The sequence below is a fragment of the Deltaproteobacteria bacterium genome (assembly GCA_016235345.1).
GTDB lineage: Bacteria > Desulfobacterota > Desulfobacteria > Desulfobacterales > Desulfatibacillaceae > JACRLG01.
Map to the genome: position 1 here is coordinate 57,672 of JACRLG010000022.1, position 44,811 is coordinate 102,482.

The following is a 44,811-nucleotide window of genomic DNA, read 5'->3' on the forward strand; positions in this document are numbered from 1 at the left end:
TTCCTGTAGACATAAACCTGGCCCGGCACGGGGTTGTCCACGATTCTTCTGAAAAAGCCCGCGACGGCGTTGTATTGCTCGGAATCCACGGGAACCCCGCCTTCCATCAATCCGCCCTGGGCGTTGAAGTCCGCCACGGCTATGGGCGTATCCCTGTCGAAGATATCGATGTTGAGGCGGCTTATGCCGGTGTCGTTCACCGCGACCTCGACCGTCACCCAGCGCTGGTAGGGAGCCGCCTGGGCAGGCCCGTCAAAGGTGCGGGTCACGGCAAAGGGCATGGCGGTGGCCACGGCGTTGGAACTTACGGCCAGCACGCCCATTTCGTCACCGTCTGCGGCAAGGCTCGGCAGGTCCGTCCACTTGTAGCGGCTGGTGGGGGAGTTGGGCATTTCGACGTAACCGGGCGGCAGGGCGTCGTTCTGGGGCCCGCCGTACATGGGCATGTAAAGGTGCTGGGCGAAAACGTTCTCCACCGGACGCCCGGCCATCCAGTCAACGTCCGGAAGCTGAATCTGGTCCTGGCCGCCCGTTGGCCTTCCCAACCACACCTCGCCGCGCGGCTGTACGGGCAGGTTCGGGTTATCGGCCCCGTCAAAATGGTCGCGGGTTGTTTCGACGTGGAAATTCTTTCTTACCGTGAGGTTCATCACGTCGTAATAGGGAAGGTCCAGGGAAGGAATTTCCGTGATCCCCCCTGACACGGCCAGGAAGGCTTTTTGAGCCTGCCCGCCGCCCGGACGCCTTGCCGTCACCGTATAGGAAACGCCTTGCGCCGAGGCGGCAAGGCCGTGGAGGGTGTAATTGCCGGACGTGTCCGTGACGGCGTAACCGGCCAGCGCGCCGCTCGAATCCGTGACAAAGACGGTGGCTCCCAATATGGGGTTGCCATTGTCGTCATAAACGGTTCCCGTGGCCTGGGTCACATCCGCGCCTGGCAGGTCAAGCGCCACCGGTGTCTCGCTTCCGCCTTCCACCACGATCCCCAGGGCCTTGTCGAGGACCGTGATCTGATCCGGCCTGTCGGGAGTCTGGACGTTCCAGACAAGGTAGATGTCGTAGGTTGCCGGGCACAGGGGGGCCAGCATGGCCGCGCCCGGCTGGCTGTTTATCTCCCCTTCCCTGGCGGTTTTCAGCCGGGCAATGTCCTCGGCTTCCACCGGGGTCGTGAGAAGGCCCTGGGCAATGGCCAGAACGTAGAGCCCGCCCTCTGGGGGCGTGACCCAGGCCGGGTTGGCAGGCACGGTCACGGCTACGCTTCCCGAAACCTCCCCGAAATGGACCGTGAGGTCGGGGGCGTTTACCAACAGGTTTTCTGCCAGATCCATGGCGGTTACAGTAACCGCTATTGTGCAGGAGCCGAAGCCGCTCCAGTTGTCGTCAGCCTCTGCCGAGATGAAGTGAGTGCCAAGGGGCAGCACCAGCCGGTACATGCCGTCGCAGGCCCTGGACCAGGCGGAAAAATCGAGTCCGTCCGCGCCCACTTCCAGGCACGAAAGGTTTCCTCCGAATTCATCCTTCACAAGCCCGGCGACGACGGCCCCCCTAAGAAGGGTGATCGACCCCATGTTGAGGTTCTGGCCCGGCCCGAGGCTCACAAGGCGTTCGGCAGAGGCGCACAAAAGGGTGTCCTCGCCGGGTATCACCGTTATGTCGCCAAGTCCGGGCGGCAGGCAGGGCAGGAAGAAGCTGCCATCCGTTCCGGTTTCCACAGCCCGGTCAATGTCCAGCCCCTTGGTATGATACGAAACCGCAGCGCCCGCCACCGGCTGGCCGTCCGGCGAAAGCACCACTCCCGATACCGTGGCTCCGGGGGCAAGGGCGAAATCGAAGCCCGCGACATCTCCCACAAGGTCCACGGGCCTTGAATCCATCCCAAAGGGCCCGGCAAAAAGATAGACCTTTACGGTTCCCTTCCCCGGCGGCAGGTTGGTGAGGGTGTAATCGCCGTTGGCATCGCTTATGGCGGTCATCCTCTGGCCCGCGTCATTGTCGTAAACAACGGTGATGGCCGGGATGCCCAGGCCTTCGGCGGAGATCCTTCCCCTTACGGCGTGTCCGTTGTCGGCGTAAATGAAATCAACCAGGGACCCGCCCGAAGCCTCGGAAACGGCGTAAAGGCAGACGGGCGCGGGGGTTACGAGGTCTTCGTTCACCACAACACCGGCGGTAACGCTGTAGCAGCCGGGAGCCACGTACAAGGTGTAGTCGCCCGCGATATCGCTTGCGGCCCACATCCAGAAGCCGGTTTCCTGGCGCGGGCTGGCGGTGACCCACCCGAAGGAAACAGGGCTCTGGTCGGCCCTGGTGAGCTTTCCGCGAATGACCGACGTAAGGCCCGCCGCTTCCCTGATTTCCTCACGGGACAGGGCCGACGAATAAATCCTCACCTCATCGATGGAGCCCAGAAAATGCCCGGAGCCGACGCCTATGGTGATGGGGGCCGAGCCGAGAAAGGGCTGGCGGATATAGGGGGTGGGGTTGAACAGGATTTCGCCGTTTATGTAGATGGACAGATAGATGCCGTTCCACACCGCAGTGATCTGGGTCCACTTGCCGGGGGAAAGCGCGTAATCGTGCACCGCCTCGCCGTCGAACTGGCTTCCGTCCCAGGTTCCGTCCGGGGAAAGCCGGAACCTCACCGATGAGCCGTCCTGGATGAGGGCCCAGGAAAACTGGCCCGCGCCCTGGCTGCGGGAGGCTATCACCCGCATCTCGCCGGGGGTGACGTCATCAGGATTGACCCAGGCGCACACCGAAAACGGCCCTTCCGTGTTCATTCCTGCCTGAAAGGGCACAGTCACGGAGGAATTGGAATCGAAATAGAGGGCCTGATCGGGCCTGCCGAGGAAATCCCTTGTCCAGGCCGCGCCAGATATGGTCCCGTTAAAGCCGTTGGGCGAAGAATCATAGGCCGTGGCTCCGCTGCCCTCGCTGAAGGCCCAATGGCCCGATAGGGCGTCGAGGCCCTGGGAGGCAAGGCTCTCGGACGGAAAAAACACCGGGAAAACAGCCATCGCCACCAGGATGATCGTGACTGCGGTGACCGGAATGGATCGATTCATGGGGGACCTCCCTTGTGAAGCGCGGTGCGGTCTTTTTTTTCGATTTATATGAGCGCCCGAAGCATTCCGCGCCTGTCTGGCGCAAGAAATAATCCGGGCCACTATAATGAAAGGGTTCCGGGCGCCGAAACGGCGCTTGCGGAACCCTCCGGCTGATTCAGTTATGTCGCTCGATCCTTACCCCGGCAACCCCGGCAGCCCCGGCGGCCCCGGCAAAGGCGGGAACGTCGTGGTGCTGGTTGTCGTGGTGCTGGTGCTGGTGGTTGTCGTTGTGGTTGTCGTCGTCGTCGTTGTGGTGGTGGTCGTGGTGGTGGTGGTAGTCGTCGTCGTCGTGGTCGGCTCCGTCGTTGATGTCGGGGCCGTGGTGCTTGTGGGCGCCGTTGTGGACGTCGGCTCCGTGGTGGTGGTCGGCTCCGTTGTGGACGTCGGCTCCGTGGTGGTGGTCGGCTCCGTGGTCGTTGTGGTGGTGGTCGTTGTGGTTGTGGTGCTTGTCGGCTCCGTGGTCGTCGTCGGCTCGGTTGTGGTGGTCGGCTCCGTGGTCGTCGTCGGCTCGGTTGTGGTGGTCGTGGTGGTTGTCGTCGTCGTTGTGGTGGTGGTTGTCGTGGAACTCGTTGTGGACGACGTCGTGGTGGTTGTCGTGCTGGTGGAGGACGTGGTGGTGGTTGCCTCGGTGGTGGTGGCCTCGGTGGTGGAAGCCTCGGTTGTTGAAGCCTCGGTGGTTGACCCCTCCGTTGTGGTGGCTTCCACCGTGAAGCCCTGGGCGCGGAACTCCTCCAGTTCCTCCTCGGTCATGAGCACCGGGACGGTGGGAGCCTCGCCGGCCAGTATCTGGGTTTTCAGGCCTGGATTCAAGACCACGTACTGATCGGGGTTATAAACGTTCGACACCTGGACCTGGGAATCGAAACAGGACACCACGGTTACGGTGTTGTTGACGACCCAGACCATGAACACGGTTCCGCGCACGCCGCAGATGGCCGTGGGGGTCTTGATGTCGAAACTTCTTTCCCGATAGCCCACAAGGCGGTTGGCGAAGATCCGCACCTTGCCGGAAAGCATCGAGAAATAGGCCGTGCGCTCCTTCTTGTCGGGGTCGAAGGAGTATTTGGAAAGGTCCAGGTGGCTCCGCTCCTCCACCGTGACCACGCTGTTGTCGGCAAGGGTGATCCTTAGGCGCGCCCTTCTGCCGGTCTTCACCACGTCCTTGGGGAAAAGCTCCATCCCCTGGGAGGCCGGGAGTTTCCGCCCGTCCCGCTCGATGATGGCGCTTCCTTCGATCCTGCTTATTTTCCCAAGGGTTTTCTCTGCCGCTGCGGCATTTTCCGCCAAAAACGCGAAAACCAGCGCGAACAGCAACACGACCCCGATTCTTGCGGTCTTCATGGCCCTCTCCTCTGGGGCGTCCCAAAAAAGCCGTTTTCCGCCAGGCCCCTTACGTGCGCTGGTCCAGACAAAATTTCCGATAATGCATCCTAACACGCATTAGGGGCTGTTTCCAAAAAAACTTTTGCATTCGGTAGCGCCTTCATCCCCGCCGACTGTGTTGCGCTCCTTGCGGAATACGTTAAGTATGCCGCAAGGAGACGCGCCTTGTCGGCGGGGCGAATTCGCAACCTCGGTGCCACAAATTTTTTTCGGAAACAACCCCTGAGCCTTTCATGTGGGAAAGGCCACAGCGCGTGTGCGAGATGTGTCACACTTAAAAAGCAGCCGACAGGGTGAGGCTCAGCATGTTCTTGCGGTACTCGTAATCGTCGCCGCCGGTTGCAAGGTTGATCACGTTGCTGCCGTTCTGGTTATATGTGTATGAAAGGCTGGCGTCGACAAAATCGAAAAACCTGCGATTGACGGCCAGGGTCAGTCGATGCGAGCCGTCCTTCCGGGAGCCTGTCCAGATCATGGGGTTGTCGTCGTAAGCCGTGCGCGTAAAGGCGTAGGATGCGTCCAGGCCGAAACCCATGGCAAGCCCGGTGAAGGCCCCCAGGCCGATCTGATGATAATTATAGGAATTTTCCTTCTGTTCGGAATCCTCCATATAGTAGGAGTAAGACGCCCGGAAGGTGAGGGACTTGTTCTGATCGGGCCGCCAGGTCTGGGTGAGGAAGAACTGGGCCGCGTCGGCGTCGGCGGTTACGCCGAAATAGTCCTTGGCCATCCAGGCCAGGGCAACATCGGTCATGAGGCCGTGGGGCTCCTCGATGGCCAGCGCCGGCATTATCCTGTGGGTGGACAGGCGGTCGTCGGAGCTGTCGAAGGTTAAGAGCCATCCGTAGTCGTGGATGGACTGGCTTTCGCCGCCCGTTAAATAATAGTTGAAATCGTAGCGAAGGCGAAGGTGGGTCTTCGCCTTGTGCGACTCGAAAAACAGGAACGGGTTGTAGGCGAGAATGTTGTTCTGGGGCATGTCGTGGTAGCCCAAAACGTTCATCGAAAGGCCAAACCCGCTCCGAACGCCCTTTTTGTTGTACGCGGTGAATCCGGCCGTTGCGGTGAGGGTCTCGAACCAGTCGTCCTTGTCTTCGGGATAAATACCCGCCTGGGGGTCCAGGGGCTTGTTGATCACGTTATCGTCGTAGCCTATGGTGAAGCTGGTATTGGCGAACCAGGGCCTCTTGGACTTCCTGGCCAGGGCCACGGCCTTCAGCGAGGCCCTGGCGCTCTCGCCAAGGGGCGACTGGGCGTTCTGGGCCGCTATCTGGGTGAGCAGGGCCTCTGCGGCCTCGTAGTCCTCCTGCTCGAAATAAATGGAGGCGATGAGGCTTTCGGAAGAGCCCTTGGCAGCCGGATCGATCTCCCCGGCCTTTTTGGCGTACATCAGGGCCTGGTCGGTGTCGCCCATGTTCTTGGCCACAACGGCGGCCTCCAGGTAGGGCCGGGCATCGTCGGGCTTCGCCGCCATTGCCTCTTTAAGCACGTCCAGGGCCTTTTGGTGCCGGTTCTGGGCCGAATGGATGGCGGCAATGTCGAAATATGCCTTGCGGTATTCTTCGGGATGTTTCGAAAGAAGATCGGACAGGGTCTCCACGGCCTTGTCCGAACGGCCTGTTTTGGAGTAAACAAGGGCGAGGTAATAAAGGATTTCGGAATTGTCCGGTTCCTCGGCCAGGGCCTTCTGGAAAAAGGCCTCGGCCTCGCCGTACTTTTGCTCCTCGAAGGCCTCCACGCCGTCCACCAGGGTCTCCATTGACGCGAAGGCCAAATTCGCATTAAAGACCAGAAGAGACGCGACAAGGAAGAGCGCCGCGAAAAGGGCACGTTTTGAACTTCCGGTGACCATGCTTTTCATGCCACCCCCGAAATGAGGCAAGAGTTTGACGCCATGCCGAAAAAATCGAAAAGCCGCGCCCCCGGCCCTTTGGCGGGGCGAGGCCGCTAATTTGCGACGCGGCGGGAAGTAACCCGAAAAATAATCCCCAAGAGCCCCGGTAAACATGGCGGACCTAAGCCAAAAACACAAATTCACATTGAATTTGAGGCATTAGCATGATTTTAAATCGTACGGCCACAAGTGTCAAGTCTTTTAAGGAAGGCCCGGAACACGGCTCAGGCCCGGCTTACGGACCGGCGGCGGACCTCGCCGTCCTTATCGCCGTCACCGCGTACCTGTTGTCTTACTTCACGCCGGAGCTTCTCCTCCTCCCGGTGGTGGCCACCGGCGGGGACATGGCCTCCCACTACCAGACTGCGGCATATTTAAAGGACGTTCTTCTTCCCCAGGGGAGGATTTCCGGCTGGTTTCCGGGAAATTTCGCGGGCTTTCCCCTTTTGCAGTATTATTTTCCCCTGCCATTTCTGGCCATGATGGTTTTCTGCGCGGCCCTTCCCCTGGAGGCCGCCTTCAAGGCCGGAACCGCCCTGGGAACCTTTCTCCTGCCCTTCTGCGCCTACGCGCTCTTAAGGCTCATAAGGAGGCCCTTTCCCGAACCCGCTGCTGGCGCGGCCCTAAGCCTGGTGTTTCTGTTCATGGGCGGCAACTCCATGTGGGGCGGCAACGTGGCCTCCACCATGGCCGGGGAATTCTGCTACAGCCTGGGCTTTTCCCTGGCCGTCCTGTGGCTTGGGCTTGTGTGGCGCACGGTGGAAACGGGCCGGGGCGTGGTCCTTTGCGCCCTTGTCCTGGCTTTAACCGGCCTCGCCCACGCCTACGCCCTTTTGTACGCGGCCTCCGCCACCGCCGTTTTCCTGCTCAGCCCGAAAAGATTTTCGCGGAACGTGGCCATACTCATCAAAATCCACGCCCTTGCCTTCTGTTTCATGGGATTCTGGATACTGCCCCTTCTGGCCAACCTTGCCGACACCACCCGCTTCAACATCCTGTGGCTCTTCTTTTCCTGGAAGCAGGTTTTTGACGAGGTCTTCCCGCCCTCTATACGTCCCTTCGTCATTTCCGGGCTGGCCTTTTTCGTCCTTGCGGGGGGGCTTGCCCTTGGAAGGCGGCGTAAGGCGCGAAAGGTCGGTGAAACCGGGGACGCGCCCGCCGGAAACGCGCCTCCTGCGGCCCCCTTCCTTGCCTTCCTGGCCTTCTGGGGGCTTTTGCTCTATTTCCTTGGCTACCGGGCACGGGTGGTGGACGTGCGATTCCTGCCCTTTTTCCAGTTCTTCCTGATTCTCGCCCCGGTGCTTTTTTTCCGTTTTCTCAAAGGCCCCAGGCTCGCGGCCCTGTTCGCCCTTGGGGCCGTGGTGGCTGGAATTTTTCTCTGGACCGACAGCCACGAAAAATTCGTCCGCTCGTGGATAAAGGGCAACTACCAGGGCTTCCAGGCCGCGCCCCTGTGGCCAGCCTATTCCGGGGTCAACCGGTATCTGAAAGGCGACGCGAAAAGCCCAAGGGCCGCCTACGAGCACAGCATGATCCATCACAGGGCCGGGACCGTGCGGGCCTTCGAGTCCATGCCCTATTTTTCCGGCAGGAGCACCCTGGAGGGGGTCTACATCCAGGCAAGCCTCACGGTCCCCTTCATTTTCTATCTCCAGAGCGAAATATCCGAAAAGCCCTCCACCCCCATACCCGACTACAACTACAGCCGCTTCAACCTCGACCGGGGGGCGGAGCATTTAAGGCTTTTCAACGCCTCGTACCTGGTCTCGGCGGAAGACAGGACAGCCGACGCCCTGGAGCGCCACCCGGACTTCACCCGCGTTGACCAGGAGGGCCCGTACGGGATTTACAAGGTTGCGGGGGCCACGGGCCGCTACGTGGAGCCCCTTGTCCACCGGCCCGTGCTTCTGTCGCCGGAAAATTTCAGGGTGAGGGCCTACAGGTGGTTCCGCATGGGCGACCTTTCCGTGATCCCGGTCTTTGCGGAGGACGTGGGGGAGGCCGTTAAAGGCTCCTTCGTGACGGGGTTTTCGGGCGACCCGGCGAGGCTTCCGGCGCTTCTTTCGGCCCCTGGGGATTTTTCCGCCCTCACTGAAAGCGTTCAGAACGAACGGGTCATCATACGTAACGCGGTTCCGGGAAGGCCGCTTCTGGTCAAAATCTCCCATCACAGGGGCTGGTTGGCAAAGGGGGCGCTTGGCCCCTGGCTTGCCGGGCCGGGCTTCATGCTGGTGATCCCGGAATCGAAAACAGTGGAGCTGGTCTACGGCCCCACCGCCGCTGACCGCTGGGGGCTGGTCCTCTCCATCCTGGCGGCTCTGGTTTCGCTTCTGGCATGGAGGGGGTTTCTGGACGGCTTGGGGGCCGCCTTCGACCGCCACGCCTGGAAAGCCGCGCTTCCGCTCATAGTTGTGATCCTTGCGGCATCTGTTTTCTTCCTCTTCCCCCTGGCCCCGGAGTACCCGGCCAAGCCCTTCAACAGGGCCATAACCCTTTTCACCGGGGGGGACCTGGAAGGCGCGAAAAAGGAATTCGCCGGGGTCCTTTCGCGCCATCCCCAGACCCTTATCTCTGACGAGGCGGCCTACCACTACGCCATGTGCTGGTACAGGCAGGAGAAGTGGGCGGAAACCATAAAGGCCCTGGACAAGGCCATGGCCGAATACCCGGAAAGCAGAAGGGATGCGGAGATGCTCTACCACCGGGGCCTGTGCCTCATGAAACTGGGGCGGGCAACGGAGGCGAGGACGGAATTCATACGCGCCATGAAGGATTTTCCGGAATCGGTGTGGGCGGGCTTTTCGCGGGACAGGCTCATGGAGACGCCCTTAAACTCCCTTGGGAGAGCCGGAGAAAAGCCGGAATCCATACCGGAAGGTGAAAAGAACGTGCGGGCCGATATGGATGGAAAGGAGGGAGGGTCGTGAGAAAGGCTGAAAAGGAGGTCGGGCTTTTATCCGACATGGAGGACATCTTAAGAAGGAGCCCGGTCCTAAGGCTCGCCATGATCGACGGAGACCGGCCCTACCTTGTGCCGCTCTGCTTCGGATACCGCGACATGGCCCTTTTCTTCCATTGCGCGCGGGAGGGCAGGAAGATCGACATCCTGCGGAAAAACCCGGCGGTCTGGTTCGAGGCCACGGCCAAGGCGGAGATTCTTCCGGGAAATCCCGCCTGCCGGTTTTCTGTAAGCTTTGAAAGCGTGATGGGGGAAGGAGTCGCGGAAATCCTTTATAACGAGGCGGAAAGGCGCCTGGGTCTCGACTGCATCATGGCCCATTACGGAGCTTCCCCTCCTTTCGAGTACGACGAAAAAAGCCTGGCCCTGACCTGCGTGGTAAAGGTGCGGATAGAAAGCATGACCGGAAAAAGGAGCAAGTCCTGAAATCCGAAACGCCCGGTTTTCAGGCTTTCTTCAATGTGTCCCTTGACATCCTCATTAATGAAATGTATAATTCAAATGGACGAAACAGACTATAGCCATAGCAGATCGTCGAAAAAGCAAAAAATGAAGCCTGGATAAAAACGATGAAATGCAAGGAACGCGAAAAGTCAATGAGGGAGCGTACGCTTTTGTACGTGACCGAAATTGGCTTTGAAGCGTGACACAGCAGTTCGCGTTTTTAGACGGGCTGATAGGAGGTAGCCATGATAGTCACCATGACCGATCTTCGGCACAGGATGGGCGAGATTTTGAGCGCCATTGAAAGAAACGAGACCGTCACCCTGACTTACAGGGGAAGGCCCAAGGCCGTCATTTCCCCGGTCAACGGAAAGGCCTCCGAAAAAAAAGCGGGGGAAAGCGAGCTTGAGTCCATTATGAAGCATCCCGCCTTCGGAATGTGGAAGGACCGGAAAGACATGGAGGACGTGGAGGCTTATGTTCGGAACCTTCGGAAAGAGCGCTACCATGATCTTTGATTCCGATGTCCTCATCTGGTTTTTCAGGGGAAACCCCAAGGCTGCGGCCCTTGTGGAGAACGAGGGCTTGCGGTCCCTGTCAGTGGTGAGCTACATGGAAGTGCTTCGAGGAGTCCGCGACAAGCGCGAGCTGAAAACCATCCTGGACCTTCTGAAGCGGTTCGATTTCGATATCGTTCCGCTTTCGGAGTCCATCGGCACAAGGGCCGCGTCCTTCATCGAGCAGTTCACCTTAAAAAGCGGGCTAACGGTTGCCGACGCCCTCATAGCCGCCACCGCCGTTCACCACGGCCAGACCCTTTGCACCGCCAACCAGAGGCATTTCAAAATCATCCCCACACTGGACGTGGCGGTTTTCAGGCAGTGACCCTCCGGGCGAAAGAAACAATTCCGATGGAAAAAAAACAGGCGCTGTCGCGGGCGGGCCTTTACGCGGCCTTCATCCTGCTGGCCGGGCTCACGGCGGCGGTTTACTCCAACACGCTTTCCGCCCCCTTCATTTTCGACGACATCGGCAACATCGTACAAAACCCCGGCATCCGGGGGCCGCTTTTGTCCAAAAACTCCGTCATCCCCCATCCCCTGTCCGGCATAACAAGGCGTCCGGTGGCCCATTTCACCCTGGCCCTTAACTACGCCGCAGGGGGTCTCGACCCTTCGGGCTACCACCTTTTCAACATCGGGGTTCATATAATCGCGGCCCTGTTCCTGTTCGGAATCATAAGAAGAAGCCTTCTCTCGCCAAGGCTTTCCGGGCGCTTCGGCGGGCGGGCCGACCTTCTCGCCTTTTTCTGCGCCCTTTTGTGGGCAATGCATCCTTTGAACACCCAGGCCGTGACCTACGTGATCCAGCGGTGCGAATCGCTCATGGGCATGTTCTTTTTGGGCGCGGTCTATATGGCCGTGCGCGGCTTTTTTTCCGAGCGCCCCAAAAAATGGCACGCCGGGGCCGTCACGCTGTTCTTTCTGGGGGCCGGGGTGAAGGAGGTCATGATCGCAACGCCCCTGTTCATTTTTCTTTACGATGTGGTTATGACGGAAAAAAGGCCGGGGGAGGCCCTGAAGAAATCGCCCGGGCTCTATTCCGGGCTCGCCCTGGGCGTGGTCTTCCTGGTTTTTCTGGCGGGCTTCGGAGCGGGCAGGTCGGCCACGGGCCACGAGCGCACCTTTTCAGCCCTGGAATACCTCGTCTCCCAGCCTTCGGCCATAGCGCGATACGCGGAGCTTTCGGTCTGGCCGCAGGGCCTTTGCCTGGATTACGGCTGGGCCGCCCTGCCCCTTTCAAAAACATGGCCTTACGGGCTGGCCCTCCTGGCCCTCCTGGCCGCAACCGCTTACGCCCTTTTCAGGCGGAGTCCGGTGGGCCTTCCTGGAGCCTGGTTCTTTCTGGCCCTTGGGCCTTCCTCAAGTTTCTTCCCGGTGCCGGACCTCATCTTCGAGCACCGCATGTACCTGTCCCTGGCGGCCTTCACGTCCCTTTTCGTCCTGGGCTCCTTTCGCCTGGCAGGCCAAAGAGGGTTCCGCATGGCTCTCCTCGCCTGCCTGTGGGCCGCAACGGCCCTGGCCCTGGGCCTTTCGGCCCATCACAGGAACCGTGACTACGCCACTGAAGTCGGAATCTGGGCCGACACCGTTCAGAAGGCCCCGGAAAACCCGCGCGCCCACGCCAATTACGGCATGGCCCTCTTAAACGCGGACAACCCCCTTGAGGCGGCCAAGGCCCTGTCCCGCTCGGTGATGCTGAAGGACGACTCCCCCGGAGTGTGGTATGATCTCGGAAACGCCTGGGCGGCGCTAAAGGAATTTGAAAAGGCCAAGGGCTCCTATGCCATCTCCCTGAAAATTAACCCCCACCACCCCAAGGCCTGGCTCAACCTCGGAAACGTGCTTCTTAAAACCGGCGACCTTGAAAAGGCCGCTCAATGCTATAAAAACGTGCTGGCCCTCGTGCCCGGAAACGAGGCCGCCAAAAAAAACCTTGCCGTGGCCCTTTCAATGATGAAAAATGGCCCGAAACAAGAAGGCGCAAAAGGCGGGGACCGGAAGGCGGACAGTTGAGGCCGCCGGGACTCGCCTCCGCCCACAGCATTTCGGAAAAAACCCCATGCGCGTTTTTTTGATCTATCCCCCCATAACCGACCGCGAGCGCTACTCCTCCGACATCGGGGCGGCGGGCGGGCGTCAGATTCCCCTGGGCGTCTTCTGCCTGGCTGCGGCGGCGCGGGCCGCCGGGCACACGGTGGGGGTCCTGGACGCGGCGGCAAGGGAGCTTACATCCTCCGAAACCGCAAAGGCGGCAGCCGTTTTCAGGGCCGACGTGGTGGGCTTCTCCGCCGCCACGGTGGCCTATCTGCGGGCCTTTGAGGTGGCGGAGCGGGTGAGGGAGCTTCTTCCGGGGGCGGTTCGGGTGCTGGGCGGGCCGCACGTTTCAGCCGCGCCGATCGAGGCCGTGGCGGGTTCCCCCTTCGATTTCGGAGTCGTTGGCGAGGGCGAGGCGAGCTTCTGCGAGCTTCTGGATGTTCTGTCAAAGGGCGGCGACGTTTCGGGCGTTCACGGGCTCTCGATCCCAAAGGAGGGCGGGGCCGCGCTCACCAAAAAGCGCCTGCCCGTGCAGAACCTGGACGATCTTCCCCTTCCGGCCTACGACCTTCTGGGGGATTTCGCCCTCTACAACCCGCCTCCCTGCAACTACAAGAAAAAGCCCGTGGCCAACGTGATAACGAGCCGGGGCTGCCCGGGGCGTTGCACCTTCTGCGACCGCTCGGTGTTCGGGCGCGCGGTGCGTTTCCGCAGCGCGGAATCAATGGCGGCGGAGATCACCCTCCTGGTGCGCCGCTACGGGGTTCGCGAGATAGCCTTTGTGGACGATACCTTCACCCTCGAAAGGGGCCGCATTTACAGGCTCTTTGAAATCCTGGACGCGCGCGGGATCAGTTTTCCCTGGACCTGCATGAGCCGGGTGAACACCGTTGACCGGGACTTTCTGCGCTTCATGAAGGAAAAGGGGCTCTGGCACGTTTCCTTCGGCATAGAATCCGGGGACGAGGCCATACTCAAAAAGATCGGCAAGAAAATAAGCCTTGAAAAGGCCCGGCAGGTGGTTTCCTGGTGCACGGAGCTTAAAATAGAGACCAAGGGCTTTTTCATGCTGGGGCATCCGGGCGAGACTGCGGAGAGCATGGAGCGCACCGTCCGGGAGGCCCTTTCCATGGACCTCTCGGACATCGTTGCCACCATCAACACGCCCCTTCCCGGAAGCGAGCAGTACGCGAACGCGGAAGACTACGGAACCCTGGACAGGAGCGACCTTGCCCGCTACAACATGTGGGCCCCGGTCTTCGTGCCCCACGGCCTTACGGCTGAAACGCTGGTGGAAAAGCACAGGGAGTTCTACCGGCGATTTTACCTGCGGCCCCGCATAGTGGCCAGATACCTGAGAAGTTTCGTTTCGCCCGCAGGCCTTTCAAGGGCCGCTGCGCTTTTGAAGGCCATGCCCTTTCTCATTAAGCGCGGTTAGTACCGTAGGTTGGGTGGTTCCGGGAGCGCGGGCGTCCCGCCCGCTTTTGCCGTTCAATGCGGGCGGGACGCCCGCGCTCCCAGGAAAAACAGCCTCCCTGAAAACTTGTCCAGAACCGCGCCACCCTTTAACCCCAACGAATCCCGGTTGACGCCATGGCCATCGAAAACAGGACCCTTGCGGTTGTGATCCCGGCGTTCCGGGCGGAAGCCGCCATAAACATCGTGATAGACTCGGTCCCGTCCTGCGTCGACCATATAATAGTGGTGGACGACGCGTCTCCGGACGGGCTTTCCGAGAAGGTGGCCGGTCTCGCCGATCCCCGGATAATCCTTTTGCGCCACGGGGAAAACCTTGGCGTGGGCGGGGCCATGATCACCGGTTTCAGAAAGGCCCTGGAACTTGGGGCTGACCTCGTTGCCAAGGTGGACGCCGACGGCCAGATGGACCCGGCCCTTCTTCCCGCCTTCGCAAAAATCGCCGTAAGGCACAACTGCGACTACGTGAAAGCCAACCGCTTCGGCCACATGGACGCCCTGCCCTCCATGCCCAAAAAGCGCCTTTGGGGCAGCATCGCCCTCACCTTTCTCACAAAGTTCGCCTCCGGCTGCTGGAACGTATTCGACCCGCAGAACGGCTACGTTCTCATCACCCGCAGGATGCTTTCCCGCCTCAACCTGGACGCCCTGGACCGGGGCTACTTTTTCGAAAACTCCATGCTTATTAACCTCAACGTCATGAGGGCGCGCATAGCGGAAATCTACATCCCGGCCCGGTACGGAAACGAAATAAGCTCCATGAAGCTTTCCAGCATCTTGAGGACCTTTCCGGGAAAGCTGGTGCGGGGGTTTTTTTACAGGGTCTACCAGAAATACGTGTTCAGGAGCGTGTCGCCCTTCGCCCTTCTGTTTTTCCTTGGGCTCCTCTTGATGGCCTGGGGGGGAATATGGGGCGGGCTGGCGTGGTACGAGAGCGCGGCCACCGGGCAGGCGGCAGCCACGGGCACTGTGGTTCTGGGCCTTCTGCCGCTCCTCCTGGGTTTCGCCTCGGTCCTCCAGGCCCTGGTGCTGGACGTGGCGGACGCGGGCGAGTGCCTGCTTTTCGACTGTGACGACGAGTCCCTGGCCACGGGGCCTGATGAGGATCCCTGCGAAATAAGCCCGTGAGGAATCCCCCCGCCGGGGGCCTCAATCCGCTCGGAAGGCCTCTTTCATTGCCCCGCTGACACTCCTGGCCATAAGGCCCGCGCCGGAGAGAGACGCCAGAAGGCTTATTGCGATAACGGCTGGTTCCGGCCTGTCGAAAAAGGCCACCGCAAGGTAATGAAGCGAGCCGATGGCCAGGGCGGAATGGCCGAGCCAGTACGCCCAGAGGGCCGGAACGCGAAGCCTCGCCATAATTGCCGAAATCCTGCGGCGTCTCTCATCTTCGGCCCTCTGGGCCGCCAAAAGCGACCAGATGGCGAAAATCCCGGCTGCGATAAATCCCGAAGCCGCGTATCTGATCCACTTTATGTTCCTGTACGTTCCGCAGATGCCCCTTAGCTGGGGGATTTTCTTCGCGCACAGATTCCGCACGCTCACCCTTTGAATCTCGGCGGAGGTTGCCTCCGGGTGCATCCTTGTTATGGGCGCCCTTAGCCGCGCGTTTAAGAGGGCCTCCAGGGAAAAGGAAACCGCAAGAGCCAGAACCGGAACAAGAAAGAGACACACGAAAAGCCTTGCGCGCATTGATGTTCTTTCTTTCAAAAACCTTGGGGGCGGAACGCGAAAACCGATAAAAAGGCTTTTACCAGCCGGGCCGGTCATAAGGCAAGCCCCTGATTCCGAACGCCTCCCAGGGGAGGCGCATTTTGACGCACTTTTCCGCCCGCCTGCACACAAAAACCCGAAATCGGGCAAATTTGACCCAAATTGGGTCATTCAATTTATAGTCCCCATTTTGACCCAAATTGGGTAATAGATAAATTTTTCTTCATAATCAGTATGTTATAATATCGGCAGCAAGATCGGTTCCCAAAGTGGTTCATTTGTGCGCAATTTTCCGGTTCCGGTTCTTTCCGGCTCAAGGCTGAACCGGCATCATCCCCGTCTTTTTCTGAGTGAATTTTTCCTTCATTTCCAGGCCATTGACCACAGACCACCGGTTACCTCATCTTTTATGACGCACTATGGCAAGATTTATGCAGGTAACTAATGGTGAGTAACCGTCGGTGAGTAACCGTCGGAGACCACGGGAACACACATCCAAATCAAGCTCAAAACCATTTTCTTAAGCCGGAACGCATCGCTTCTCAAAATAAAGCCCTTCCCGGAAACGGGTAAGGTTTTTAAAGCGCCAAAAATTTTGACGATTGTAAAAAACACAGTTCCAGCGGCTCAAAAAGCCTTCAACGACATAAACCCACCTTAAAAGGAGACGGCCATGAAACTTTGGTCACGCGGTCTCGGCACAACCGAAATCACCATGGACTTCCGCGAATACAAAATCGCCAAGGAGCCCGGAACAGATAACGTAATCGTTTTCGGAACCATGAAAGACCCGGTGAACTGGGAGTTCAAGATCACCATGACCCCGGAGGACATCCCCGGCTTCATAAAAATGCTCATGAACGTGTCGGTTCTTCGCCTTGGGATCAACAACGCCCACAAGTTCTTCGGCTACCTGTGGAACAGGAAGCGCTTCGCGGACCCTGAAGGCGAGAAGCTGGAGGACAAGGTTAATCATGCGTATGATTCGATGATGCACAGGCAACGCCGTCGGGCCGCGTAGAAGCCCGTCTAAAAACGCGAACAGCTGTGTCGTGCGGCGAAGCCAATTCCGCCACGTACCTTTGGTACGCTTGCTCATTGGCTTCTCGCGCGACGTGTTCATCGTTTTTATCCAGGCTTCAAGCGGTGCATCAGTGTAAGATTTTGAACGCGGCTCAGCGGGCCGTTGATCGTCTGATATTCTTTCCGTACCCCTTTCATCAAAAGAGGTTTTCGGGCTTTTTGACTCTCCCTGCCTGGGCAGCCTCCTTCCAGAAACCACCGGAAGGGGGTTGGCGGGGGCGCGGCGGGAGGGAGACGGTGAGCTGTTGCCTTGGGTTTCCGGTCTCTCTCCCGCCGTGACAAATCGTTTGGATTATCAATCAAAGGAGGCAGTTCATTATGGCGGATTACGATGTCATCGTGGTGGGCGGGGGAATAAACGGCCTCACCACAGCCGCGTACCTTGGCCGGGCGGGTTTGAAGGTCCTGGTGCTGGAAGCGCGCGGTGAATGCGGCGCGCACTGCGACACCACGGAACCCGGAGTTCCGGGCTTCATCCACAACCTGCACGCCACCTGGATCATCACGGCCATGTCCCCGGCCATGAGCGACCTCGACCTTCCCAAGTTCGGGCTGGAGTTCACGTCCACGGACATTGTTTACGGCAAGACCTTCAAGGACGGCAAAAACGCCCTTTTGAGCCAGGACCCAATGAGGACCATGGAAAGCTGGGGAAGGCACTCCGCCGCCGACCTGGCCCTGATGGAAAGGGCCGCCGGGTTCCTGCTTCCCCGCATAGAGGACATCGTGGATACCCTCCACAGCTACCTTTTCCAGGCCCCATCCTGGGAAAACGAGGTGGCCATGTCCAAGTTCTCCGAGGCCTTCTACAAGGAGGCCGGGATCGACATGAGCTACTACGATCTCATCAACATGAACGGGTTCGAGGCCATGGACAGGTTCTTCGAGTCCGATCACGTGAAAACCCTCATCGAGTCTCTGGCCTGGATCAGCGGGATGCCCCCCATACACCGCACTGTGGGCAGCATGGGAACGGCCTTCCTAAGCCTTCTTACGGGCCCCTTCATACCGGTTCACTTCACGCGCGGCGGCTCCCACGCGGTGACCCACGCCTTGGTGAAGGCCTGCACCAGCTACGGGGTGAAAATTCTTCCGGTCTGCCCCATAAAAAAAATCATCGTGGAAAACGGCGAGGCCAAGGGAGTGGTGCTTTCCGAGCACGCGGTCTATCCGAATGAAACCATCACGGCCCGGAAGGTGATTTCAAACCTCACCGTGGCCCCCACCTTCCTTAAAATGATAGGCCCGGACGTCATAGGCCCGGAAATGGCCCACAGGATAGCCAAGTTCAGCTACTCCGAACAGAACCTTTTCGGCGTCTATTACGCCCTAAACGGCCAGCCCAGGTTCGCCTCCGAGGCCTACGATCCGGGAATTGGCAAGTGCGCCATGGGCTACTTCGGCGGCGAAAACGGCGCGGAACTCCAGCATTTCAACTCGTCTTTGGTCTCCGGCCACATACACGACGAGATAATGGCCAACTATTTCATCCCCACCCTTGCCGACCCCTCACAGGCCCCCCCCGGCTGCCACACCAGCTTCGTGTGGACCGACGTTCCGCCCTGCCCGATCTCGTGGAAGCACGGCAGGCTGGACGGCCTGAAATCCTGGGACAAGATAAAGGAGAAGATGGCCGACGAGGTGACCGACACCTACGAGCGCTACGCTCCCGGCTTCAAGGACCTCATCGTCGAACGCATTTTGTACACTCCGCTTGACATGCAGCGCAACAACCCCTCGGCCATAGAGGGCAACTGGGTTGGCGGGAGCGTCATCCCGGAGCAGTTCTACGAAAAAAGGCCGGTTCCGGGCGTATGCGTGGGCGGCGGAAGCCGCACCTTCATCAAGAACCTCTACCTGTCCAACTCCATTCATCCATTCGGGACAACCTGGCTCTCCTCCGGCTACATAGCCGCCTGCGAGGCGGGCGAGGACCTGGGCGTCAGGGACCAGGACTGGTGGACATCCAAGGCCTGCGTTTGGTACCTGGAAAACATGGAGAACATTCCGACCAACCTGGGGGTGAAATAAACCATGCAAAAACGGGAATTCGACGTAACCATAATCGGAGCAGGCCCCAACGGCCTCATCTGCGCCGCGTACCTCTCACGCGCAGGTCTTTCCGTGTGCCTTCTGGAAGCCCGCCACGAAACCGGCGGCGGCCTGGACACCCTGGAATTTGCCGGGTTCAAGTACAACCCCCACGCCATTTACCACATGATGGCGGAAATCATGCCGGTTGTTGACGACTTCAAGCTGAAGACCAGGGGACTTCGCTTCATCTACCCGGAGGTCCAGACCGCCGTCATCACCAAGGACAAAAAGCCGCTTCTTTTCTACAAGGACACGGACCGCACGGTGGCTCATCTCACCGAGCGGGTGGGGAAGCAGCAGGCGGAGAAGTTCCGCAAGATGTACGCCGATTTCAAGGAGTTCTCCGACAAGATTCTCATTCCCTACACCTTTGTCCCGGCCCTTCCGCCCTTGGAGATGGTGCAGCTATTAAACCGGGCCAAGGATGACGTGGGCAGGCGCTTCAACGACATTGCGGAAATGCCGCCCATCGAGATGCTGGAATACTACGGCATAGAAGACCCCTTAAAGGCCGCCGTCCTGAACCTCTACTCCATGTGGGGCCTTTCGCCCTTCCAGGCCCTTGGCTACATCTTCCCGCTCTACGTTTACCGCATGACCAACGCGGCCCTGGTCTGCGGCGGCTCCCACCGCCTAAGTTCGGCCATGCACAAGGCCGTGACCGCCGAAGGCTGCGTCATAATGGACTCCGCCCCTGTGGCGAAAGTCCTCATGCAGGGCGGAAAGGCCAGCGGCGTGATTCTGGAGGACGGCACCGAAATCAAGAGCCGGGTGGTGGCCTCCACCGTTGACCCGAAGCAGAACTTCATAAACTTCTTCGGTGAAAAGGAGGTCCCGCCGGACCTTTCCGAGAGCGCAAAACGCTGGGAGTGGGAGAAGATCAGCCTCTTCGGCGCACATCTGGCCCTTGCGGAGCCGCCCAGGTATCTGGGAAGCGAGGACTGCCCGGACGCCAACCAGGCAATGGTGACCTTCCTCGGCGCGGACTCCACCCAGGAGATAGGTGACCACATAGACGCCCTGGAAGACAACAAGTTTGACATGGACCACCTGATGGGCCACACAACGACTGTCTCCAACCACGACCCCATAATGGCCCCGGAAGGCAACGCCTCAGGCCGTTTCGAGTGCCTCGCGCCTTACAGCCAGGACTGGGACAAGATCAAATGGGACTGCGCCAAAAAGGCCATCTCCCAGTGGAAGGAGTACGCGCCGAATCTCGACGTTCTGAACACCCTGGTCTATCCGCCCACCTACATCGAAAAGAAGATCAAAAACATGGTGAAGGGCTCCATCAAGCAGGGCGCTTATTCCCCGCTCCAGATGGGCTACTCGCGGCCCAACCCGTCCTGCTCCCAGTGCTGGACCCCCATCGAGAATTTTTACGTATGCGGGGCCTCGGTCTATCCGGGCGGAATGATAATCGGCGGCCCCGGCTACATAGGGGCCAACGTCATCCTTTCGGAGCTTGGGATGGAGCGCAAGTGGGAGGCTCCCGAAGTGGTGAAGTATGCGCGCAGTATCGGCGTAATGGAGTAGGTGGAGGGCTTCGCGGGAATCGCCGGATGCTGCGTCAGATGAGCGCGGGCGGGTCGAAATGTACCGTTTGTACTATTCCTCCCCGCCCGCGCCCATCTTCCTTGCCTGCGGCGACCCCGCGAAGCCCTCAGCATGGTGCAAACCCGAAAGAGAAAAATAAAAAACATGGTTCTGAACTATTCTCAGCAAGGCGGTTTTTCCTGGGAGCGCGGGCGTCTCGCCCGCTTTTGCAGCGTAATGCGGGCGAGACGCCCGCGCTCCCAGGGTAAAAGTTCCCTGTTCATTCTACCGCAAAGCTGCGAATAGTATAGAGCCCCGTAAAAAATCTCTCTTGAATGTGCTTCGGAGATGACTCATGGAAGCGAAAAAGAGCGGGAAAAAGGCCGCCGACGGCAAAAAGACCGTGTTCGTGACGGGCATGGCGGGCTACGTGGGAAGCCTCCTGTGCCGCGAGCTTGACCGGGCCGACTGGTGCGGAAAATTTTACGGCATGGACGTCAAGACCCCTCTGGCCAAGTACGCCAAGGGGACATTCCGCAAGATGGACATAAACGACCCGTCGCTTGTGGACTGGGTTAAAGAGGTCAAGCCGGACATCCTCATTCATCTGGCCTTTGTCCTGAACCCCATCCAGGACGAGACCCTGATGAGCCACATAAACATAGACGGAAGCCGCAACACCTTGAAGGCGATAGAGGAGGCCGGGGTCAAAAAGGCCCTCATCGTAAGCAGTGCAACCGCCTACGGCGCCTTTGTCGACAACCCGGTGCCGCTTAAGGAAACCGACCCCATAAGGCCGCATCCGCATTTTTCCTACGCCCGCGACAAGGCGGTGGTGGAGGGCATGTGCGGCGAGTTCATGGACATGCACCCGGAAATTACCATTAGCCTCGTGCGCCCGGTGGTGATCTACGGCCCCCACGTGGACAACTACCTCTCATGGCTCTTCCTGCTCCCCCTGGGGCTTTTGCCCAGCGAGCACGAGACCGCCATCCAGTTCGTTCACGAGGACGACGTTGTGGGATCCATCCTCCACATAATAGATCACGACGGGCGCGGGGCCTATAACCTTGCTCCCGCAGACCACATGAGCATGAGGGAAATCCACCAGCTTGCGGGCCGTTCGGTGATGGGGCTTCCTGACTGGGTCCTTCAGAGGCTTTTCTCCTGGACCTGGAAACTGAAACTTCCCATTGCCAAGGTGCCCGGCACGTTCTATGATTACGTGCGCTATCCGTGGCTCGTGGACAACTCGCGCATAGTGAATGATCTTGGCTACAGGTTCCGGTACTCCACAAGGGAGACGGTGGAGATCATGTTCAGGTCCAAAAATGTAAAGTTCAAGTCCCAGGCCGCGTGAAAAGGGCCGGTCGGACAGCGTTTTAGCAGGATGCAGCCATAAGATAAATGTTGGGTGAATCCGGCCCTTCGGGCCGGATTCACCCAACCTACAACGACTGGATTTTCGTATGAAAAAGACCCGTGCGGAAAAAGTTTTGGACGCGGCGCGAGAGATATTCCTTACAAAGGGGTATCACGGAACGGCAATGGACGCCATAGCGGCCCGCGCGGGTTACAGCAAGCGCACCATCTATCTTGATTACGACAACAAGGACGCGCTTTTCATAAGCGTTGGGGTGGAGGGCCTGGAAATCCTGGTGGAGCGGCTCCGCAAGGCGCATCAGGCGGAGGCCGGAATCGAGGAGGTGATAAACGGCCTTCTTGAGGTGGTTTTCGAGTTTTCCCACCAGAACAGCGATTACCTTAGGGTCTTTTTCGCCGAAACATCCCCGGACATCGTGGCCAACTGCCCGGAGAGCATCAGAAGCCGCCTTGCGGGCCTTGAACGCAGCATTCTCGGCATGGTTGCGGGCCAGGTGGAAAGGGCGATAGAAATGAACGTGATAGCCCCAACCGACCCCTGGGAGGCGGCGGGGATATTCATAGGCGCGGTGCTGGGAATCATCCTTCTTTCCATGGCCGGAAGCCAGACCGTCTATTCCAGCCAGACGCTGGATTCAATGGCCCGGAAGGCCGCCTGGCTCATCTGGCGCGGCATGTACGCGGACCAGCCCCAGGGAACCATGAACGGCCTTTCCTCACAGCTTCAGACCGGAAGCCTCAATTAGGGGCTGTCGACCCGTCCGAAAAATCAGTCCTTCTCGTAGGCTCCCCAAAGCTCCCACCTAAGCGTGATGTGCTCGTTCCAGCTAACCGGGTGAATACGCACGTATCTCGCCGTTATGGGTTCGGGCAGGCTGTGGCGCACCTCGGTGTTCTGGTCGCTGTTGCCCACAAAAACCATCGGGGTCCCGCCTGCGCCGACAAAGGCCCAGGTTGACCCGTCCAGGCTGTACGAAATCCTGTATTCCTTCACCCACTGGTAGTACGAGACGGCCCGCCCCTTGGTGGCCACGGAGTATATGACCGCCGGTTTCGACAGGTCCGCCTGAAGCCACTGGTTGGAGTCGTTTGCGCCCGCGCTCCAGTTGGAAAAGGTGGTCTTCTCGTTTAACCTGGAGTTTTGCGGCCCGTAGTTGGGGAAATCGTTGGCGTACACGCTGGAGGCCGTAAGGGCCGAATTGGGAAGGGGCTGGATCAGGGGCACGGCCTCGTTGGGCTTGGGCGCGGTATGGATCGAGGAGGCTATTTCCACGGGAAAAACGGTGGCCTCGAACTCCACGCAATAGGTCTCGGTTTCAGGCAGAAACCCCGACCTGATTATCTTCACCTGATGCGCGAGCCTGGAAAGCCTCCTGGGATTCAAGCCCTCCAGCCCCGGCTCGTACCGCAACAGGGCGTCTTTCACCGCCAGGGCCATCGCCGATTCCTTCAGCTTGGCGGCGGTCATGTCCGGGTCGGCCACGCATTTTTTGCCGCTTAGGGTGAGGGGCTGCATCTTCCTGTAATCCTCGTCCTCGGCGTAGGCCCGTATGGTGACGCAGACCTCCCCGAAGTTCAACCCGTTCTGATACAGCGGGTCGCCTGCCAGCCTTATGTAGCCCTGTCCGAGGGCCGTGACCTCGTCTTGGGACAGGGTGAAATCCGTCACACGTGAGAGGGAGCTCACCATCTCCCCGAAAAGCTCCGCCACGGCAAGGCGCTTGGCGCCAAGCAGAAGCTCCGTCTTGACCTGGCCCATGTCGCGGGCTCCGAAACCGGCCAGAGACATGCAGTAGGTTTTTACGACCTCGGTGCGGGCGTGCGCCGACGCGGCGGAAAAGACAAGGGCGATGGCCAGAGCGATGAAAACAAAGCGCCTCATGATGGATTATCCTTTCATTTTCCGCACGGCGTTTCATACGCCCCGCCGCCAAGCCAGCGCTCGCGGAAGAGCTCGGTCACGTCGAGATCAAGGCCGGTTTCAGCGGCAAGGGGAACAAGCTGCTCACGCACCTTTGCGGCGTCTTCTTTCCGCCCGGTGAGGCTATAGATGAGAAGCGCCCGCTTCCAGGTTTTTGCGGCATCCGCCTTTTTTCCCGCGCCAAGAAGGGCCGCGCCAAGCCTGTTAAGGTCGTCGGCCATGCCGACGGCGAAGCCCCCGGCCCGGTCAAGGTCAAGGGCCGCCTCGAAATGCGCAGCGGCATCGGCGGGCCTTCCGGTTTCCAGCAAAAGCACCCCCATTCCGTGCCGCACTCCCGCCGATTTTGCGCCGGCTTCCGTCGCAAGGGCCGCGTTGAAAAGCCTTTCGGCTTCGGCGTAATCCTTCTTCTTCAGCGAAAGCACGGCCCGGTTGACGGCAAGGGGGATGAAGACCGAGCCGCCTTCCACCTTTACCGCTTCCGCCGCTTCCAGGCTTTTTCCGGCCTCATCGAAGCGCGAAAGGGCGATAAGGGCCGCAGCCCGGTTGCACAGGGCCTGCCGCTCTCCTTCCGGGTCCTTGGCATCCCTAAAGATTCCCGCCGCCTCCGAAAAAAAGCCAGCGGCGCTTTCTGCCTCGCCCAGCATTCGGTAGGCGTTTCCGATGTTATTGAGGGCGGTTGCGGTTTCATGGGCCTGATCGCCCGCCACTGCAAGTTCGTGGGCGTGGAAAAAGTTTTCAAGCGCCCTTTTCCAGCATCCCCTCTGGTACTGTTCCAGGCCCGCCACGTTCTGCCGGGCCGAGTCCGAAAGATGCCTCGCCTTCTGAACAGGGGCCGCCCCTCCCATGCATGAGCACAGGAGAAGGCAAGCAAGAACCGAAACCATAAGCCTTGATTTCATCGCTGTCCCCTGTCTCATTTATGAATCCATTCCCGCAGGAAGCAGTGTCGCCGATATCTGGTTTTCACAAATTAGTCGGATCATTGTTTAGTTCCATTTACATGATGGTAATTGCCCAATTTCGTCATTCCGGCGAAGGCCGGAATCCAGCTTTTTTGCCTTGTTGGCCGTTTTTCTGGACCCCGGCCTTCGCCGGGGTGACGGGGCTACCTCTTCATAAAATAGAACTAAACATTGCGCGCTGTAATAACTTAAAGTTTTTTGAAGGGGGTGCGGGAGGGAACAATTATAGATGGTCCAAAAAAGTCCCCCCCCCCCCCCCCCCCCCCCCCCCCCCCCATCCCTCAATTTACGCGTCATCAAGGCGAATATGGCCTCCTTGGGCGGCCGATCCTCGTACAGGATGGCGTAAACCTGGTCCACTATGGGCATTTCGACGCCCACGGACTTCGAGAGGTTATAGACGCTCCGGGCGTTTCTGACGCCCTCGGCCACCATACGGGTTTTGGCTAGGATTTCGGACAGCTTCTCGCCCTTCCCAAGGCTTACGCCCACCGAGTAGTTGCGGGAAAGGCTCGTGGTGCAGGTGAGCACCATGTCGCCCACTCCGGCGAGTCCCGCGAAGGTGCGCTCCTTGGCCCCAAGGGCCGCCCCAAGCCTTGAAAGCTCGGCAAGGCCGCGCGTTATGACCGCCGCCCTGGTGTTGGCCCCAAGCCCTAAGCCCTCGCAGATGCCGGAGGCTATGGCCATGACGTTTTTCACGGCCCCGGCCAGCTCCACGCCCGTCATGTCGTCGTTGGTGTAGACCCGGAAAAGGGGGGACGCGAAGATTTTCTGAACCTGGCCCGCCACCAGTTTATCGCTTGCCGCCACCGTGACCACCGTGGGAAAACCTGCGGCCACCTCCTTGGCGAAGCTGGGGCCGGAGAGCGCGCACACGTTTTTGGGGTCTACGGTGGTGAGTTCCTCCCGCAGGATGTCGCTCATGGTCATGCGGGTGCCCACCTCGATGCCCTTGGTGCAGGAGACCACAACCGCGCCCTTTGAAACATGGGGAGCCGCGGCCCTGGCGGTTTCACGCATCCATTCGGAGGGCACCACCATAACTATGAGGGCCTTGTCGGCCACTGCGGACTTTAGGTCCGTGGTGGCCACAAGGTTTTTTGGAAGGGGAAAGCCCGGAAGGAAGACGGTGTTCTCATGAAGGGTGTTGATGGCCCCGGCCACTTCCTCCTCACGCGCCCAGATGGTGACGGAAGAGCCGTTGACCGCCAGGTGCCGGGCGAGGGCCGTGCCCCAGCTTCCGCCTCCCAGAACCGCAACGGGCAACTCCAGGTTGTTCACGTCACTCCTCCTTTTCGGCCAGTCGCTGCGCTCCTATGACCCTCTCACCCGCTTCCATGCCCATGAGCCTTACCCCAAGGGTGTTGCGGCCTATGACGGAAAGGTCTGTGACGGGCATCCTGATGATCTTGCCCCTGTCGGTCATGAGCATGATGTCGTCGTCGTTGTCCACCACCAGTATGGCCATTACCGGGCCGTTGCGGTCGCCGGTTTTAATGGTGATGACGCCCTGGCCGCCGCGCTTCTGCAGGGGGTACTCGTCAAGCTCGGTGCGCTTGCCGTAGCCGTTCTGAGTTGCGGTGAAAAGGGTCTTGCCGTGGACCAGGACTTCCATGCCCACCAGGGTGTCCTCGTCGGCCATTCTTATTCCGATGACCCCCTGGGAGACGCGGCCAGTGGCCCGCACGTCCGCCTCGTGGAAGCGGATGGATTTTCCGGACGCCGTGGACAAGAGGATGTTCTGGGTGCCGTCCGAAATGGCGGCGGCGATGAGCTCGTCGTTCTCCGCGAGATTCAAGGCGATAATGCCGGTGGCCCGGATTTTACTGTAGTCCATGATGTCGGTCTTCTTCACCAGGCCCTTGCGGGTGGTGGTCACCACGAACTGGCCCGGCTCGAAGGAGGGCACCGGAAGCACGGTGGCCAGCTTCTCGTCTTCCTCAAGGGCCAGGAAGTTCACTATGGCCTTTCCCTTGGAGGTGCGGCCCGCGCTGGGGATTTCGTAGACCTTGCGGCAGTAGGCCTTGCCCTTGTTGGTGATGAAAAGGAAATTATGGTGGGTGGAGGCCACGAAAAGGCTTGTGACGAAATCCTCGTCGCCGGTGCCCATGCCGAGCTTGCCCTTGCCGCCCCGGCGCTGGCTCTGGTAGAGGGAGAGCGGATTCCTTTTGATGTAGCCCCGGTGGCTCACCGTAACCACCATGTCCTCTTCCACGATGGTGTCTTCCAGGGTGATGGGGTTGGTTTCGTCGATGATCTCTGTGCGCCTTGGGTCGGCGTACTGGGTTTTAATGGCGAGAAGTTCCTCCTTCACGATGGAAAGGACGATGATCTCGCTTCCAAGTATCTCGTTAAAGCGGGCTATGGCCTTTATGACCTCGCGGTATTCCTCCAAAATCTTTTCGCGCTCAAGGCCGGTGAGGCGCTGGAGCCGCATGTCCAGTATCGCCTGGGCCTGGATCTTGGAAAGCCCGAAGGTCTCCATGAGCCCTTCCAGGGCCTCCTTGGGGCTTGCGGACCTTCGGATCAGGGCCACCACGGCGTCCAGGTTATCGAGGGCGATTTTCAAGCCCTCCAAGATGTGGGCGCGCTCCTCGGCCTTCTTAAGCTCGTAACGCGTGCGGTTTATCACCACAACCTTGCGGTGGGTGATGAAAAGCCTGAGGCACTCCTTTAGGGTGAGCACCTCCGGCCTGCCGTCCACGATGGCCAGCATGATGACGCCGAAGCCCTGTTCGAGCTGGGTGTGCTTGTAAAGCTGGTTCACCACAACAGCCGAGGGCACGTCCTTTTTAAGGGGCATGGCGATGCGCATTCCGTCGCGGTCGCTCTCGTCCCGCACAAAGGAGATGCCTTCCAGCACCTTGTCGCGTATAAGCTCGGCGACCTTTTCTATCACCCTGGATTTATTCACCTGAAAGGGAAGCTCGGTTACGATCAGGGTTTCCTTGTCGCTCTTCTTGTCCTTTTCCACGATCATGCGCGCCCGGACCTTCAGGCCGCCGCGCCCGGTGAGATAGGCGTTTCTTATTCCGGCGCGACCGTGGATGATGCCGCCGGTGGGAAAATCCGGGCCGGGCACCAGCTTCAAAAGGTCAAGGTCGCTCGTTTCGGGCTCATCGATCAGGGCGCAGCAGGCGTCCACTATTTCGCTCAGGTTATGGGGCGGGATGTTGGTGGCCATGCCCACGGCGATGCCGGAGGAGCCGTTAACCAGAAGGTTGGGAACCCGCGCCGGAAGCACCGAGGGCTCGGTCATGGAGCCGTCGTAGTTGGGCGTGAACTCAACGGTTTCCTTGTCGAGATCGGCCATCATCTCATGGGCCAGCTTCTGCATCCGTATTTCGGTGTAACGCATGGCCGCAGGGGGGTCGCCGTCCACCGAGCCGAAGTTGCCCTGGCCGTCCACAAGGGGGGCGCGCATGGAAAAATCCTGGGCCATGCGGACCAGGGTGTCGTAAACAGCGGTGTCGCCGTGGGGATGGTACTTGCCTATGACATCGCCCACCACGCGGGCGGATTTCTTGTAGGGCTTGTTCCAGTCGTTGCCAAGTTCCTGCATGGCGAAAAGCACCCGGCGGTGCACGGGCTTCAAGCCGTCGCGCACGTCGGGAATGGCGCGGCCTATTATGACGCTCATCGCATACTCAAGATACGAGCGCTTCATCTCGGTTTCGATGGCGATGTCAACAAGTCTGGATGGGTCGTTCATGAATTGATCCGTAGAAAAGGATTGATGAAATCAGGAAGCCGCAAGCGAAAAGCCCACGTATTTGACGACGGGTTTTTGTGGTCGCCGAAAATATTTTTTAACCTTTATTCTTTAATAAAGCCGGGAGATTTCGTCAAGAGGAACAAGAGAGGGCGGCTTGGCTGAACACGTGCGGGCGCGTTTGAAAAAAAAGGCCGGGCCACCCCAGGGGAAGCCCGGCCTTCACTCGCTTTTTCAACTCATGCGGGCCTTGGCCCCGATCTTGGCCAGGGCTTCCATGAGCTTTTCGGCTGAGGCCCTGTCCAGGCCCTTTTTGACGGCCCGTGGCTCGCCGGTGAAAAAGACCTCGATCCTGGCCGTGTCGGTCTTGAAAAGGGCCGCCAGCTTCTGGCGAACTGCGGCGGGATCGTGGCCTTCCAGTATTTCGCCCGAATAGACCACGTCGAAGGAGGACTGTTCGGCAGGGGTGGGGGCCTTCATTTCGGCGGTCCCCATCGAGGGCTTTTCCGGGATCATTATCCAGTTGCGGTCCAGGGTCACCTTTACAGGGGTGTCGTCGCAGCCGGGACAGCGGCCGGTGGCCAGAACCCCGGCGTTTCCCCGGTCCAGACTAAGCTTTTCCAGGGGCGTGTCCGAAGCGTACCCGGCTGACACGGCCTCCAGGAAGCGCTTCTGATGGGCCTTCTGCAGGGGCCCGCAGTGGAGGCACTCCATGGATATGCCGTCCCCGGCCATTCTTGCGGCGTCCTCGTGGCTTACCTGGGAGTTGTCCTCCTCTATCTTTTTGGCCGTGGCGTAAAGGAGCTTGGGGGTGTCCAGGATGGCGGTTGTCACCGAGTGACGCCGCTCCAGCCCCTTTTCCACGAATTCCGCCACCGCAGAGTCGGTCAGGGCCGCAACGTCGGTGGCGCTATGGGTGGACGAGGAGGATGCCTTGGGCGCGAAGCTCTCGGCCTTTTTGCCGGTGAGCCTGGCCACCACGCTTTCGGCCAGGGAGATGGTCTTGTCGATGTTTTCGAGATCAGGCGAAAGGAGAAAAACGTTCAGCCGTGACAACAGCGCCGCATTGAACCGGAACTTTCTTCGTGAGTAGGGCTCAAGGCCCTGGGCCTGGGCGTCTTCGATGGCCTTGGCCTTCTCGCTTGAAAGCTGGCGCACCATGGAAAGCGCGCCCGCAAGGTAGCTCTCAGGCTCGGACAGAATGGGATGCCCCTTCTGTTCCGGGCACAGGGCCATCAGTTCGGGATGCTTTTCCTTGTCGAAATAGGAGGCTATGAAATCATTCTCCCGCTCCCTTATGTAGTTCAAAAGCCCCTTGGCCACCGCAGCCTTGTGTTCGCCCGGAATTTCGACGCTGGCCAGGGCCTCCACAACCGCATCGCGCACGGCCTTGTCGGGAAGGGCCATCAGAAGGGGCTCGGCGGCCTCCGGCTTCTTGGAAAGACCCAGGGCCTTTGCCGCCTCGATGCGCATCTTGGGGGTCACCCATACCTTGAACTTGGGGGGATTCAATTCGTTCGCGTACTCGTACAAGGTCTTGGTCTTGGCCATGACTCGCGGGCCTTTCGTTTTGAAAAATGACATTCGGGCAAAAATCCGGCCTTCGCCTGCTCCGCCCGCCCTGACAGCCCGTTGAAAAAGGCTGGAACGAAGCCTGCCTAAAAACGATGAAGCGCGAAGGTTGGCGAGCGGGCGGCGGCGGAGCGTGCTTTTTGCACGTGAGCACGCCGCCCGTGAAGCCTGACACCGCGATTCGCGTTTTTGGACAGGCTGCTATATATGTTTTTCCATCCAGTCCGCAATGTCCCCCACCGGCTTTTGCCAGTCAAGGTCGTTGTGGGGCTCGTGGTAGTAGGACGGATACTCGATCCGGGTCTTGTCCGCGCTTCCAAGGGCTTCCAGAAGCTCGCGGGAGGTGTGGGGCTCCACCAGCCGGTCCGCGCCGCCGTGGACGATGAGAAGAGGCTGTTTGATCCGCCCGGCCTCGCTTTTCACCCTTTCCATGGCTATTCCCATCTCGGTTCCCATGCGGGCCGAGGCCAGGGAGTGCACCAGGGGATCGGACTCGTAGGCGGCCACCACTTCCGGGTCGCGGGAGATGGCCTTGGAGTCGAGCTTGGTGTTCAAGGTAAAGGACGGGACGATTTTCGAGACTATGCGCCCAAGCATGAGTAGCACCGGGGAGACCGCGCCCTGGGAAAGGGCCGGGCCGGAGAGGATCACGCCTTTGAGGTCGCCTGGGGAGGAGTCCAGAAGATTGGACAGGACGATCAGCCCGCCCATGGAATGCCCCATGAGAAAGAGGGGTTCCGGCCCCTTGATCTCCCGGATGCGGCCCAGAAAGGCCGCCGTATCGTCCGAATACTCCCGCCAGCTCATCACGTGGCCGCGCTTGCCGGAGCTTTTTCCGAAGCCCCGGTTGTCTGCGGCGTAGACCGCGATGCCCCGGTCCGTGAGTGTTTTCACGAGGTTGACGTAGCGCCCGGAATGCTCCCCCAGGCCGTGAACAAGGGCAAGGCTCGCCTTGGGGGCGGATTCCGGCAGCCACCACTGCATGTAAAGGGCCACGGGCCCCGGACGGGACAGGACTGATTCCCCGTGTTTCATTTTTTTCGCTCCTGATTAAGGGATGATTGAATCTTTCAATTATGCAGCTTTTTCCTCGTTCTGTCCAATTTTTTCACACATCGCACGATTTTTCAACAGGCAGATTCGGACAGTGTGCCAAGCTGTTACGGGGAGCAAGAATTAGTTCTTTTTATGGAGAGGTAGCCTTCGTCACCGAGGCGTTGCGCCGGGGTCCAGAAAAATGCTGCAAAAGGCAAAAACTGGATTCCGGCCTACGCCGGAATGACGTAATTGGGCAACTGCCCTCACAAAAAAATGTTAAATTCCGCCTTTCCTTCCGTTTGCCCCGATAGGCCCCCTCAATTTCCCTTGACACAGGACAAAAATGCGGATAAATGTTTTCTCAGATGTAATTACATGTGTGCGCAATCTTGTTTTTCGTTTTGGACAGCCAACAGGTTTTACAACACCGGGGAGGCTTCATCATGGCGTTGAAAGGGATAAGCGACGGCATTCGCATGGCGTTTTCGGCGGCCCTGGCAACCGCAGCTGACGGATTTTCCGCAGACCGAACCCTGCCGCCGGTTCCCGCACTCAACGATCCGGCCCACGCCACGAGGGTTTCCGGCTGCCACCTGGTGGACGCCCGCCGTGGAACGGTGAGAAAAAACGCATCTCTTGTGATCCAGGAGGGCGTGATAAGGCAGGTGGAGCCTGTGGGCGCGAGTTCGGGCATCCCCTGCCGTCAGATCGACCTTGGCGGCAAATTCGTCATGCCGGGCCTCATCGACGCCCACTGCCACGTCACCATGCCCGCCACCTTCGGCATCCGCCCCACCCCCGGCGACGCCCTGCGGCATTACCGCCAGATCCGCGACAACATGCGCCGGTGCCTCCGTAGCGGCGTCACAGCCATCCGGGACACCGGCTCCTTCCCCCTCATAATGCAGGCCCTCCTGGCCGAAATGACCGCCGGAAGCCTCAAGGGCCCCAGGGTGCGCCACTGCAACGCGCTTTTGAACATAGCGGGCGGCCACCCGGACGTTCCGGCCAAGGCCATAAACATCTTCGCGGGCCCGGCGAGCCTCGTGATGGGCAAGTTCAAGACCGACTACGAATCAAGGGGGCACCTGGAAAAGGTCCTGGAACAAAACGCGAAAAACGCCTCCTTCATCAAGATCACCATTGACGAAAAATCCATATTCTGCGGCAAGGCGGCCATCCCGGCCTACACGGACCGCGATCTTAAGCGCATTTTCGACTACGCCGACAAGTCCGGGCTTGGGGTGGCCTGCCACTGCATGAGCCGCAAGGGCATGAGGCGTCTTTTCGATTACCCGCTGCACTCGCTGGAGCACGTGGTTTCCGACGAGCTTTTTGAGGACTCGGATGTTGAAACGATCCTTAAAAAGGGCATCTCGGTTGTCCCCACTGCGAGCCTTGGAAACACCTATCTGATGGAGGAGGCCTACGAGGCCCTGCCGGGCATGTTCAGAAACGACTTTGTGGAAAGGGAGCTTGCCATACGAAGGCGGTATCTTAAAAATGTCCCCCCGGAGCACTGCGACCCGGCCATACACGCCATGAACATGAAACGGCTTAAAGCCTACCGCACCACGGCCTGGGAAAAGCTGCCGGGAAAAAACAGGTTTCTCCCCAACCCGGAAATCTTTTTCAGGGCCCTTCTGGTGGGTTATCCGAACCTTCAGAAGCTAAGGGAGGCGGGGGTCAGAATAGGCTGCGGAATGGACGCCGGAATGCCCCTAAGCTATTTCGGCTCCATTTACAGGGAGCTGGAAGCCCTCGTAAGGGCGGGCTTCACCCACCGTGAGGCCATTTTCGCCGCCACCTGGCAGAACGCGGTAATCATGGGCGCGGAAGACCGCATAGGCGCGCTCGAACCCGGCAAATACGCAGATTTCGTTGTGCTGGACGAAAACCCCCTGGAAAACGTCTCAGCCTGCCGCTCCCCCCGCTCCGTCTGGAAGGACGGAAAGCCCGTTTTTGTGCGGGCCGAAAGCGCAAGGCGTTCCGCCACGGAAAAAATCGACGACGAAGCGCGGTTCCGATCCCCGCAAGGTTTTCCGGCTTTTGCGCCCTACGAGATGGCCCCCGGCGACTTCGGCCTTACCTGAAAAAGGGCCCGACTTTCCGATCTGCATATTGCTCGGTTCAATGTCGTAATTTAACGGCCCTCCCCGGCTCAAAGCCAGGGGAGGGCCGTTTTGTTTTTGGCTGAGCCTGGCTGGATCAGGCCGGGATTAATTTGGATTGACACGGCAAATTTGCAGGTAGTAAACAGATAATATCAAGTAAACAAAGACAGTACGCCTTCCGGGCGGCTTGCGCGGAGCAAGCCCCGTGGGGGATCACAAGGCAAATTTCGGGGCGCAGACCCGAAATTTGCACCCCGTTGAAATCCTCGCCGGACAGAGCCTTTTGCGCTTTAAAAACAGCGCCTTGGTGCTGATTGTTTTTTATCAGCCGTTCTATCCGGGATTTTATTCAAGCCGCTATAGTGTTATTGGGGGCCACGGACTTAATCGATTCGCGCAGGGACGACACAACCAACCAAAGGAGAGCGTTCAACCATGATTCTCACCAATCTGCAGACCGTGCCGGGCAAAACCATCGTGGAACACTACGGACTCGTCGCGGGCAGCACCGTCCGGGCCAAGCACGTGGGCAGGGACATCGCCGCCTCGTTCAAGAACCTCGTTGGCGGGGAACTCAAGGGTTACACGGAACTTTTGAACGAGTCCCGCACCGAATCCACGAACCGCATGGTGGAGCAGGCCAAGGCACTTGGGGCGAACGCCGTGGTCAACGTGCGTTTTTCCACCTCGTCGGTCGCCCAGGGAGCGGCGGAACTCTATGTGTACGGCACTGCGGTGCGCGTGGAATAGGAGGCGGTATGGATAATTTTGAACTTATCGCCAACCTGGTCCCCATCATCATGTTCGTTTTCCTTATGCTCCTGGGCTACGGGGTGGGCTCGACTGTCGAGAAGCGGCACTTCAGAAGACTGGAGGAGCGGGAGGCGACCACCCGTGGAACGCCCGTGACCACGGTTGACGATCCCCCGGAATCCCCCGCCGACGTTGTCCGGGCTAACCTCGTGACCGGCAGCGCCGTGATTTCGGTGGATTACTTCAAGCGGATTCTCTCCGGGCTTCAGAATCTGGTGGGAGGCCGGGTCAGCGCCTACGAGTCCCTCATGGACCGCGCCCGGCGCGAGGCCGTTCTTCGGATGATGGAAAGCGCGGCTGACGCGGACGAGTTCGTTAACGTGCGCATCGAGACCTCGCAGATAGGCAGCAAAATCAACAAAAAAAACCGCACCGCGTGCCTGGAGGCCCTGGCCTACGGCACGGCCGTATGGCTCAAAAAATGAGAGCGCCCTACGTTCCAAAGCCCATCACCGAAAACGTCAACGTTACAAGGGAATCACCGCTCAAGCGGTTTTTCATCCTGAGCGCGGAAATTGTTTTCGCGGTGGTGGTCGCGTACGTGTTTTTGGGCCTGGTTGCGGGCCTTCTGGCCCCACGCGTGCCAGTGTCCCTGGAAAAGAAGATGGGCGAGGTTTTCGACGGCGGGTGGGAGGAAGGCTCCCTGCCGACAGAATCGGCCCGGTTGCAGAGCCTGCTGAACAAGCTGGTTCCGGGCCTTCCGGCGGAGGATCGCCGCCTTTCGTACCGGGCCTGGGTGGTGGAAAACGAGCAGGTGAACGCCCTGGCGCTGCCCGGCGGACGAATCGTGGTTTTTTCGGGACTGGTGAACGAGGTGGCGCGGGACGCGGAGCTGTCATTCGTGCTGGCCCACGAGTTGGGCCACTTCCACGCCCGCGACCACCTGCGCGCCCTTGGACGCGGCCTCGTGGCCATGGTCTTTGCCGTAGCCGTGTCCGGGTCGGACGGAAGCGCTCGATTCGTGATGCAGGGGGTCGGAAACGCGGAGAACAGGTTCTCCCAGGCCCAGGAACGGGCGGCGGACCTGTTCTCCGTGCGGCTGCTGCGCCGAAGCCTGGGCACCACCGACGGCGCAACCGAGGCCATGCGGCGCCTGGCCGAAGACGAACGGGCCGGGAAGCTGGCCTACTACTTCGCCACCCATCCCCACCCAGAAACCCGCCTCAAATACATCCGCGAGGAAATCGACCGCCTGAAATCAAGTTAGGACCCGCGATGCCCCGCCTCAAGGCGCAACATGTTTCGGTAAAATGATGGGCAAGCGATGGTGTTTTTTCCGTGAGGGCCACATCCGCAAATGTCTGGATGAAAAGAGGCTTGATTAATTTTTGCAGAAAAAGTATTATAAGGGTTAACGGAGAAATATTTGAATTACTCTTGGCGACGCCTTGAGCAAATATACGCCCCTTTCGCCACTTTAACCCAAACCAACGGCACCTGCAAAAATGACAAAAGCCCGACGTTCAATTTCGCTGAAAATAAGTACTATATAATACATTAAGCAAACAATTTAAGAATATCCGCTTGCGACAAAAAATGACGGGATGCTCTCTGCTGCCAGGAGACGCCCGGAGGTCATGCCAGCTTGGAAAAAGGAGCATTCAGGTGTCCGAAAATATTAAAAAGCCATTGACGGTCAATGGCGGCAGCTCTTCCGCCCAGCTTAAAAAGGTCGCAACCGGCATCCACGGCCTGGACAGTGTGCTGAAGGGGGGCCTGCCTGCGGGCCGGGCCACGCTCCTTTGCGGCGGGCCGGGAACGGGCAAGAGCGTACTGGCCCTTGAGTTTCTTTACCGGGGCGCGCTTATGGGCGAGCCGGGTATTTTCGTGACCTTCGAGGAGCGCGCGGACATGGTGCGTGAGAACGCCGCCACCCTGGGCTGGGATTTGGCCGCGCTGGAGCGCTCCGGCAAGCTGTTCATCTTGGAGGCCCGCCTGCCACGGGAGGCGGTGAACGCCGGAGATTTCAACATCTCCGGCCTCCTTTCCATCATCGCCGGAAAGGCCCGGCAGATAAACGCCAAGCGCCTGGCCCTGGACGCCCTGGACGTTCTCCTGCGCATCTACCGCGACCCCTACCGCGAGCAGGACGAACTCTACGCCCTTCACGACTGGCTGGGCAGCCTAAGGGTAGCCTCCATCATCACCGCCAAAATGCATGAGGACAACCACTCAGCCTGCCATTACGAATTCCTTCACTACATGGCGGACTGCGTGATAAACCTCGAACAGAGGATTGAAGACCGCATCACCAACCGGCTCCTTCTGGTGGTCAAATACCGTGGCTCGGACTTCGGCAGCAACGAAAACCCCTTCATAATCATTGACGACGGCGTGAAATTCACCCCCCTGTCCTCCACCAGCCTCGATTATCGCGCTCAAACCGGCACAGTCTCCATCGGACACCCAGGGATGGACGAGATTTTGGGAGGCCCGATCCGCCGGGGCTCGTGCATTCTGATCTCCGGCTCGCCCGGCACGGGCAAGACCACCATCGCCTGCGCATTCTCAAAGGCGGCATGCGACCGCAAGGAGCGGGTTCTATATATATCTTTCGAGGAATCGGCCGATGCCCTGATAGACTGCATGTTAAGCCCCGGCATAGACCTTACGCCCGCCATCAAATCGGGCCGGTTGAAAATTCTGTCCGTAATGCCCGAATCATCCGGGGTCAATGTCCATCTCTATCACATCCTTCAGGCAGTGGAACAATTCAAGCCCGACCACATTGTGGTGGACGCCATTTCCTCTTCCCATCGCATGGGCTCGGAGCAGACCGCCTTCGATTTTGCCATACGCCTGGTCTCCATCTTCAAGGAACTTGGCATTACAGCCTTTTTCACCGCACAGCTCGAAGGGCTGGGCGGCATGTCTGAAATCAGCGGAATCAATATTTCCTCCCTCGCCGACACCGTCATATCCTTACGCTACATTGACATCGGCGGAGAGATGAACCGGATGATGCTCGTGGTCAAGGCCCGCGGACGCCGGCATTCCAACCAGTACCGCGAATTCGTGATCACCGGCGAAGGCTTCAGCATCGCAGACGTTTACGCGGGCGAAGGCGGAGTCCTCACCGGCTCGGCCCGCCAGGAGCAGGAGATGAAGGAGCGCATTTCCGTTTCCCGAAGGCAGCGGGCCATCAGGGAAAAGGAAGCCGAGCTCGCGGCGAAGAAGGCCGCCAGCAAGTCAAGCAACCTTGCCCTTGAGACCGAGATATTGCGGAGCGAGCTTGATCTGGAAGCTTTAAAGGCCGAAGAGGACATGCACAAGGAAGGCCGCCAAACCCGGTCCACCCTGCGCGGCACGGATTTGGGCAGGGCGGGACGCAAGCCGAAAACCTCCCCGTTGCCAAAGGAGGAAAAAAAGCCATGAAGCCCTCCAAGAATTCCCCGGCGACAGCCTGCGAGCCTTTCAAGTTCATTTTGTTCGTGGCCGGGCAGGAGCTCAACTCCGTGCTGGCCGGGGAAAACTTAAGGCGTCTGTGCCAGGAGCACCTCCCTGGCCGCCACTCCATCGAGATCATAGACGTGTTCCAGAACATGGAGATCGCCTTTAAGAACAACATCATCATTACCCCCACTCTCATAAAGGTCGCGCCGGACCCGACAGTCACCATATTCGGAAACCTGAGCGACTCCAAGAAACTGATGCACGTGCTGCGGCCATAACAGCCAGCTGGAAACGGCTTGATATGAAGCCTGTCTGTCGAGGCAATTGCAAAACCTCGCGTAGGTTGGGTGGTTCCGAGCAGAAAGGCGAGGGTTCACCCAACAATTGCTTACGTGGCTATGAATTATTTTCAGCTTTTTAATGCAGGCAAAACGAAACCAGAAAAGCCCCCCACTCCGTCATTCCGGCGTAGGCCGGAATCCAGTCTTTTGGGGCTTGCAGGCTTTTTCTGGACCCCGGCCTTCGCCGGGGTGACGGTCTTGGCACTCTTCGCCCTTCCAATAGAGCCATAAGCTGAGAATAGTTTAGAGCCACAATTGCTTATTACTTGGAGCGTTATTTAGTTCCATTTTTTCAAGAAGGTAGTGACCCAACTCCGTCATTCCGGCGTAGGCCGGAATCCAGTTTTTTGCTTTTTGCAGCCTTTTTCTGGACCCCGGCATGCGCCGGGGTGACGGAAGCTGCCATCCATAAAATAGAATCAATTCTTGCGCCCCGTAATAGAAAGAGCGCTTCATGGAAACCGACATACCAAGTTATCAGGAACTGGTTGGCCAGCTTAAGAAGGCCAACGATATCCTCGATGCGCTCCGCCAGGGCCAGACGGACGCGGTTATAGGCGAACATGAAATCATCCTGCTTCGAATGCGCCAGGCCGAAAATGAGTTACTGCGCAACACCGAGATGTTCAAACAATCGATGGAGATAATAGAAACACTGCGCAAGGGCCAGGCGGACGCGGTTGTCGGCGAACGTGAGGTGATACTGCTTCAGATGCGCCAGGCCGAGGATGATTTGCTGAGCACCAGCGACCTCGTCCAAGAGTCCATCGCCGGGGCCACCCAGGTTATCGATAACGCTGCGAAGGCTGTTCGAACGCAATCGGAGCTTGAGTATCTCCGCGAGCACTTCTGGAAGGAGGAGTCCCGTTCCATTGTCCGCACCAAAAACCCTTTGATGCAAAAGGTCTTCGATCAGGTCCGGTCGGTTGCCCCCACCCTTACCACGGTGCTGCTTACCGGCGAGACCGGAACCGGCAAGGGGGTCATTGCAAGGCTCATCCACCGCCACAGCCGCCGGAGCGACAAGCAGTTCATAAGCGTTCACTGCGGGGCGATTCCCGATTCCCTTATCGAAAGCGAACTGTTCGGCCACGAAAAAGGCGCTTTCACAGGCGCGATAATGAGAAAACTGGGCAAGTTCGAAATCGCCCAGGGCGGCACCATCTTTCTGGACGAGATCGGAACCGTCACCCAGTCGGTCCAGATAAAGCTTTTGCAGGTATTGCAGGAAAAAATTTTTTCCCGCGTGAGCGGCGAAACGGCGATAAAGGCGGATGGGCGGGTTATCGCCGCTTCCAACACGGACCTTATGGCCGCCATAAAAGAAGGCTCTTTCCGCGAGGACCTGTTTTATCGCTTAAACGTCTTTCCCATCGAGGTTCCCCCGCTCCGTGAAAGAGTCGAGGACATTCCCCTTCTGGTTCAAAAATTTCTGGCGAAGTGCAATCTTATAAACAACAAGAACATTCTTTCGGTTCATCCGAGCGTATTGAAGGCCTTTCGCAGTTATCCCTGGCCCGGCAACATCCGCGAGCTTGAAAACCTTATAGAGCGAGCCCATATTGTTGAGCAGTCCCGCGAACTCACACCGGAGAGCTTTCCCGCCGAGATTTTTTCAGGCGGCAGCACGGCGCAGGTTCACTTGAACACCGCAATGACCCTGGCGGATGTGCGCCAGGATGCCATTGAAAGCGTCGAGCGCCAGTACATCAAGCAGCTTCTGGCGGAGCACAAGGGGAAAATTGATGTCTCAGCAGTGGCCGCAGGAGTGGGAGTAAGGCAGATGCACAAACTGTTGACCAAATATAAAATAGAAAAAAATGATTATAAAGACGCCTCCCGGAATATCGCCAGGCAAAAATCGGAACTTTAAAGCCTGAAAATATTTTTTCGGTACTGCCAGTTCCGTTTTAGCCCCCACCCTTTCTTCCTCGCTTCAAATCAAAATCATTCTTCATTGTTTCCGGCATGTTCCATTAATCGCATTTCCCTTTGGGCCATCATGCCCATCTCCCGGCCTTGTCCTTTGACGCCCCTTTGACGCCACTGTGCGCTCTAATATCGGACCCGGCAGTTCTCCGCCGAAAAAAATTTTTATAAATTTATATAAATATCAAATATTTATGCTCTGGCATGAAATGTGTAAGGTAAGGTATTCAGACAAGGAAAATTATATGAACCAAAACATCAATCAAATCTTGGAAGCAGGATTAAGAGGGGAAGAGGTTTTCCTAAACGGAGTGGTTGTGCCGGGTGAATTGGATGCCCTTTTCAGGATTACTTCGCTTCTGCTGTCAAGCGACCAGGAGCTTGATTTTGAAATTGAACACGATGCCAAGGGCGATGAACTCTTCGGCCATCTTCGGGCTCTGCTGGCGGTCAAAGGATTTCTGAGAAAGCCCAAATCCGGGCGATGGATGATTCGCATTACCGATTACAGGGTTCTTGTGGAGAACAATGAAACAGGAAGAGGAACATAGGGACGGAATGAAGGCGCAATCCGTCTGCACCAAAAAGCGTTCGGATTTTCTGAACGGGGCATTTCTGAAGGAGGGAAGCGTCATGAGAACGAAACGATTGATAATGCTGGGAGCGGCCCTGTTCCTGGTGGCCGGGCTCTGGGGATGCGGGCTGATGGTAGCTGGCGGTGCGGCGGGAGCGGGAGTGTACGCTTACGCGCAGGGAGAGCTTCAGCGCAGCTATGGCGTGCCCATGGACAAGGCCATCATGGCCACCAAAAAAACCGCAAATACCCTGAATCTGATCGAAACCGGCATTGAACGGGACAGCATCAAGACCATCATGCGGTACAAAAAATCCGATAACACCGAAGTGACCATAAGGGTCCAGAGGATGGACGTGAACCAGACCGAAATCGGGGTCCGCGTAGGGCTCGTGGGCGTTTGGGACAAGGATCAGGCGGAAACGATCCATAATTATATCAGGGAAAACCTCAAGGTTTAACCTGGCTTTTAAAAGGAGGATTCAATGAGACAGGTATCCAGGCTGAAAATCATGGTGTTCGCGCTGGCCGCAATGGCCGTGGCAATCACTGCGGGATGCGCAAGCGCGCCCTTAGCCACGGAGGCGTCCACCTCGGGCATCCGCGCCGCCGAAGAGGTTGGGGCCGCAAGCGTGCCGAAAGCCTCGCTTCACTTGCAGCTTGCAAAGGAAGAGCTTGAACAGGCCAGGGTGCTGGCGGCGAAAGGCGACAAGGAGAAGGCCGAGTCCATGCTGATCCGGGCGGAAGCCGACGCAGAGCTTGCCATCGCTCTCTCCAACGAGGACGCCGAAAGGGCCGAGGCTCATGCGGCAATCGAGCGCGTTCACAAACTCAGGAACGACAACAGGTAAGCTCTGAAACATCCGGAACAGACGAAAAGAAAGGGAATAACCCATGAAAATCAAAAGTATTTTAATCGTCGCGGCAGCGGCCGGACTTTTGGGCGGCTGCGCGGCCACCGCCCCGAATGAGCTTGTCAACGCCCGCCAGGCGTACCTGCACGCAAGCACCGGTCCGGCGGCCCAGACCGCGCCTGCCGAACTGCACACGGCGAAACAGGCCCTGGCCCTTGCGGAACAATCCTTCAAAAAGGATTCCGATTCCTATCTGACGCGCGATCTTGCCTACGCGGCCCAGCGCAAGTCGGAGCTTGCCGAAGCCAGAGCCGCCATCGTCGTGGAGCAAAGAAGCCAGGCCCAGGCCGGGAAGGATTACCAGACCGCCCAGGGCAATATCATAGCCGACACCAAGGACGACCTGAGCAGGTCGCGCGAAGCCCTTGCCGTTTCGGAGAGCAGCGGCGCATTGATCCAGGAGCGGCTCTACTCCGAACAGGATGCGCGGACCGCAGCCGATCAGCAGACCGCTGACGCACAGGCAGCGCTTGCGGCTTCCAGGGCCAGCGTTGAGATGTCGGCGGAGCAGCTTGCAGCGGAAAAGGCTGCGCGCGCTGCCTCCGAGCAGGCGTCCAGGGCCGCAGCCGACAAGCAGACTGCCGACGCAGTTGCTGCCAAGGCCGCATCGGATCAGCGCGGAAAAGTTGCGGCAGAGCAGCTTGCCGCCGAACAGGCGGCGCGGGCCGCAGCCGACAAACGCGCAGCCGAATCCCAGGCTGCCCTTGCCAGTTTGGCGGCAGTAAAGGAAGAGCCCAGGGGAATCGTCATCACCCTTTCCGGGAGCGTGCTTTTCGCATCCGACCAGTCAGTCCTGCTGAAATCCGCCCAGGCGAGGCTCAACAAGGTGACTGACGTTCTGCTCACAACCCCCGAGCGCAACCTCATCATCGAAGGATACGCGGATTCACGGGGAACCGACAGCTACAATATCGATCTGTCGCAGCGCCGGGCGGACGCGGTTCGCAGCTATCTGGTCAACAGGGGCTACCGCGCCGATCGCATCCAGGCCAACGGGCTTGGCGAGGCGCACCCCGTAGCCAGTAACGAAAGCGCCGAAGGCCGCGCCAACAACCGCCGTGTGGAAATAGTCATCCAGCGCGACCAGGCCTCCAACAAATAAACCGGAAAGTCAAAACACATGAACAAAGACCAGGTTAAAGGCAAGTGGGACCAGATCAAGGGATCAGCGAAGAAGGTCTGGGGCGAGTTGACCGACGATGACATCATGAAGGCCGACGGCTCCGTGGACAAGCTCTACGGCGTCATCCAGGAAAAGTTCGGCGACACCAAGGAAGCCATCAAGGCCAAGCTCGACAAGATTCACCTCAAATAGCGTTCAACCTGCTTGGGCGGCCCGGAAGCATTCAGCGCTTTCGGACCGCCTTCAGGCCGGAAAGGAGCATCCTCATGTTGTGGATGGTAGCCGTCATCTTATTGGTTCTGTGGGCGCTCGGATTGGTAACTTCCTACACGATGGGCGGATTCGTTCACATCCTCCTCGTGGTCGCCGTTGTAGTCGTCCTCATCAGAGTCATCCAGGGACGCCGGATAACCTGAAAATCAACGCCGGCTGATGGCGAAACGCATAAGTGAAAGAAAAACGAACATGAGACACGCAAAGCTGATTATTACGATTCTCATCGCTCTATCCCTTGCTGTCGGCTGCAAACCGGCGGCGGAGAAAGCTGCTGAAGAGCAGCAGGCAAGCGAAGCAGCGGTTGTGCAGCAGCAGGCAAACGATGCAGCAGTTATGCGGCAGCAGGACGAAATTGCTGAGGCGCAACTCGACGACGCCAAAACCGAAACAAAAGAGGCGGCCCAGGCGGTAGAGGATTACTCCTTCGCAAAGAAGGCTGATTTTATCGCCGCGATGAAAAATGAACTGGCCGTTATGGAACAGGAGTTGGACCGGCTCTCCCGGAAGGCTGACCAGTCCACCGGTGCGGCAAAGGCCGATGCCCGGCAGAAGCTGGACGAAGTTCGCCGGCAATGGATTCAGACCAAAAAGCATCTTGATCAGGCCGAGAACGCCACCGAATCCACCTGGGACGACGTGAAAGGCGGCTTCGGGAAGGCCTACGGCGACCTGAAGGATTCCTTTCAGAGCACGCGCCAGTGGCTGAGCGACAAGATAGAGCCCTGACAGGCCAGCAACCCGTCCGGCGCGGGAGTTGAGAAACACATGCAGCAAGCAGGTCGGACATTTTGGCACAAAGCAGCGTCATAAGACCAAAGAGCCGCCCTTTCCCACAATAGGAGACAACAATGAAAAGCATAAAAGGCTGTGCGATTTGGGCGATGGCAGCCGTCCTGTCCGTTTTCATGATGGGATGCGATTGCCAGGATGACGTTTGCGAAGACTGCGTGCGACCCATGGTCACATTTGTCAGTCCCGCCAACCTTGCCATCAATGTGCCAATCAATACGGCGGTCACCGCCACCTTCAGCAAGGACATGAACCCGTCGACCATCAGCGCCGCCACGTTTATCCTGTATCGGGGCGGGGTGCAGGTTGCAGGCGCGGTGAGCTATGTGGGCCGAAGCGCCACATTTACTCCGGCCAATCCCTTGCTGCACAGCACCCTCTATACGGCCACCATCACAAACGACGCCAAGGACACGGCAGGCAACAGGCTTAAGTATAATTACGTCTGGAGCTTCACCACGGGAATCGCGCCTGACACAACCCGTCCGATGGTGACCTTTGTCACGCCCGCCAATCTCGAAACCAATGTCCCCATCAACACGGCAGTCAGCGCCACCTTCAGCGAGGCAATGACGCCCGCGACAATCAGCACAGCCACCTTCACCCTGTTTAACGGTGTAACGCCGGTTGCAGGCACGGTGATCTATGTGGGGCTGACCGCGACTTTTTCACCCTCAATTCCGCTCCTGCACAACACCGTCTATACGGCCACCGTCACCAACGCCGCAGCAGACCTTGCAGGCAACACCCTTTTGAACAACTACGTCTGGACCTTCACCACGGGAGCCGCGCCTGACACCACCCGCCCCACGGTGACCTTTGTCAGCCCCGCAAATCTTGAAACCGGGGTCCTTATCAACACTGCGGTCAACGCCACATTCAGCGAGGCAATGACCCCCGGCACCATCAGCACCGCGACCTTCACTTTGCATAATGGCGTAACGCCCATTGCCGGAACGGTCATATACGTGGGCCTGACCGCGACTTTTACGCCTTCAGCGCCCCTTTTGCACAACACCGTCTATACGGCGACAATCACCAACACCGCCGCAGACCTGGCAGGCAACACCCTTTTGAACAATTACGTCTGGGCCTTCACCACGGGAGCCGCGCCTGACACCACCCGCCCCACGGTGACCTTTGTCAGCCCCGCAAATCTTGAAACCGGGGTTTTGAGCACGGTGGTTTACGTGGGCCTGACCGCCACTTTTACCCCGTCAGCGCCCCTTTTGCACAACACCGTCTATACTGCCACCATCACCAATGGAGCCTCTGATCTGGCAGGCAACACCCTCTTGAACAATTACGTCTGGAGCTTCACCACGGGAGCCGCGCCTGACACCACCCGCCCCACGGTGACCTTTGTCAGCCCCGCAAATCTTGAAACCGGGGTTTTGATCAACACTGCGGTCAGCGCCACATTCAGCGAGGCAATGGCCCCCATCACCATCAGCACCGCCACTTTCACCCTGTTCAACGGCCTGACTCCTGTTACAGGCACGGTGGTTTACGTGGGCCTGACCGCCACGTTTACGCCTTCGGTCCCGCTTATAAACAGCACCGTCTATACCGCCACCATCACAACCGGGGCCAAGGACCTGGCAGGGAATTCGCTCCTGAACAATTACGTCTGGAGCTTCACCACGGGAGCCGCGCCTGACACCACCC

38 protein-coding genes (1 of these 38 cut by a window edge) are annotated in these 44,811 nt (G+C 58.9%); 28 read left to right on the forward strand and 10 right to left on the reverse strand.

Features of this window, described 5'->3' with window-relative positions; genetic code table 11:
- From HZB23_10495 to HZB23_10505, 3 genes are all read right to left on the reverse strand, one after another.
- On the reverse strand, nt 1-3,065 hold the 5' portion of the coding sequence (locus HZB23_10495; protein ID MBI5845083.1) for an Ig-like domain-containing protein. The gene continues 5,083 nt to the left of window position 1, outside the view; only the first 3,065 of its 8,148 coding nucleotides appear in the window; its start codon is at nt 3,063-3,065; its stop codon lies beyond the left edge, outside the window.
- A 177-nt stretch (nt 3,066-3,242) separates the two neighbouring features.
- The gene (locus HZB23_10500; protein ID MBI5845084.1) at nt 3,243-4,448 is read right to left on the reverse strand and encodes a FecR domain-containing protein; all 1,206 of its coding nucleotides are present in this window, start codon (nt 4,446-4,448) and stop codon (nt 3,243-3,245) included.
- 316 nt (nt 4,449-4,764) lie between these two features.
- Nucleotides 4,765-6,351 carry a tetratricopeptide repeat protein gene (locus HZB23_10505; protein MBI5845085.1) on the reverse strand — a complete coding sequence of 529 codons (1,587 nt, stop codon included), beginning with the start codon at nt 6,349-6,351 and terminating at the stop codon, nt 4,765-4,767.
- A gap of 197 nt (nt 6,352-6,548) precedes the next feature.
- On the opposite strand from HZB23_10505, the gene HZB23_10510 reads away from it, so the two are divergent.
- The 7 genes from HZB23_10510 (at nt 6,549) to HZB23_10540 (ending at nt 14,988) form a co-directional block, all read left to right on the forward strand.
- On the forward strand, nt 6,549-9,311 hold the full coding sequence (locus HZB23_10510) for a tetratricopeptide repeat protein (protein MBI5845086.1): 2,763 nt from the start codon (nt 6,549-6,551) through the stop codon (nt 9,309-9,311).
- Nucleotides 9,308-9,769, forward strand: coding sequence for a pyridoxamine 5'-phosphate oxidase family protein (locus HZB23_10515; protein MBI5845087.1), 462 nt, complete (start codon nt 9,308-9,310; stop codon nt 9,767-9,769). Before HZB23_10510 ends, HZB23_10515 begins: the two co-directional genes overlap by 4 nt.
- Nucleotides 9,770-10,032: 263 nt before the next feature.
- Nucleotides 10,033-10,305 (forward strand): type II toxin-antitoxin system prevent-host-death family antitoxin, encoded by a 273-nt coding sequence (locus HZB23_10520; GenBank protein ID MBI5845088.1) that lies wholly within the window; start codon nt 10,033-10,035, stop codon nt 10,303-10,305.
- Entirely contained in the window at nt 10,295-10,672 is a 378-nt protein-coding gene (locus HZB23_10525) for a type II toxin-antitoxin system VapC family toxin (protein ID MBI5845089.1), read from the forward strand. The genes HZB23_10520 and HZB23_10525 overlap by 11 nt, the downstream gene beginning before the upstream one ends.
- Before the next feature lie 26 nt (nt 10,673-10,698).
- Nucleotides 10,699-12,363, forward strand: coding sequence for a tetratricopeptide repeat protein (locus HZB23_10530; protein ID MBI5845090.1), 1,665 nt, complete (start codon nt 10,699-10,701; stop codon nt 12,361-12,363).
- 46 nt (nt 12,364-12,409) lie between these two features.
- Complete coding sequence (locus HZB23_10535) at nt 12,410-13,822, forward strand: radical SAM protein (protein ID MBI5845091.1); 1,413 nt, start codon at nt 12,410-12,412, stop codon at nt 13,820-13,822.
- 155 nt (nt 13,823-13,977) lie between these two features.
- The gene (locus HZB23_10540) at nt 13,978-14,988 is read left to right on the forward strand and encodes a glycosyltransferase family 2 protein (GenBank protein MBI5845092.1); all 1,011 of its coding nucleotides are present in this window, start codon (nt 13,978-13,980) and stop codon (nt 14,986-14,988) included.
- Nucleotides 14,989-15,009: 21 nt separating this feature from the next.
- On the opposite strand, the gene HZB23_10545 is transcribed toward HZB23_10540, so the two are convergent.
- Nucleotides 15,010-15,552 (reverse strand): hypothetical protein, encoded by a 543-nt coding sequence (locus tag HZB23_10545; protein ID MBI5845093.1) that lies wholly within the window; start codon nt 15,550-15,552, stop codon nt 15,010-15,012.
- A 694-nt stretch (nt 15,553-16,246) separates the two neighbouring features.
- Here HZB23_10545 and HZB23_10550 point away from each other — a divergent pair.
- The 5 genes from HZB23_10550 to HZB23_10570 all read left to right on the forward strand — a co-directional run bounded on the left by HZB23_10550 (nt 16,247) and on the right by HZB23_10570 (nt 22,418).
- Nucleotides 16,247-16,594 carry a hypothetical protein gene (locus HZB23_10550; GenBank protein MBI5845094.1) on the forward strand — a complete coding sequence of 116 codons (348 nt, stop codon included), beginning with the start codon at nt 16,247-16,249 and terminating at the stop codon, nt 16,592-16,594.
- Between the two features lie 380 nt (nt 16,595-16,974).
- A complete protein-coding gene (locus HZB23_10555; GenBank protein ID MBI5845095.1) occupies nt 16,975-18,687 on the forward strand; it encodes an NAD(P)/FAD-dependent oxidoreductase in 1,713 nt (570 codons plus the stop codon).
- 3 nt (nt 18,688-18,690) lie between these two features.
- On the forward strand, nt 18,691-20,289 hold the full coding sequence (locus tag HZB23_10560) for an NAD(P)/FAD-dependent oxidoreductase (protein MBI5845096.1): 1,599 nt from the start codon (nt 18,691-18,693) through the stop codon (nt 20,287-20,289).
- Nucleotides 20,290-20,644: 355 nt separating this feature from the next.
- Nucleotides 20,645-21,649 carry an NAD-dependent epimerase/dehydratase family protein gene (locus HZB23_10565; GenBank protein ID MBI5845097.1) on the forward strand — a complete coding sequence of 335 codons (1,005 nt, stop codon included), beginning with the start codon at nt 20,645-20,647 and terminating at the stop codon, nt 21,647-21,649.
- A 109-nt stretch (nt 21,650-21,758) separates the two neighbouring features.
- Nucleotides 21,759-22,418, forward strand: coding sequence for a TetR/AcrR family transcriptional regulator (locus HZB23_10570; GenBank protein MBI5845098.1), 660 nt, complete (start codon nt 21,759-21,761; stop codon nt 22,416-22,418).
- 23 nt (nt 22,419-22,441) lie between these two features.
- On the opposite strand, the gene HZB23_10575 is transcribed toward HZB23_10570, so the two are convergent.
- The 6 genes from HZB23_10575 to HZB23_10600 all read right to left on the reverse strand — a co-directional run bounded on the left by HZB23_10575 (nt 22,442) and on the right by HZB23_10600 (nt 30,874).
- Nucleotides 22,442-23,554, reverse strand: a complete 1,113-nt coding sequence (locus HZB23_10575) for a discoidin domain-containing protein (GenBank protein ID MBI5845099.1) — start codon at nt 23,552-23,554, stop codon at nt 22,442-22,444.
- 14 nt (nt 23,555-23,568) lie between these two features.
- Complete coding sequence (locus HZB23_10580; protein MBI5845100.1) at nt 23,569-24,492, reverse strand: tetratricopeptide repeat protein; 924 nt, start codon at nt 24,490-24,492, stop codon at nt 23,569-23,571.
- 87 nt (nt 24,493-24,579) lie between these two features.
- The gene (locus tag HZB23_10585; protein MBI5845101.1) at nt 24,580-25,827 is read right to left on the reverse strand and encodes an NAD(P)-dependent glycerol-3-phosphate dehydrogenase; all 1,248 of its coding nucleotides are present in this window, start codon (nt 25,825-25,827) and stop codon (nt 24,580-24,582) included.
- 10 nt (nt 25,828-25,837) lie between these two features.
- Nucleotides 25,838-28,267: a DNA gyrase subunit A gene (gene gyrA, locus HZB23_10590; GenBank protein ID MBI5845102.1), complete on the reverse strand. Its 2,430-nt coding sequence runs from the start codon at nt 28,265-28,267 to the stop codon at nt 25,838-25,840.
- 234 nt (nt 28,268-28,501) lie between these two features.
- Nucleotides 28,502-29,851: a HEAT repeat domain-containing protein gene (locus HZB23_10595; GenBank protein MBI5845103.1), complete on the reverse strand. Its 1,350-nt coding sequence runs from the start codon at nt 29,849-29,851 to the stop codon at nt 28,502-28,504.
- Between the two features lie 189 nt (nt 29,852-30,040).
- Nucleotides 30,041-30,874 carry a lysophospholipase gene (locus tag HZB23_10600; GenBank protein ID MBI5845104.1) on the reverse strand — a complete coding sequence of 278 codons (834 nt, stop codon included), beginning with the start codon at nt 30,872-30,874 and terminating at the stop codon, nt 30,041-30,043.
- Between the two features lie 446 nt (nt 30,875-31,320).
- On the opposite strand from HZB23_10600, the gene HZB23_10605 reads away from it, so the two are divergent.
- The 16 genes from HZB23_10605 to HZB23_10680 all read left to right on the forward strand — a co-directional run.
- A complete protein-coding gene (locus tag HZB23_10605; GenBank protein ID MBI5845105.1) occupies nt 31,321-32,970 on the forward strand; it encodes an amidohydrolase family protein in 1,650 nt (549 codons plus the stop codon).
- 226 nt (nt 32,971-33,196) lie between these two features.
- Nucleotides 33,197-33,430: a hypothetical protein gene (locus tag HZB23_10610; protein ID MBI5845106.1), complete on the forward strand. Its 234-nt coding sequence runs from the start codon at nt 33,197-33,199 to the stop codon at nt 33,428-33,430.
- Complete coding sequence (locus tag HZB23_10615; protein MBI5845107.1) at nt 33,427-33,741, forward strand: YbjQ family protein; 315 nt, start codon at nt 33,427-33,429, stop codon at nt 33,739-33,741. Before HZB23_10610 ends, HZB23_10615 begins: the two co-directional genes overlap by 4 nt.
- 50 nt (nt 33,742-33,791) lie before the next feature.
- The gene (locus HZB23_10620; GenBank protein ID MBI5845108.1) at nt 33,792-34,229 is read left to right on the forward strand and encodes a heavy metal-binding domain-containing protein; all 438 of its coding nucleotides are present in this window, start codon (nt 33,792-33,794) and stop codon (nt 34,227-34,229) included.
- The gene (locus tag HZB23_10625) at nt 34,214-35,011 is read left to right on the forward strand and encodes a M48 family metallopeptidase (GenBank protein ID MBI5845109.1); all 798 of its coding nucleotides are present in this window, start codon (nt 34,214-34,216) and stop codon (nt 35,009-35,011) included. The genes HZB23_10620 and HZB23_10625 overlap by 16 nt, the downstream gene beginning before the upstream one ends.
- Before the next feature lie 398 nt (nt 35,012-35,409).
- The gene (kaiC, locus tag HZB23_10630; GenBank protein ID MBI5845110.1) at nt 35,410-37,179 is read left to right on the forward strand and encodes a circadian clock protein KaiC; all 1,770 of its coding nucleotides are present in this window, start codon (nt 35,410-35,412) and stop codon (nt 37,177-37,179) included.
- Nucleotides 37,176-37,475 (forward strand): circadian clock protein KaiB, encoded by a 300-nt coding sequence (locus tag HZB23_10635; GenBank protein ID MBI5845111.1) that lies wholly within the window; start codon nt 37,176-37,178, stop codon nt 37,473-37,475. Before kaiC ends, HZB23_10635 begins: the two co-directional genes overlap by 4 nt.
- Nucleotides 37,476-37,992: 517 nt before the next feature.
- On the forward strand, nt 37,993-39,411 hold the full coding sequence (locus HZB23_10640) for a sigma-54-dependent Fis family transcriptional regulator (GenBank protein ID MBI5845112.1): 1,419 nt from the start codon (nt 37,993-37,995) through the stop codon (nt 39,409-39,411).
- 301 nt (nt 39,412-39,712) lie between these two features.
- Nucleotides 39,713-40,018 carry a hypothetical protein gene (locus HZB23_10645; GenBank protein ID MBI5845113.1) on the forward strand — a complete coding sequence of 102 codons (306 nt, stop codon included), beginning with the start codon at nt 39,713-39,715 and terminating at the stop codon, nt 40,016-40,018.
- Nucleotides 40,019-40,100: 82 nt separating this feature from the next.
- A complete protein-coding gene (locus HZB23_10650) occupies nt 40,101-40,502 on the forward strand; it encodes a DUF3568 family protein (GenBank protein ID MBI5845114.1) in 402 nt (133 codons plus the stop codon).
- A gap of 24 nt (nt 40,503-40,526) precedes the next feature.
- Nucleotides 40,527-40,892 carry a DUF4398 domain-containing protein gene (locus tag HZB23_10655; protein MBI5845115.1) on the forward strand — a complete coding sequence of 122 codons (366 nt, stop codon included), beginning with the start codon at nt 40,527-40,529 and terminating at the stop codon, nt 40,890-40,892.
- Between the two features lie 43 nt (nt 40,893-40,935).
- Nucleotides 40,936-42,057 carry an OmpA family protein gene (locus HZB23_10660; GenBank protein MBI5845116.1) on the forward strand — a complete coding sequence of 374 codons (1,122 nt, stop codon included), beginning with the start codon at nt 40,936-40,938 and terminating at the stop codon, nt 42,055-42,057.
- An 18-nt stretch (nt 42,058-42,075) separates the two neighbouring features.
- The gene (locus tag HZB23_10665) at nt 42,076-42,270 is read left to right on the forward strand and encodes a CsbD family protein (protein ID MBI5845117.1); all 195 of its coding nucleotides are present in this window, start codon (nt 42,076-42,078) and stop codon (nt 42,268-42,270) included.
- A gap of 74 nt (nt 42,271-42,344) precedes the next feature.
- Nucleotides 42,345-42,494 carry a lmo0937 family membrane protein gene (locus HZB23_10670; protein MBI5845118.1) on the forward strand — a complete coding sequence of 50 codons (150 nt, stop codon included), beginning with the start codon at nt 42,345-42,347 and terminating at the stop codon, nt 42,492-42,494.
- A 49-nt stretch (nt 42,495-42,543) separates the two neighbouring features.
- Nucleotides 42,544-43,080, forward strand: a complete 537-nt coding sequence (locus tag HZB23_10675) for a hypothetical protein (protein MBI5845119.1) — start codon at nt 42,544-42,546, stop codon at nt 43,078-43,080.
- A 122-nt stretch (nt 43,081-43,202) separates the two neighbouring features.
- The coding region (locus tag HZB23_10680; GenBank protein ID MBI5845120.1) for an Ig-like domain-containing protein at nt 43,203-44,811 on the forward strand (1,609 nt) is incomplete at its 3' end.

Coding starts and splice junctions, on each gene's coding strand:
- HZB23_10500 (MBI5845084.1), bottom strand. CDS start 4,448: ATGAAGACCGCAAGAATCGGGGTCGTGTTGCTGTTCGCGCTGGTTTTC.
- HZB23_10505 (MBI5845085.1), bottom strand. CDS start 6,351: ATGAAAAGCATGGTCACCGGAAGTTCAAAACGTGCCCTTTTCGCGGCG.
- HZB23_10510 (MBI5845086.1), top strand. CDS start 6,549: ATGATTTTAAATCGTACGGCCACAAGTGTCAAGTCTTTTAAGGAAGGC.
- HZB23_10520 (MBI5845088.1), top strand. CDS start 10,033: ATGATAGTCACCATGACCGATCTTCGGCACAGGATGGGCGAGATTTTG.
- HZB23_10525 (MBI5845089.1), top strand. CDS start 10,295: ATGATCTTTGATTCCGATGTCCTCATCTGGTTTTTCAGGGGAAACCCC.
- HZB23_10530 (MBI5845090.1), top strand. CDS start 10,699: ATGGAAAAAAAACAGGCGCTGTCGCGGGCGGGCCTTTACGCGGCCTTC.
- HZB23_10535 (MBI5845091.1), top strand. CDS start 12,410: ATGCGCGTTTTTTTGATCTATCCCCCCATAACCGACCGCGAGCGCTAC.
- HZB23_10540 (MBI5845092.1), top strand. CDS start 13,978: ATGGCCATCGAAAACAGGACCCTTGCGGTTGTGATCCCGGCGTTCCGG.
- HZB23_10545 (MBI5845093.1), bottom strand. CDS start 15,552: ATGCGCGCAAGGCTTTTCGTGTGTCTCTTTCTTGTTCCGGTTCTGGCT.
- HZB23_10550 (MBI5845094.1), top strand. CDS start 16,247: ATGAAACTTTGGTCACGCGGTCTCGGCACAACCGAAATCACCATGGAC.
- HZB23_10555 (MBI5845095.1), top strand. CDS start 16,975: ATGGCGGATTACGATGTCATCGTGGTGGGCGGGGGAATAAACGGCCTC.
- HZB23_10560 (MBI5845096.1), top strand. CDS start 18,691: ATGCAAAAACGGGAATTCGACGTAACCATAATCGGAGCAGGCCCCAAC.
- HZB23_10565 (MBI5845097.1), top strand. CDS start 20,645: ATGGAAGCGAAAAAGAGCGGGAAAAAGGCCGCCGACGGCAAAAAGACC.
- HZB23_10570 (MBI5845098.1), top strand. CDS start 21,759: ATGAAAAAGACCCGTGCGGAAAAAGTTTTGGACGCGGCGCGAGAGATA.
- HZB23_10575 (MBI5845099.1), bottom strand. CDS start 23,554: ATGAGGCGCTTTGTTTTCATCGCTCTGGCCATCGCCCTTGTCTTTTCC.
- HZB23_10580 (MBI5845100.1), bottom strand. CDS start 24,492: ATGAAATCAAGGCTTATGGTTTCGGTTCTTGCTTGCCTTCTCCTGTGC.
- gyrA (MBI5845102.1), bottom strand. CDS start 28,267: ATGAACGACCCATCCAGACTTGTTGACATCGCCATCGAAACCGAGATG.
- HZB23_10595 (MBI5845103.1), bottom strand. CDS start 29,851: ATGTCATTTTTCAAAACGAAAGGCCCGCGAGTCATGGCCAAGACCAAG.
- HZB23_10600 (MBI5845104.1), bottom strand. CDS start 30,874: ATGAAACACGGGGAATCAGTCCTGTCCCGTCCGGGGCCCGTGGCCCTT.
- HZB23_10605 (MBI5845105.1), top strand. CDS start 31,321: ATGGCGTTGAAAGGGATAAGCGACGGCATTCGCATGGCGTTTTCGGCG.
- HZB23_10615 (MBI5845107.1), top strand. CDS start 33,427: ATGATTCTCACCAATCTGCAGACCGTGCCGGGCAAAACCATCGTGGAA.
- HZB23_10620 (MBI5845108.1), top strand. CDS start 33,792: ATGTTCGTTTTCCTTATGCTCCTGGGCTACGGGGTGGGCTCGACTGTC.
- HZB23_10625 (MBI5845109.1), top strand. CDS start 34,214: ATGGCTCAAAAAATGAGAGCGCCCTACGTTCCAAAGCCCATCACCGAA.
- HZB23_10635 (MBI5845111.1), top strand. CDS start 37,176: ATGAAGCCCTCCAAGAATTCCCCGGCGACAGCCTGCGAGCCTTTCAAG.
- HZB23_10640 (MBI5845112.1), top strand. CDS start 37,993: ATGGAAACCGACATACCAAGTTATCAGGAACTGGTTGGCCAGCTTAAG.
- HZB23_10645 (MBI5845113.1), top strand. CDS start 39,713: ATGAACCAAAACATCAATCAAATCTTGGAAGCAGGATTAAGAGGGGAA.
- HZB23_10650 (MBI5845114.1), top strand. CDS start 40,101: ATGAGAACGAAACGATTGATAATGCTGGGAGCGGCCCTGTTCCTGGTG.
- HZB23_10655 (MBI5845115.1), top strand. CDS start 40,527: ATGAGACAGGTATCCAGGCTGAAAATCATGGTGTTCGCGCTGGCCGCA.
- HZB23_10660 (MBI5845116.1), top strand. CDS start 40,936: ATGAAAATCAAAAGTATTTTAATCGTCGCGGCAGCGGCCGGACTTTTG.
- HZB23_10665 (MBI5845117.1), top strand. CDS start 42,076: ATGAACAAAGACCAGGTTAAAGGCAAGTGGGACCAGATCAAGGGATCA.
- HZB23_10670 (MBI5845118.1), top strand. CDS start 42,345: ATGTTGTGGATGGTAGCCGTCATCTTATTGGTTCTGTGGGCGCTCGGA.
- HZB23_10675 (MBI5845119.1), top strand. CDS start 42,544: ATGAGACACGCAAAGCTGATTATTACGATTCTCATCGCTCTATCCCTT.